Genomic DNA, 41300 nt, shown 5'->3' on the forward strand with positions numbered 1-41300 from the left:
CCACATGACAGCAGTGGTGCTCTGTGATGCGGCTGCGCCGCAGCAGGTGTTTGCCGCACTCTCTGCAGCACTCAACAAGAACGGCCCTGCTGTGTTGGTGCGGGACGCCAGAGCATCTCGCATGGTTGCTGCAGGAGAGACTCCACTGAGCGAAGCTCCGGATGGAACTGCACTGTTGATTCAGACTTCAGGAACTTCTGGCAAACCTAAGACGGTGGCACTCAGCGCTGATGCACTTCGTGCCAGCGCCGCTTCAGCACATGAGCGACTCGGTGGCCCAGGACAGTGGCTGCTGGCGTTGCCCCTCACTTACATCGCAGGAATGTCTGTGTTGGTGCGATCGATAGAGTCCGGTACCGAACCGGTGTTCATGCCTTCGGGCCCTTTCGATGCAAGAACCTTTCTGCAGTCCGTTAGCGAGATGACAGGTACTCGTCGTTACACCGCACTTGTTCCCGTCCAGCTGGCACGAGTCCTCGAGGAAGCAGAAGACAACACTGAGGCACTCGAGTCGTTGCGCACACTGGACGCTGTCCTCATCGGTGGTCAAGCTCTGGAACCTGATCTGCGTGAACGGGCACAGGCACTCGGTGTGAAGATTGTCAAGACGTATGGCTCGAGTGAGACTTCCGGTGGTTGTGTCTATGACGGCGTTCCACTCTTGGGTGTGAACGTGGAGATAGCAGAAGACTCAGGCGAGATCCTGGTCTCGGCACCTCAGCTCGCAACAGAATACGTCGGCGACAATCAACGCACTTCAGATACATTCCAAAATCGGAATGGGGTGGTCTGGTATCACACCGGCGATGCCGGAACCCTAGAAAACGGCGTACTTACAGTGCTCGGACGCCTCGACCGCGTGATTACCTCTGGCGGACTCAAGATAGATCTGGATGCGGTTGAGAAAGTAGTCCGCGGGATATCTGACTGCTCGCAGGCGCTCGTCATACATATTCCAGATTCGGAATGGGGTGTTCGACCAGCGGTTGTTGTGCCTGCCGTTGATGAAGATGCTGAGCTCTCAGCACAGATCTATGACGAGATTGTTGCGGAGCTAGGTCGCGTTGCTGCGCCCAAGGTTGTCTGCTTTATCGATGAGATTCCACGGTTGAGATCGGGCAAGCCAGACCTGCTCACACTGTCTGCATACGCTGCGTCACAGAAGTAGGCTCGGACGTATGAGTAAGACCAGCAAGAAGCACCACGGTTCCACCTCCCACAAGCCTCGCAAGGCAACGGCAGCTGACTGGATTTCTGGTGCACGCATTCGCACTCTGCCTCTTGCCTTTGCCCCGGTTGCGATTGGCTCAGGCGCTGCTGCCCTCACGGATCAGTTCAAGGCACCTGTTGCCCTGCTGTGTTTGGTTGTCGCTCTGGCATTGCAAATTGGTGTCAACTATTCCAACGATTACTCCGACGGTATTCGTGGCACGGATAACTATCGGGTGGGTCCTGCACGTCTGACTGGCTCGGGCGCAGCTGATCCCAAGAAGGTTCTCGCCGTTGCCCTGGCATTCTTTGCGCTATCTGCCGTGGCAGGAATCATCATTGTCGTCCTGACCGCAGCATGGTGGATGTTGGCAGTTGGTGCCGTCGCCATTGTTGCTGCGTGGTTCTACACCGGCGGTCGTCGTCCCTACGGTTATGCCGGACTCGGCGAAGTCATGGTTTTCATCTTCTTTGGTCTGGTTGCCACCGTCGGAACAACGTATGTTCAGACGGGAACCCTCAGCCAAGAAAGTCTCATCGGCGGTATTGGGATTGGCTTGATCTCGTGCGCTGTGCTCGTGGTGAACAACATTCGTGACATCGAAACAGACAAGCTTGCTGGCAAGAAAACTCTTGCGGTGCGGATGGGTCGCACACCCTCAGCTGTGCTGTTCTGCTTCTTGATGATGATTCCGTTTGGAATCGTCATCTATCTTGGCCTGTTCTATGCGGCAGCATTCCTGACGCTCTTCGCGTTACTCGCAGCTCTCCCAGCCTGCTTGATCACGCTGACAGCTAAGACTCCACAGGAATACATCCTGGCTCTGAAGCTCTCCAGTCTGACCGGATTACTTTATGGCTTAGGCCTTGCCTTTACTTTCTTTGGCTAGGCCAGCCTCAACTTCAGCGTCCTCGGCGTCGGCGTCCTTGTCATGGTTGACGTTTTTGGCTGCCCGCTTTTCGTAGAGCGATTCAGATAAAGCGTTACGTGTTTTCGCGAAGAAAATGTAGGAAACACAGAGGCCGATGATGGCCGAGAGGGTGGCGGCAAGCCACGGAATCATTCCGAGCAGAAGCATGATTGCTAGTGGGAGCGCAAAAGCCGCAAGACGCATCAGGCTAAACCAGAGCCACGTAGATTTCTTCACGGCTCAAGTCTAAGCCGAGAAGGATGTGAGCACGCCGAGCACCAACCTAGACTGGTAGCACTATGACTCGTTTGATCATCGTTCTTGCTGCCGTCGCTGTGGCACTCATGGTGTTCTGTCTTGTTGATGCCATTCTCATTGACAGATTCCGGGTTCGTGGAGTGCCCAAGGGCCTGTGGATTTTTATCATCCTCGTGCTTCCGCTTGTGGGCTCGGTGCTCTGGCTCACTGTGGGGCGTGGTCGCAAAAATGGTCCTGGATCCAAGCGCGGTTCGGTTGCACCCGATGACGACATTGATTTTCTTCGAGGGTTGAATACCGATCCTCCAGGTGATGGTCCCCGTGGCTAACCCAGCACCTGCCTCTGTTTTCGCTGCGGAGTTTTTGACACATGTTGTTGAACTTGGTGTTGAGCACATTGTTCTTTCCCCAGGTGCACGCTCACAGGCTTTAGCTCTCGTTGCTGCTGAGCTCGAACGCCGCGGAGATGTCAAGCTACACGTGCGGATCGATGAGCGAGCTGCCGGGTTCTTAGCCCTCGGTCTTGCGGTGGAGTCGCGCATGCCCGCCGTGGTGATTACCACCTCAGGTTCTGCCGTGGCGAATCTTCACCCAGCCGTTCTCGAGGCACACCATGCTGGTGTGCCCATGATTGTGCTCACAGCGGATCGACCAGAAGAGCTCCGTGAGATTGGCAGCAACCAAACCACTCACCAGCACGATATCTTCGGCCCTGCTGTGCGCTTGAGTGTGGACGAACCAGCACCAGTTCCTGGTGCAACGGCAGAGCGTCGCGGAGCAGAGCTTGCTCACGATGCCTTCTATGCCGCAACGGATTACTACGCACCTGGTCCCGTCCACCTCAACGTGGCATTCCGTGAGCCGCTCTCCAGCGCCATTGATGTTCGCCCGGTGGAAATGCTGATTCAATCTGAACGTCGCATCGAACCGGGCATCACCCTCGAGCTCACGCGTGGACCCAACTCAATAGTGATAGCTGGAGCAGATGCTGGCCCTCGCGCAGAAGAGGTAGCTCACGAAGGTGGCTGGCCACTCATTGCCGAGGTCACCAGTGGTTCTCGCTTCGGCCGCAATCTTGTTCCTGCCTATCGTGAACTCCTAGCCAACTCAGAACTCACCTCCCAGATCGAGCGCGTTGTGGTCTTTGGCCACCCCACGCTCAGCCGTGAGATTCCTGCGCTCATCGGTGACTCCAGCACCGGCATCCAAACCATCGTGGTTCGTGGCGCAGCCCCCGAGGGATACAACCCCGGACTCAACGTCTCCTCTTTTGTCAATGACGTGACAGTCGAACCAGGAGAAACAGATCGTGACTGGCTAGGACTCTGGATTGTTTCTGGCCGAGAAGCGTTTGAGCGCTATGAATCAACAGCAATCGATGCAGCACTTGCTACTGCACCGAACGTGACCGCGTCACGCTCAGACAGCATGGAAGATAAGAAGGCCTTCCTGGCGGCGGAACTGGCTGCCTCACGCGTGAAGATTTCTCGTGAGCTTCTTGTCGATGCGGTCTGGCGCTCAACCTGGCCACACGACCGTCTGGTTTTTGCCGCATCGCGCTTGATTCGTGTTGCTGACAAGTTTGTCGGGGGTAAGAAGATCAGCGTACACGCCAACCGCGGCCTAGCCGGCATCGACGGAACCATCGGCACCGGTATTGGTATTGCTCTGGCCACAGAGAATGCCCTGACACGCATTGTGGTGGGGGATCTCGCAGCACTGCATGATGCGGGCTCGATGTTGTTCGGGACCCAGGAAGAACGTCCTCGCGTTCAGGTAATCGTAGGCAACGATGGCGGTGGCACCATCTTTGATGCTCTTGAAGTGGGACAGACTGCTTCTGCCGAGAACATGGATCGCGTGTTCCTCACTCCACAAGAAGTTGATCTTCACGCCTTAGCGGCTGCTTATGGGTGGACTTTCACCAGAGTTACAACCGTGAGTGAACTAGAACGTGCTCTGACCGGTGCCGGCGAAGGGCCTGAACTCGTCGAGGTTGAACTCGAGCGCTAAAGACTTTTTAGCTCAGCGCATCCACGATGGGGCGGAACTTCATTTCTGTCTCCACTAGCTCGTTCGCAGGAATGGAGTCAGAGACAATGCCACAGCCTGCATAGGCAGTGACGATGGAGTCGGTCAGTTGTGCACAGCGCAGTGCGATGGCCCATTCGCCATCGCCGTCTGCGCCAATCCAGCCGACGGGACCGGCATAGCGGCCACGGTCAAAGGGCTCGAGGTCATCAATAACTTCCACAGCCGCAACCGTGGGTGTTCCTGCCACAGCTGCGGTGGGGTGAAGCGCGAAGACCAGGTCGAGTGAGTTGGAGCCGCTAGCTAGGGTGCCCGCGATGTCGGTGGCGAGGTGCCACAGGTTCGGAAGCTTCAAGGTGAAGGGAGAGTCACTCACGGTGAGCTGCTCGGCATAGGGAGTCAGAGCATTGACGACCGAGCGAGTGGCAAAGCCATGCTCGTCCAGATCCTTGTGACTTGATGCCAACTCAGCGGCGTTGCTGAGGTCAGTGGCAGTGTCACTGCCACGTCGGGCAGTTCCGGCCAGTACACGAGCAGTGATCTTGCGGCCGTGCACAGTAATCAAGGTTTCAGGGCTGGAACCGAACAGACCATCCACGCTGAAGGTCCAGCAGTCGGGGTAGCTTTCGGTAAGACGCGTGATGGCCACACGAAGATCCTGAGTTCCTGCCAGCGTTCCCTCGAGCTCACGAGCGAGAACAACCTTCTCCACTTCTCCCGCATCAATACGCTCGACAGCTTTATTCACTGCAGAGGTGAAGCCAGCTTCAGACAACGAGGCAGGGGAGAGGTGAACAACCGGTGCAGCGCCCAGCTGCGCGCTCGCGGTGATGTGCTCGGCAAGAATCTGCTGAGCAGATTCCGACGTCAGTGGCTCAGCGTTCTCGTCAGCAAAACCGATCCTGGTCAGCCAGGTCACCCCAGAGCGCTGTCCCACCACGAGGCGAGGAATGATCAGGACGCTGGGAGTCTCTGAGGTGGAGCGGAAGGCAAAGGTGCCAAAAGCCATCAGGCCAGAGCCTGCCACATTGACGGCGTCACTCACCGTTGCAGCTCCCGCAACTTCACGCCAGGCTGATCCCGCATCTTTGATGCGGGTCTTGCCGGAGAAGCTCAACGTCTTGACAACACCGATGCCCACCATGCCGTCACCGCGTCGCCACCACAGTAGTGGTGAGTCGACGCTGAGCAGGTTGAGCAACTCTGGAGTGACGGTTAACGGAACCGACTCCACACGAAGACCACGGGTTGCTGACAAGCTCACCTGAGACAGCCTACGCTTCAGCCGTAGACTTCTCTTGTGACTACAGCTGACCTTTCTAAGAAGCCCGAAGCCGTTTCGGCAATGTTTGATGACGTTGCCGCTGGTTATGACGTCACCAACAACCTGCTCTCGGCAGGAAATGCACTGTTGTGGCGCATCGCTACCACCCGTGCCGTGAACCCCCAAGCAACTGAACGGGTTCTTGACCTGGCAGCTGGCACCGGCACCAGTTCTGTAGCGTTGGCCAAGTCTGGAGCACACGTCGTGGCTGCCGACTTTTCACCCGGCATGCTCGAGGTGGGACGCCAGAAGCACGGCAGTAATCCTCTGGTGGAGTTCGTTGAAGCAGACGCCACCAAGCTTCCATTTGCAGATAACAGCTTTGACGCAGTGACCATGTCTTTCGGTCTTCGGAATGTTGTGGAGCCCAAGAAAGCTCTTGCTGAGCTCTACCGCGTAACCAAGCCTGGTGGCCGCATCGTGATCTGTGAATTCTCCACTCCACCTGCGGCACCTATCCGTGCCGGCTACAACTTCTACCTGCGCAAGGTCATGCCGATGGTGGCGAAGTATTCGTCCTCGAACACCGAGGCCTACACCTATCTCGCTGACTCGATTGAGGATTGGCCCAACCAGGCAACCTTGGCCACCTGGATTCGTGAAGCGGGCTTCATGAACGTGGCCTACCGCAACCTCACCGCTGGAGTGGTTGCCCTACATCGCGGCATCAAGCCAGTCGCCTGAGCAGGACTAGGCTGAACGGGTGAACGCAAGCGTGAGTGGAGTAGCCGGAGTCTCCGGTCGTCTTTCGCTGCGCCAACGCCTGTTTGCCTCCCCCGAAACTAAGCAGCTCGCCGACACCATCGATGCGGGCGTTGCCACCATTGAAGAAGGCTTGAGCAAAGAGCTTCACTTCACTGATGCTTTGGCCGATGTTTCAGGTCGCTACCTGTTCGGTGCCGGGGGCAAGCGAGTTCGCCCCATGCTCACCCTGCTCACTGCTCAGTTGGGTAATGGCGCAACACCTGATGTCATCACCGTAGCACAAGCAATTGAGATCACTCACTTGGCTTCGCTGTATCACGATGACGTCATGGACGAAGCTCCGCTTCGTCGTGGTGTTCCCAGTGCCCACGAGGTCTGGGGCAACTCCGTTGCCATTCTCACTGGTGACCTACTCTTCTCACGTGCCAGCACCTTGATGACCCGCCTGGGTGAGAAGGCCATGCTGTTGCAAGCAGAGACCTTCGAGCGGTTGTGCCTGGGTCAGCTGCACGAAACCATCGGTCCTCGTCCCGATGAAGATCCTGTCTCTCACTACATCCAGGTTCTCGCCGACAAGACCGGTTCCTTGATTTCTGCAGCAGCACGCTGTGGCATTGTCTACTCCGGTGCTCCACTGGAATACGAAGACGCCATGGTGGAGTTCGGTGACAAGATCGGTGTTGCCTTCCAACTCGCTGACGACGTTCTCGACCTCTCTCCAGAATCTGGTGCAACAGGCAAGCAGGCAGGAACTGACCTGCGCGCAGGCGTTCCCACGCTTCCCACTCTGTTGCTTGAGCAGCAGGCAGCGTCCGACCCTGCTGCCGCGGCACTATTGGCACGCATCCGCGATGACGCCGATGAGGCATCTGCTGAAGCAGATGCTGATCTGGAACTGGCTATCGCTGAGCTCTATGCGCACCCGGTGACGCAGGCCACTCGTGAAGAGGCTCGTCGCTGGGCAGCTGAAGCAGTCGCTGCGCTGGACATCCTGCCTGCAGGACCAGTCAAGCAGGCACTGTCTGCCTTCGCAGAGCACGTCGTATCTCGCTCGGCCTAAGCCATGGCTAAGCCACGGGTTGATTCCGCTGAGGGACACGCTGCAGTTACTGCTGTTCTAGCCGGGTCTTCTGAGCGCACCGATGTTGCTTCTGCGGTGAGATATTTACTCCAGCTCATGGGTGATGCCACTCCTGGTCACACTGTGGAGCTGCGGGTTCCTCCCTTTGGCGCTATCCAGTGCGTGGAAGGGCCCGAACATACTCGTGGCACACCGCCGAATGTGGTGGAGATGGATCCACCCACCTGGATTGCGTTGGCAACCGGTTCACTCAGCTGGGCTGAAGCCTATGACGCGGGCAAAATCAGTGCATCTGGTGTGCGCAGCGATCTCAGTTCTCAGCTACCACTGGCACAATGGTGACATGAGCGAAAAAGAGACCATCACAACCGAACAGGTCACTGTTCGTCGTTCCCCCAAATTCCTCACCTTCATGGTCCTCGGAATTATCGTGGGAATCTTTGTTGCGTTGATTCTCACCTTCGCCCTTCCCAATGACAGCCAGTTCACGCTGACGCAGATCTTTGGCTTCCTGCTGCTGTTCACCGGAACCATAGGTGGAACTCTCGGTCTGATCTTCGCATTGATCGTTGACCGCTACTTTTCTCGCCACGTCACGAGTGCGACGGCAGAGAAGATTTCCGTCACGAAAGACTAGTTCTTTGCCAACTAGCTGAGCTGGTTGCGCTCGACCCAGTCCAAGTACTCGGGAGTGATGGTGCCGGTGACGTATTCGCCGGTGAAGCAGCTGACATCAAGACCGGTAAGGTTGGAGCCTTCCATGATGGCGGCTTCCATGTCAGCGACTTCCTGATAGATCAGGTGGTCTGCACCAAGTTCCTGAGCAATCTCAGGGATCTTGCGACCGTGTGCGATGAGCTCCTGTCGCGACGGCATGTTGATTCCATACACATGGGGGAAGCGCACGGGGGGAGCAGCCGAGGTGAAGGTCACCTTATTCGCTCCAGCAGCGCGAGCCATTTCGACGATCTCGCGAGAGGTTGTGCCTCGCACAATGGAGTCATCCACGATGAGGACGTTCTTGCCCTTGAACTCGGCAGACATGGCGTTGAGCTTCTGGCGGACGGAACGCTTGCGCTGAGCCTGGCCAGGCATGATGAAGGTGCGACCGACATAACGGTTCTTGAAGAAACCTTCGCGGTATTCGACGCCCAGTTTGCGAGCCACCTGCATGGCAGAAGGACGTGACGAGTCAGGAATGGGCATGACTACGTCGATGTCGCCCAGTGGCGCATACTGCGCAACAGTGGCAGCCAGGCGGTCACCCATGCGCAGACGAGTCTCATAAACCGAGATGCCGTTCATCACGGAGTCGGGACGAGCGAGGTAGACATACTCGAACGAGCAAGGACGAAGGATAGGGTTCTCTGCGCACTGGCGTGAGAAGAGTTCGCCATCCTTGGTAATGAAGATTGCTTCACCTGGTTCGACATCGCGCACGATTTCGTAGCCGCCGGACTCAAGAACGAGAGATTCGGAGGCGACCACGTAGTCAAACTTGCCGTTTTCGGCAGGACGCTTGCCCAGAATCAGTGGGCGAATTCCGAAGGGATCACGGAATGCGAGGAGGCCGTGGCCAGCAATGATGGCGATGGTGGCGTAGGAACCTTCAACGCGCTTGTGGAGGTTCTCTACGGCGGTAAAGACGTGCTCGGGACCTAGCTCAGTACCAGAGACAGTTCCCTGAAGTTCGGTGGCCAGAACGTTGAGCAGAAGTTCAGTGTCGCTCGAAGTGTTGACGTGACGACGGTCAATGCGGAACAGGTCGTTGGTGAGTTCACGGGTGTTGGTGAGGTTACCGTTGTGAACCAAGATGATGCCGTAGGGGGCATTGACGTAGAAAGGCTGTGCTTCTTCTTCGTTTGATGCGGCTCCTGCGGTGGCATAACGAACGTGACCGAGGCCGACGTTTCCGAGCAGTGCACGCATGTCACGGGTGCGGAAACCTTCGCGCACCTGACCCTTGGTCTTGTGCATGTGCAGGTGTGAACCATCTGCCGTTGCGATACCGGTGGAGTCTTGTCCGCGGTGCTGCAAAAGCAACAGTGCGTCGTAGATTTGCTGATTGACCGGCTCAGTAGAGACGATTCCGACGATGCCACACATGTGCGGTGGGAGCTCCTGAAAGTCGAGGGGCGTAAAGGAGCTCTATCGAGTTCCTAGTCAAGTCTGGCACATCTTTCCTGAGGATAGACTTGACTCTGTGAGCCAGAATTCTTCCTACGCACGTGCGGGTGTTGACACCGCTGCCGGTGACCTCGCGGTCGAACTCATGAAGGCGTCGGTGAAGGCCACGCACGGTCCCGAAGTACTTGGTGGCGTAGGCGGTTTCGCGGGACTTTTCGATGTCTCCTTCCTCAAATCTTTTGATCGTCCCCTGTTGGCAACCAGCACCGATGGTGTGGGCACCAAGGTGGCTATTGCACAGGCACTCGACAAGCACGACACCATTGGCCAAGACCTAGTCGGCATGGTTGTGGACGACATCATCGTGTGTGGTGCACGTCCCCTGTTCATGACGGACTACATTGCCTGCGGCAAGGTGTATCCCGATCGCATTGCGGCAATCGTGAAAGGCATCGCGGATGCCTGCTCGGCGACTGGTACCGCTCTCGTTGGTGGCGAAACCGCTGAACACCCAGGCTTGTTGGGTGTCGATGACTACGACGTCGCTGGTGCAGCCGTCGGTGTTGTTGAAGCCGCTGATGCTCTCGGTGCTGAGCGCGTGGTCAACGGTGACGTTGTCATCGCGATGGAATCTTCTGGACTGCACTCCAACGGTTATTCACTTGTTCGCCACATCTTGGCCGAGAACAAGCTTGGTTACTCCGACAACTCTGCTGACTTTGGTGGTGTGGTTGGTGAGGTTCTCCTCGAGCCCACACGCCTCTACACCGGCCCACTCGTCGAGGTTCTCGCTGATCCCGCTCTTGCAGGCAGCGTGCACGCGCTCAGCCACGTCACCGGTGGTGGCATCGCTGCCAACCTGGCACGCGTTCTTCCCGTGGGTTCGTGGGTTGAAGTCGATCGCTCCACCTGGTCACCCAGCAACGTCTTCCGTGTGCTGACCTCCCTCTCGGGTGAAACTCTCGAAAGCACCGAAGGAACCTGGAACCTCGGCATCGGTATGTTTGCCGTGGTCAGTGCAGGTTCTGCCTCTGCAGTCGTGAGCAAGCTTTCTGGTCTGGGTATTCCTTCGTGGGTTGTGGGCATGGTCTCCACCTCTGAGCGCGACTTCACCGGCTTTGAGCAAGGCGCCAAGGGTGTCAACGGTGGCGCGGTTCGCCTGGTTGGCAGCTACGCAAACTAGCTCACTGCTGCCGTGCTGATTCCATTACTTGTCACCGGCGTCGTCGGAGGGTTTCTCTCTGGCTTCTTTGGTGTCGGTGGCGGCATCATCATGGTGCCATTGCTCATGATGTGGGCAAAGTTTGATCAGAAGCGGGCATCTGCCACGTCACTGCTCGCTATCGTTCCCACTTCACTCGTGGGTGCGATGACCTATGCCAGCAATCACCAGGTAGATGTCCTGGTCGCCGTGTTTGTGGCTATCGGTGCGATTGTCGGAGCACCGCTGGGTTCGAAGTTGCTCCGCGTTTTACCGGTGGCAGTTGTGCACTGGACCTTTATCACCATGATGGTGATTGAGGCATTCCGACTCCTCTTCGTCACAGATGTAACGCGCGGAAGTTTTGAACTGACCTTCTTTACTGGTGCAGGCCTCATTGGTCTGGGACTGCTGATGGGAGTTGCCTCCGGCATGCTCGGCATTGGTGGTGGCGTGATTGCCGTACCCGTGTTCATGAGTGTGTTTGGTCTCGCACCACTCTTGGCGAAGGGAACGTCACTGCTTGCCATGGTTCCCACAGCAATTGCAGGAACAATTCCCAACCTGAGGGCAGGGCTCGTTGTGCTCAAAGATGGAGTCGTCGTCGGCATTGCTGCCGTGGCAGCATCCTTTGGCGGAGTTGCTCTGGCGTTTATCTTGCCGGATCAACTCTCAGCTCAGCTCTTCGGGCTGTTGCTGCTGGGCGTCGCTATTCAGAGCGCAGTGCGCAGACTGAACAAGCGCGCAGTGAAGAAGTAGTTAGGCGGAAGCTGCAGCTTCGCTTTCTTCATCTTCGTCGTCGGGGTAGAGGTCAGCCCACTTGTCGACGAATTCGTCACCTTCAGAAACGTGACCGATCTCTTTTTCAAGCGCAGAGAGGTCTGTGTTTGGGCTGAAGTACTTCAGCTCGCGCGCAACTTTAGTGTGCTTCGCTTTTTGACGGCCACGCCCCATGCGTAACCCCTTACCTTGCTAACCGGGAAAAATTCACCGGATGACCATTAGGAAAAATCTAAGCGTTAGTCTAACACCGGCTTGGAGCTCTTTAGCTGAGCGGACCGCCACCAAGAAGGTAACCAGCGCCCACAGCCAACAGACCCACTGCTGTGCTTCCGACAATATTGAGCCCAGCCACCATCCAGTGGCCAGCACGAAGTCGTTCAATTGAGTCAACGGCGAAGGTGCTCATGGTGGTGAGACCACCACAGAAACCAGCAACGAGAACAAAGGCAACTTCTGGAGTAACCAGCGCATTTGCCAGCAGTGCTGTGAACAAACCAACCAGAAGCGAACCCACCGCGTTGACCACAAAGATCGCGAAAGGAAAACCATCCTTCTTTGCCGGAGCAAAGACCGTGGCGGAATAACGCAGTCCCGCCCCCACACCGCCGGCAATGATGGCCAAGATGAGCGAAAGGAAGTTCATCTACTTCGCCACCTTTCGGGTGGTGCGCTTTGCTGTTTTCTTCGCAAAGGGTGTTCCCACCCAGATGCCCAGCAGGGCAGCAAACAAGCTGGTTCCAATAGAGAGTGCAAGATAGCCAGCGGTTGCCCACGGGTTTTGAACCAGCAGTGCCTGCAGCATGACCCCAGAGAACGTGGTGAATCCACCGAGCACACCAGGCCCAACAGCTAACTTCATCCAGTGCGGAGTCTTAGGCCTGGTCCAGATGCCGGCGACGAGGAAACCCAACAAGAAAGACCCGATGGCATTAATGACGATGATGCTCACCACCGACAGGGTGAAGAAGATCAAGCTGAGCATGATGTCCAGAAGGATGCGCAAGGCGGTGCCAATGGCACCACCGATCGCAACCGAAAGGACGTCTTTTTTCACGAAAAGAATCTTCTGTTATTCGTCGTCTTTACTGCGCTTGGCAGGAGTGACGGGCTTGCGCGCGATGGGGCGCACAGGTTCACCACGACGGGACTGTCCCGGAACAGGACGTGAACGACGACCGTAGATGATGTCTGTGGAATCCAGCAGCCAGGGAACCAGAGCAATGGCTACACCGTGCTCCATCATCAGCTTCATCTTGAGACGACGAGCCTTGTGGTTGTGGAGGGCATGCTCCCACCAGTGACCCACGATGTATTGGGGAAGGTAGACGGTCACAATCTCGGAACCGTGCGTTGCACGGTGTTCACGAATGTGCTGAATCAGTGGCCAGCTCAGGTCACGGTAGGGCGAGCTGATGATGCGCAGGGGCAAGTGAATGTTTTGGCGGATCCAGTCCAACTCGAGCTTGGCTGTGGAGAGCTCATTGATGGACACGTGCACGGCTTCGATGGAATCGTGACGGGCTGCAATGGCGTAGTCGATGGCCTTGAGAATGGGCTTTTGCATCTTGCCGACCAGCACGATGGCGTGGTCACCCTTAGCGCCGAAGGTGGTCTCTGCATCCACCGCTACTTCGGCTTCGACGTCGCGGTAGTAGCGGTTCACACCAATCATGAGGGTGTACAGAATGGGCATTGCCAAGAAGACAATCCATGCACCATGAGTGAACTTAGTAATTGTCACGATGATGAGAACAGTTGCGGTGAAAGTGGCGCCGGTGATGTTAATCAGACGAGAACGGATAATGCTTCCGCGGTTGTCAGGATTTGTCTTGAGCAATTTCGTCCAGTGCACCACCATGCCGGTTTGGCCAAGTGTGAAGGAGACGAAGACGCCGATGATGTAGAGCTGAATAAGTTGGGTCAGATCTGCCTGGAAAGTTGCCAGGATCACGATGGCGGCCATACCGAGAGCAATCACACCGTTGGAGTAGATGAGGCGGTCACCGCGGGTTTCGAGAGCCTTGGGTGCGTAACCGTCCTTGGCCAATACGGAACCTAAGAGAGGGAAACCGTTGAAGGCGGTGTTTGCAGCAAGTAACAGCACCAGTGCAGTACCCGCTTGGGTGGCGTAGAAGAAAATGGTGTTATTACCGAAGGTGGCGGCAGCAATCTGTGCAATCAGTGAGCGCTGGGGCACCGTTTCACAGTTTGCATAGCCAATGAGGTGGCAAGCGTCCTCGGCGTAGTGCACGTTAGAGATAAACGCCATGGTGATCAGGCCGGCGAAGAGGGTAATAGCGATGGCGCCCATGACGACGAGAGTGATTTGTGCGTTCTTGATCTTGGGAACACGGAAAGCAGGAACGCCATTGGCGATAGCTTCCACACCAGTCAGTGCAGCACAACCGCTGGCGAAGGAACGCAGCAGCAGGAGAATTAGTGCAGCCTGGGCAACACTTTCACCTTCAACCATGTACTGAGCAGACTCAGCAATAGGAGCATCACCCATCAAGGTGCGGGTAATACCCACCACGATCATGATGAAAACGCTGGCAACGAAGAAGTAAGTGGGAATCGCGAAGGCCTTACCCGACTCACGCACACCGCGCAGGTTGATAGCGGCCAAGATGATCACGAAGACCACGGCCAGGAGCACGCGTTCTGGTGCGAGCTCGGGGATCGCCGAGATGATGTTGTCGACACCTGAGGCAACGGACACCGCCACGGTCATGACGTAGTCCACGAGTAGTGCCGAGGCGACAACCACACCAGACTTTTCACCCAAGTTCTTGTGAGCTACTTCGTAGTCACCACCGCCGGAGGGGTAGGCCTTGATCAGCTGGCGGTAGCTGGCAATCACCACAATCATCAGCAAGATGACGCAGGCAGCGATCCAGGGAGCAAAGCTCAAGAAGGCGAGGCCACCGATGAGCAGAATCATCAGGAGTTCTTGCGGGGCGTAGGCCACGGAAGATAGAGGGTCGCTGGCAAAGATGGGAAGAGCGATGCGCTTCTTGAGAAGCTCGCCTTCCAGCATCGCTGTCGGCAGCGGGTCACCAATAATCCAACGCTTAGGTGACTTCGACTCAGGGATAGAACCAGTACCAGTATCTTCAGGACTCACGAACAGCTACTTTACGCCGATTCACCCGGTAGAGAACTCACATTTATTCGTTATAAAGAACTGCCAGACTGTGGAATGTGTATTTCTTAGCTAAAGCCAGTATGAAAAACCGCGCCCTCATTGCGCTGGTGACCATCGTTGTAGCCATCTTCGGAGGGCTTGCACTGACGAACCTCAAGCAGGAATTGGCACCCAGTGTGCAGTTCCCTCAGCTGGCTGTGCTCACTGTCTACCCCGGCGCTGCGCCAGAAGTAGTTAACCAGGACGTCTCTGGCCCTATCGAGACCGCTATTCAGGGTGTTCCGGGTATCGAAAACACCACCGCGACCTCGAGCACCAACTTGAGCCTTATCTCGGTGTCCTTTACCTATGGCACCGACCTGATCATCTCTGAGCAGAAGATCAATCAGGCCATCAACCGCATCAAGTCACAGCTGCCCACTGATGTTGACCCTCAGGTCATTTCCGGATCTTTCAGCGACTTCCCCGTCATGCAGATTGCGGTCTCCAGCGATCTCAACACCCTTGAACTTGCTGACATTCTTCGCTCGTCGACTCTGGCCGAAATTAAGGACGTCGAAGGCGTCCGCGACGCGATCTTGCTGGGTGCTCCCGAAAAGCGTGTCACCATCGAGCCCAACCAGGCAGAACTTCGTGCCCAGGGCCTGACCACCGCGTCCATCAAGGACACCTTGGATGCCAACGGCCTCCTGATTCCTGCTGGTGAAATCACCGAGAACGATCAGACGCTCTCTGTTCAGATCGGTGAACGCATCAACTCGGTTGACGCCATTGCAGCACTTCCCATTACCGGCGCTAACGGTCCTGGTGTGGTCACCATCGGATCTGTCTCGACAGTTGCTCTCACAGACGCACCCACCACCACGCTTTCTCGTGTGAACGGAAAGCCTGCCCTCACCATTGCGGTGACCAAGCTCCCCGCGGCCAACACGGTTGATGTGTCGAAGGCAGTCAACAAGGTTCTTCCCACCTTGGAAACCAGCCTGGGCAACAACGCCGTCTTTACTACTGTCTTTGACCAGGCTCCCTACATTGAGAAGTCAATTGAATCGCTGACCACCGAAGGATTGCTGGGTCTGCTCTTTGCCGTCATCATCATCCTGATCTTCCTCATGTCGATCAGATCCACCCTGGTGACCGCCATCTCCATCCCCACCTCGGTGCTCATTACCTTCATTGGTCTGCAAGCAGCGAACTACACCTTGAACATCCTGACCCTGGGTGCTCTGACCATCGCGATTGGTCGTGTGGTCGATGACTCCATCGTGGTTATCGAGAACATCAAGCGTCGACTGGTGCCTGGTGTTGACCGCGCGAAGGTCATCGTCGATGCGGTTCGCGAAGTTGCCGGCGCCATTACCGCTTCAACAGCCACCACTGTTGCCGTGTTCTTGCCCTTGGCATTCGTCGGCGATATCACCGGAGAGTTGTTCCGCCCCTTCGCACTGACCGTGACCATCGCCCTAGTTGCATCATTGCTGGTGTCGCTCACCATCGTTCCTGTGCTGGCGTATTGGTTCCTTCGCGCACCTTCTGAAACCGGTAAGCGTGCTGAAAAGGCAAAGGCTGCAGAACTCGCTGGAGAAGAGAAGCCCGGCTTCCTTCAGAAGGGCTACCTCCCCGTCATCAACTGGACCCTCAAGCACTCGGTCACCACGATTATTTTGGCTGTTCTGGTCCTCGTGGGAACCGGCGCAATTCTGCCTCTGATGAAGACCAACTTCTTGGGCTCATCTGGTCAGAACACCTTCACCGTGACGGAAGCCATCAAGCCCGGCACCAGCCTGGAAGCCCAGGACGTCATGGCCACTGACATTGAAGGTGCCCTGCTGGACACTCCTGGCGTGGAGATCGTCCAGGTCTCCATCGGTTCTTCCGGTAACGCACTGCGTGACGCCTTCGTCGGTGGCGGCGACACCGCCATCACCTTCTCTGTCACCACCAAGGATGGCGGTGACCAGCAAAAGATCCAGGACGCTGCTCGCGCAGCCGTCGAGAAGGTAGCTGACAAGGACACCATTACCGTGGGCGCTCAGAGCGGCTTCGGCGCTTCGAGCGACATTGCTATCGACATCACTGCACCTAACCAGGAATCACTGGACAAGGCTGCAGCAGCCGTCGACAAGAGCATGCGTTCACTTCCTGCCGTCAAGCAGGTCACCAGCAACCTCACCGAGGCTCGCCCCTACATCGCCGTCACGGTCAACCGTGATGACGCTGCAGCTGCCGGCTTCTCTGAGGTCGCGCTCGCCGGCTATGTTGCTCAGGCCATGCGCCCGACCACCATCGGCACTGTTGTAATCGAGGGAACCACCCTGGACATCTACATCGCCTCGAATGATCCCCCCACCACAGAGGCAGAGCTGGCGGCTCTCACCGTTCCCACGGCCAAGGGTCTCGTTCCTCTGGACACCCTGGCAACTGTCACGGTCAAGGATGGCCCTGCCACCGTGACCACGGTCAAGGGTCAGCGCAGCGCAACAGTGACTGTCACACCTAACAGCGAAGACTTGGGAACTGCTACTGCAGAGGTAACCAAGGCTCTCAAGGACGTGGATCTGCCTTCGGGTGCATCCGCCAAGATTGGTGGCGTGAGTGCCGACCAGGCGGCAGCGTTTAGCTCGCTCGGTATTGCTCTGCTGGTTGCCATCCTCGTGGTCTACATCATCATGGTTGCCACCTTCGGTTCTCTGCTGCAGCCACTGCTGCTGCTCATCTCTGTTCCCTTCGCAGCAACTGGTGCGATTGGTCTCCAGGTCATCACCGGTGTTCCACTCGGTGTTCCTTCCTTCATTGGTCTGCTGATGTTGGTCGGTATCGTCGTGACGAACGCCATCGTGCTCATCGACTTGGTCAACCAGTACCGCAACAAGGGTCTGGCTGTGTCAGATGCTCTCCGTGAGGGTGCCATCCGCCGTCTGCGTCCGATTTTGATGACCGCACTGGCGACCATCTTCGCGCTGATTCCTATGGCTGTCGGTATCACAGGCTCCGGCGGATTTATCTCGCAGCCGCTGGCCATTGTGGTTATCGGTGGTCTGATCTCCTCGACTCTGCTGACCCTGATTGTTCTTCCCACCATCTACAACCTGGTTGAAGGTGGCCGTGAGAAGCGCAAGGCAAAGCGTGCTGAGAAGAAGGCCGCCAAGGCAGGAACTACTGCCTCAGCACCGGTCTCCAAGGAGCCCGTCTTTGACACCCTCGTCGTTGACGACGATGGTGACGATGACACTCCCATTCGTCGCCGCACCCCTTCTGCCTAACTAGGCTGGAGGGATGAAGACATCCCGCCTCGCATTGTGGTCACTGGTTTCAGTGGCCGCAATGTGGGGCGTTGCCTTTGTGGTGATGAAGCCGGCAATTGAGCAGCAACCCTTCTTCGACTTCCTCGCAATTCGCTTCACGATTGCTGCCGCAATCATGTTGGTGATCAAACCCAAGGTGATCCTTGCCCTCAAAGGCAAGATGCTTGCCGTGGGAGCTGTACTGGGAGTTGTGCTGGGCCTGGCCTATGTCACGCAGACCATTGCACTTGAGATGACTACCGCTGCTATCACGGGATTCCTCACTGGAACCTATGTGGTCTTGACCCCTGTGCTGGGCTGGTTGATCTTCCGCCGCAAGGTGGGCATCAAGGTGGCGATCGGTGCCGTGTTGGCACTCATCGGTCTGGGGCTTATCTCCATCACGGGTGTCTCAATCGAAGTTGGTCAGATCTGGGGAATCATCTGCGCCGTTCTCTATGCACTGCACATCGTGGGCTTGGGTCGCTTTAGTTCAGGACTTGATTCCTATGCGCTGACTTTTGTTCAGCTGCTTTTTGTCGCAGTGGTCTGCTGGATTGGCGCTCTGCCCGACGGCTATCAAGGTCCACCCACCGTTGACGTGTGGATGGCCGTGCTGTTCACCGCGATCTTTGCCACTGTTATTGGGTTCTTTGTTCAGACCTGGGCTCAAGCCCAGATGGAGCCTTCTCGCGTTGCCATCATCTTGACCCTCGAGGTTGTCTTCACCGCAGTGGTGTCGGTTGGTGTGGGACAAGAAGTTCTGGCGCTGAAGACCATCATCGGCGGCGCATTTATGGTCGCCGCCATGGTGATCGTGGAAATGCCAACTCGTGGCAAGAAAGAACACATTGCGGGAACCCCCGGTCCTGAAGATGAGGACATCGTTCCTCTTGAGCCTCTCGCCCACTAGAGAAATCGGCCCTGCTGGGGAAGATAAACTGAAGTCATGACTTCTGCACGCGAACAGCTGATCAACTTCATCAAAGAAGAGGCCGTCTTCCACGGTGACTTCACGCTCACCAGCGGCAAGAAGGCCACGTATTACGTGGACTTGCGCAAGATTTCTCTGGATCACCGCGTTGCCCCCCTGATCGGACAGGTCATGTTGGACGTGCTGGCACAGATTCCCAACGTGGACGCCGTCGGTGGTCTCACCATGGGAGCAGACCCCATCGCGACCGCTGTTCTTCACCAGGGTGCTGCACAGGGCCTGACCTATGACGCTTTTGTTGTGCGCAAGGAGCCTAAGGACCACGGCCGTGGTCGTCAGGTTGAAGGACCCGACCTCGTGGGCAAGCGCGTCGTTGTTCTTGAAGACACCTCTACAACTGGTGGATCACCACTCAAGGCCATTGAGGCACTCGAGAAGGTCGGCGCCGAGATTGCTGGTGTTGCTGTGGTCGTCGACCGCGCAACCGATGCTCGCCAGCGCATTGAGACTGCTGGTTACCCCTACTTCTATGCCATTGGTCTGGAAGACCTCGGCCTCGAACCTCAGTAGTCGTGACTGACCTTCCCGAGTCACCTACCCACGAACTGAGCACCTCCGGTGTTGGTCCGTGGATTGGTGAACTCCCGGAAGACCCCTGGTTTGACCCAGAGCTCCTAGAAAAGGGCGATACGCGTAACGTTATTGACCGCTATCGCTACTGGACCATGGAGGCGATCGTCGCGGACCTCGATGAGAAGCGTCACCCCTTCCATGTCGCGATTGAGAACTGGCAGCACGATATGAACATTGGTTCAATCGTGCGCTCAGCAAATGCCTTTGGTGCAGACACAGTCCACATCGTGGGACGCCGTCGCTGGAACAAGCGCGGCGCGATGGTCACGGACCGCTATCAGCACGTGGTTCACCACGACACAGTTGCTGACTTGGTCGTGTGGGCGAAGGCCGAGAACATGCCTATCCTCGCCATCGATAATGTTCCTGGCTGCGTCAAGATCGAAACCTATGCGCTCCCCGAGCGCTGCTTATTCTTGTTTGGTCAGGAAGGACCGGGCCTTTCCCCTGAAGCTATCGAAGCCGCCGAAGCCGTGATTGAGATCACCCAGTTTGGTTCTACTCGTTCTATCAACGCCAGTGCGGCAGCTGCCGTGACCATGCACTCGTGGGTCATGCAACACGTGAAGTTCTAGAAGATCACCATGACGACACGCAACTCTCCTGAAGCCTGGGACAAGCGCTACGCCGAGGCAGAGTTGGTGTGGTCGCAAGAACCCAACGAGTTCGTCGTGGAGTATCTTTCTGAACTTCCTGCGGGCAAGATGCTCGACCTCGGTGGCGGCGAAGGCCGCAACGCTCTCTGGTTTGCCAGCCGTGGCTGGCATGTGGAGAGCTCTGACTTTTCTGCCGTTGCCGTGGAGAAGTTTCTCAAGCGCGCTGAACATGAGGGTCTGACCGACTTCTGCACCGGCACCGCAGTGGACGCGACAAACCCTGAATCCTGCGTGACCAAGCCCGTTGACTTGGCAGTCATGGCCTATCTTCAGATTCCTTCGGCAGACCTCGCTGCCGCGATTGCCACGGCAGCGCAGAGCCTGCGCTCAGGGGGCACGCTGTTTGGTGTGTGGCACGCACGAGAAAACCTAGAGCACGGCTTTGGTGGACCACCAAGTCCCGAGCTCAACCCCACACAAGAAGAGCTTCAAGCTGCGTGTGACACCCTTGGATTGATCGTGCACACCCTGACACTGCGGGATCGATTCTTTGTCTCGGGTGGGGAAGAGCGCAAGGCTATCGACGTCGTACTTATGGCCACAACTGCGGCATAAGTAACCGCAAGAAATAGGCGTTCTCTAGCCGGTAGAATGAATTACTGGCAGGTCGCAGTTGCACAGGCCGTACTAACGACGAGGGGATATCGTCATGCCAGCAATCGTTCTGATTGGTGCCCAGTGGGGCGACGAAGGTAAGGGTAAGGCTACCGACCTTCTTGCTGAACGTATCGACTACGTTGTGAAGTTCAATGGCGGTAACAACGCCGGTCACACTGTCGTTATTGGCGACGAGAAGTACGCCCTCCACTTGCTCCCTTCGGGTATTTTGACCCCCGGTGTTACCCCCGTCATCTCTAACGGTGTGGTTATCGACATCTCTGTTCTCTTTGCTGAGCTTGATGCTCTGAACTCTCGCGGCATTGACACGTCGAAGCTGCGCGTGAGCGCGAACGCGCACGTCATCACCGACTACCACCGCACCTTGGACAAGGTAACTGAGCGCTTCTTGGGTAAGCGCCAGATCGGCACCACTGGTCGCGGTATTGGTCCCACCTATGCAGACAAGATCAACCGCGTGGGTATCCGCATCCAGGACATCTTTGACGAAGGCATCTTGCGCCAGAAGGTTGAAGCTGCCCTCGAGATTAAGAACCACTTGTTGGCCAAGATCTATAACCGTCGTGCGATCTCTGCTGACGCTGTCATTGAAGAACTTCTCTCCTACCGTGAGCGCCTGGCGCCCATGGTTGCTGACACTGCGCTCGAACTGAACCAGGCTCTCGAAGCTGACAAGGTTGTGCTGTTTGAAGGCGGTCAGGCAACCATGCTCGACATTGACCACGGAACCTACCCCTTCGTCACCTCGTCGAACGCCACCGCTGGTGGCGCCTCGACCGGTTCGGGTATTGGACCTAACAAGATTGAGCGCGTGATCGCGGTCATCAAGGCCTACACAACCCGCGTGGGTGCAGGTCCGTTCCCCACAGAGCTCTTTGATGAAGACGGCGAATACCTTCGCGCTAAGGGCTTTGAGTTCGGCACCACCACCGGACGTCCCCGTCGCTGTGGTTGGTATGACGCACCTATCGCTCGCTACACCGCACGTATCAACGGTGTGACTGACTTCGTGATTACCAAGCTCGACGTTCTCACTGGCCTCGAGCAGATTCCTGTCTGTGTTGCCTATGACGTTGATGGTGTTCGTCACGATGAGGTTCCGGTGAACCAGAGTGACTTCCACCACGCCAAGCCCATCCTGGAATACTTCCCCGGTTGGACCGAAGACATTACTGGTGCACGCACCTTCAGCGATCTTCCCAAGAACGCTCAGGACTACGTCACTGCACTAGAGGCTATGAGTGGCGCACGCTTCTCCGCCATTGGTGTGGGTCCTGCTCGCGATGCCATCATTGTGCAGCACGACCTCGTTGGCTAAATAAGTTCCCGTCTGACCGCTCGGTCAGAACCACATTGTTCTTGCCCGAACGAGTTCGTTCAGGGCTAGGCTGAAGCTTGTTATGACTACGACTTCAGCAGCTGCCAAAGCGGGCGGTTCACCCCTCCTTATTGCGCTGAAGTTCATCTTCCTTGCCTTGTTATGGGGATCCAGCTTCTTCTTCATCAAGATCGCCATGACTACCCTGTCGTGGGGTCAAGTTGCTTGGTCTCGTGTGGTTGCGGGTGGCATCTTCATGCTCGTGTTCTGGTTGATAAGTCGAGAAAAGCTACCTCGTGACCTCGTCACCTGGGGCCACATCGCTGTGGCCGGTGTCTTCGGTATTGGCATCCCTTTTATCTTCTTCCCCTGGGCTGAGCAGTTCATCACCTCCGCCGTTGCAACAATCTATAACGGTCTGACTCCCATCATGACGGCCATCATTGCGGTCTATGTGTTGCGCGTGGAGAACTTCAACCGCAATCAAGCAGCCGGTGTTCTTGTCGGTCTTGCTGGTCTTGTCGTCGTCATCGCCCCCTGGACTATTACCGACCTGGGGGGAAGCTTCTGGGGCCAGATCGCTGCCCTCAGCGCAGCGGTGATGTATGGATTCTCGGGAACCTATCTCAAGAAGTATGTCTTCCCCCGAGGTGTCTCGGCTAAGGCGATTTCGATCATTGAAGTGGGTGCAGCGACAGTGTTTATCCTGCTGTTGACACCCTTCCTAGCAACTGGTCCACTCACCATTGACTGGACCACCATCATTGCCATCGCCATTATCGGATTCGGTGGAACAGGCCTGGCCTATCTCTGGTTCAACGACGTTCTTGAGTCATGGGGTCCCACCCGTGCTTCTTCGGTGACCTATGTCATGCCCATCGTCGGCGTCATGCTGGGGGTTGTCTTCTTGGGGGAAACCCTGCACTGGTATGAACCCACCGGTGGTGCCATCGTTATTGCTGGTGTCTTGATTATGCGTAGGCAAGTTAAGAACTAAACACTCCTGCGCTAACCTGAAAGCATGGCGCAGAACGAGATGACCCCTGAGGTTGCAGAAGAACTCGCAGGAATTCGCGAGAGCATCGACAACATCGATGCAGCCCTCATTCACATGCTCGCAGAGCGTTTCAAGTTCACTCAGAAGGTGGGCAAACTCAAAGCCACCAACGATCTTCCCCCTTCCGACCCAGCACGTGAAGCGCGCCAGGTTGCACGCCTGCGTGCCCTTGCAGAAGAAGCAAACCTTGACCCCACCTTCGCTGAGAAGTGGTTCCACTTCGTCGTGGAAGAAGTTATTCACCACCACGAACAAGCTCGAGGCTAAGTAATGAGCGGTTTAGAACTGCACTGGTCCGTCAAAGACAGCCTCATTGCCTACATCTCTCGTTTAGAAGACGGTGTTGTTGAAGCACTGGAACCAGCAACTCGAACAGAGTCAGGGTTCACCTTCGTTCTCAACGAGGTTGCCTCAGACTTCAACCCAGAAACCCACACTGGTGTTCTGCAGTTCCTCGGAACTGCCCACTTCACCGGCCACTGGGGCATGATGAATATCACCATCAAGGATCCACGCATTGAGCTGACCTCAGGCCATGGAGTTCTCTCCATTGCACAAGGTGGAATTCTCTCTCCTGAGGCCCACGTTCCTTTTGTGAACGTGAATGTGGTTCCGGGTTCTCACCCGCTCATGCTCACCACAGCACTCACGGCAGAGGGACGCGGCGTCATGGGCGAGCAATACACCGTGGGTCAGGAACTCAGCCCACTCACCTTGAACTGAAAATAACCCTTGCGAACAGGGTTATTTTTCTGAGAAACTCAAATTCTTCGGGTGGGCCCCTGCGATGGGACCTGCTCGAAGCTATTTAAGCCGGCTTCTCACCCTCGGTTGTTGCTTTGAACTCAGCAGTCCCGGTCTTGCCAATGAGGTTCTCTTGGTAAGAATCAGCAGCCGCAACGAGGGGTTCGGCAACGGCTCTGAGTCGTTTGCCTTTCTTAGCGCGGACGAAGCGCACGACGAGGCCGACAATGATGGCAGCCCAAAGGGCACCAATCAGAATTGCAATGAATTGATCCATGGTTCCCCCGAACCTTAGGTTGCCGAAGCTTTGTTAGCCGAAGTACTTAGGAAGTGTATCGTTGCTACGCTGACGAATCTCGTCAACAGAAACCTCGAACAGGCCCTGAACGTCGAGCTTGGCATCTGCTCCACCCTGGTCAGTCACACCGATACGCAGGACAGGGTAGTTGCGTGCTTCGCAGAGGCCCAAGAAGCGAACGTCATCTTCGCGAGGAACAGAGACGATCACACGACCAGTTGATTCAGAGAACAACGCGGTAGCGGCGTCCACACCGTCACGCTCGATGATTTCATCGAGCCAGACGCGTGCGCCAACGCCGAAGCGCATCACGGACTCAGCCAGTGCCTGTCCCAGGCCACCATCGCTGAGGTCGTGAGCAGAAAGAATAAGGCTCTCGATTGCAGCACCATGAAGCAGGTCTGCGAGTTCCTTTTCCTGACCCAGGTCAACCACGGGAGGAACGCCACCGAGGTGGTTGTGGATGGTGTCAGCCCAGGCTGAACCATCGAGTTCGGTGCGGGTGTAGCCGAGGAGGTAGATGTTGTTGCCTTCGTCCTGCCAGGAGGAAGGAATACGACGAGCAACGTCATCAATGACACCCAGCACACCCACAACAGGAGTGGGGTGAATAGGTGCATCACCGGTCTGGTTATAGAAGGAGACGTTTCCACCGGTGACGGGGATCTCGAGTTCCAAGCAACCATCAGCGAGACCAGCAACAGCTTCCTTGAACTGCCACATCACTTCGGGGTTCTCAGGAGAGCCGAAGTTGAGGCAGTCAGTGACAGCTGCAGGAACAGCACCAGAAACAGCTACGTTGCGGTAAGCCTCTGCGAGTGCAAGGCGAGCACCGTTGTAGGGGTCAAGCTGGCAGTAACGGCCGTTCGCGTCGGTGGCGATAGCGAAGCCGAGACCGGATTCTTCATCCACGCGGATCATGCCGGCGTCGTCGGGGAAGCTCAGCGCAGTATTACCCATGACGAAGTAGTCATACTGGGTGGTGATGAGGGACTTGTCAGCCAAGTTAGGGCTGGCAACGAGCTTCAGGAACTGATCCTTGAGGTCTGCTCCCGAGCTGGGGCGAGCCAGTTTGTCAGCTGAGTCAGCCTGCAGAGCATCAATCCAGGTGGGGTAAGCGACGGGACGTTCGTAGACAGGGCCGTCGATAGCGACGGTGCGAGGGTCGACGTTCACGATTTCTTCGCCACCGTGGTGGATCACGAGGCGACCGGTGTCGGTTACTTCACCGAGAACACTGGTTTCTACGTCCCACTTGTTCACGACAGCCATGAACTGATCCAACAGCTCAGGCTTGACCACTGCCATCATGCGCTCCTGGCTCTCCGACATGAGGATTTCCTCAGCGGTGAGGGTGGGGTCGCGCAGGAGTACGTGGTCGAGTTCAACGAACATGCCGCCGTCACCGTTGGAAGCAAGCTCGCTCGTTGCACAGGAAATACCTGCAGCACCGAGGTCCTGAATACCTTCAACCAGGCCTTCGCGGTAGAGCTCGAGGCAGCACTCAATGAGCACCTTTTCAGCGAAGGGGTCACCCACCTGCACAGCAGGACGCTTGGTGGGACCAGTGGAGTCGAAGGAGTCAGAGGCAAGAATCGATGCACCACCGATGCCGTCGCCACCGGTGCGTGCACCGAAGAGAACAATCTTGTTGCCCACACCCGAAGCGTTAGCCAGGTGAAGGTCTTCGTGGCGGAGAACACCGACAGAGAGTGCGTTCACCAAGGGGTTGCCCTGGTAGCAGGAGTCGAAGTAGGTCTCGCCACCAATGTTGGGAAGGCCGAGGCAGTTGCCGTAGAAGCTAATACCGCCAACAACACCGTGCAGAACACGAGGAGTGTCAGGGTGGTCAATGGCACCAAAGCGCAGCTGGTCCATCACAGCAACGGGGCGGGCACCCATCGAGATGATGTCACGGACGATTCCACCCACACCGGTGGCAGCGCCCTGAAAAGGCTCAATGTAACTGGGGTGGTTGTGGCTCTCCACCTTGAAGGTGACAGCCCAGCCCTCGCCGACGTCGACAACACCGGCGTTCTCGCCCATGCCAACCATGAGCTTCTCCTTCATCTTCTCGCTGACCTTTTGGCCGAATTGACGAAGGTAGATCTTTGAAGACTTGTATGAGCAGTGCTCACTCCACATCACGGAGTACATTGCCAGTTCACCTGAGGTGGGGCGGCGACCGAGGATCTTGCGAATCTCTGCGTATTCGTCATCCTTGAGTCCCAGGGCGCCGTAGGGCTGAACCTTGTCTGGGGTTGCGATGGCGTTGTCTACGGTGTCGGCGACGTGGGTGCTCACGCGTCGGTCCCTTCGTTGTGGGTGATGAGGAAAGTGTGTGAGCTCATAGCTTTAGCGTCCTCCGGGAGGACCAAGGATGAGCAGGGTGGAGAAGACGGCAACAATCGCCAGCACAATGACAAGGATCAGTAGCACTGGGCGAGCAAGGAACCAGCGGAAAAGTCGGTCCAATGCCTTTGCATCACGTGGATCATCAGTTGCCTTGGTGCGCCAGGGGCCTTCGAGTGCTCCACGCTTGGCCTGAACCAGCTCAAAAGGAATAGTGGCATAGGGGAGGATCGCGGTGATCACCGCGAGCAGACCCAGCCAGAAACCCCAACGCTGGTTGAATGCAACCAAGATCGAGGTTGCGCCATAGCTAATGAACACCAAACCGTGCAGACCACCGATGGTGGTGAACAGGGTCTGGTCAATACCTGTGGTGGCACGAAGAATCAGGCCCGTGATGAGCAAGGTCCAGGTGCAGGCCTCGGCGATAGCCAGCACAAAGTAAAGCTTGCGAGGGGTGAACCCTGACTTCGTAGAAGTGCTCATGCTGCTTATGCCTTAGAAAGGATGGTGCTCTGAATAACTGAGGTAAAGAACTTGAGGCCATCAAGACCTGAACGCATAGCAACTGCGGTGTCTGGACCAAAGCCTGGCTCGACTGCGTGCTCGGGGTGAGGCATGAGCCCAACCACGTTGCCCGCTTCGTTAGAAACACCCGCAATGTCATCGAGGGAACCGTTGGGGTTCATGCCGACGTAACGGAAGGTGACCTGACCTTTGTCTTCAATGCGCTTGATGGTGTCTGCGTCTGCGACGAAACGGCCATCAGCGTTCTTGAGGGGAATGATGATCTCTTCACCCTGAGCAAAGTCCTTGGTCCACGCGGTGTTGTTGTTCTCCACGATCAGCTTCTGGTCGCGACGAACAAAGGTGCCACAGTCATTACGGCCGTGAGCACCGGGAACCAGGCGGGCTTCTGCCAGCATTTGGAAACCGTTGCAAATACCCAAGACAGGCATACCCTTGTGAGCTGCGTCAATGACCTCAGCCATGATGGGGGCGTGGCTGGCAATAGAACCTGCACGCAGATAGTCACCGTAGCTGAAGCCACCGGGAAGAATGATGGCTTCGACGCCTTCGAGATCGTGAGCACCGTGCCACAGGGCAACAGGTGTTCCACCCGCGAGCTTCACCGCACGCTGAGCGTCACGCTCATCAAGTGAGCCGGGGAAGGTGATGACTCCGACGCGCATTACTTGGCCTCGGAGATGCTGACGACATCTTCGATGACCGAGTTCGAGAGGATGTCCTCTGCGATGGTCTTGGCTGCTGCGAGAGTCTCAGCGGTGACGGGACCGTCAACGGTGAGCTCGAAGCGCTTGCCGATGCGAACACCGGAGAACTGGTTGTGACCTAGGCGGGTAAGTGCGCCAGCGACTGCCTTGCCCTGAGGGTCAAGAATTTCAGCCTTGGGCATTACCTCGACGACGATGGTGGGCATGGGGGTAACTCCAGCGGTTTCGCGAGCAGGGAATACCTCAATCCTACCCGAGGGAGACCAGTGTCTCTTTGACCCTTTCCATGCCAATGAAGACTTCTTCGAAAGAAGTTGTCAGAGGAGAGAGACCAATGCGTAAACCGTGCGGGTCACGGTAGTCAGGAATGATGTCTTCCTTCCACAACAGCGCGTTCACTTCACGCATGTGGGGGTGGTTCAAGGTGACGTGACCACCGCGCTGGGCGGGATCGCGAGGCGTAGCCACGGTCACGCCCAGAGGTGCCAGCACCTCGTCGGTGTAGTCGATCACGAACTGGGTTAGCAGCAATGACTTGGCCCGAACAGCTTCGATGCTGACTTCACCGATGAGCTCAACAGGGTCAATCATGGCCTGCATGCCCACCACTGGGGTGGTGCCGGTGATGAAGCGACGCAGGTCGTTCTCGGGGTCATAACCAGGTTCCATGAGGAACATGTTCTTGGTGCCCCACCAGCCCTGAATGGGCTGTTCAATCTGAGTCTGCAGATCTTTGCGAACATATGCCCATGCCGGAGCACCAGGACCACCGCACAGGTATTTATAGGAGCAGCCCACAGCAATGTCGACGTTCCACTTGTCTAACTCGACCACGACAGAACCAACAGAGTGGCTCAAGTCCCACACAATCAGTGCACCTGCATCGTGGGTGATCTTCGTAATCGCAGGAGCGTCAGCCATAAATCCTGAGCGGTAGGCAACGTGGCTGAGCAGTACCAAAGCGGTGTTGGAGTTCACCACAGCAGCGACCTGTTCTGGAGTCACCCCTGAGGAAGTATCAACTTCAATCCAACGCAAAGTCATGTTGAGCTCATCCGCAATACCTTCGAGCAGGTAACGGTCGGTGGGGAAGTTGTCGGTATCGAGCACAATCTCGGTGTGACCAGGACGGGCGCCAATGGCAGCACGTGCCATCTTGTAAAGCAGCACACTGGTGGAGTCACCGACGAAAGTCTGACCAGGTGCAGCGCCCAGAGCAGCGGCACCGATTTTGTTTCCAAGTTCGAGTGGTAGGTCCAACCATTGCTCATCCCAGCTGCGAATGAGGCGGGTGCCCCAGTCGTGACGCAGGAATGCTTCAATTCGGTCAAAGCTGGCACTCATGGGACGGCCCAGAGAGTTGCCATCGAAGTAGGCCAGTGGCATTCCTGGTGTTGAAGACTGCGTTGCCTCATCGGTGCCAAAGAACTTCGCGCGGTGGGCAGCTAAAGGATCGGCTGCGTCGAGTTCGGCAGCACGGGTGTCAAAGCTGGTGGTCATAGGAACTCCAATGTGTTGTGTTCGACGATACGTGCCGTGGCAAGCCAAGAGGCAAAGTCCTCACAGCTGTTGTCTGAGATTTCAGAGATGAAACTCCGGGGTTCTTCCACAACACCACCATTAGGGACTGGACGACGCTTGTCCCACCATTCCGTCATGGAGTCAAGGAGTTCTTCAGGCCCTAATCCACACCTGCCCAGTGCTCTCAGCTCCCGCACATTGATACCCACGGGCAGAGGCCCGTTGCCAAGGTCGGTGCCATAAAAAACCGTTCCGCCTGCCTCAATAAACTTCGACAAGTTCGTGGATGCGATGGAAAAGGCCTCTGTTACTTCTCCATAACCATGGATGTCCAGAGTGCTCATCCAGCCGTAATTGTTCTTGGCGGCATAAGAAATGAGGTCATCGGAAAGGAGCTCTGTAAAAGGAGTGTGAGCAAGTGTCACGGCTGGGCCAGCCGTGATTGCTCGTTCGGCTTGGCCGGCACCCTCAGCATGAACGATCGGAAGCAGCCCTGCTCTAAGTGCTTCGGTGATGAGTGAGTGAAGAACCTCATCAGAGTGCACAGGTCCCGCATCAGAGTTCAATGTGATCTTGAGGGCAGAAGCTTCAGAGGAAACCTGTGCGGATATAGCTTCAGAGACATCCTCTACAAACAGTGTTGCTCCAGGAGGAGCCCACGAACGGTCCGAGGGATACCCACCCTCTGCCGCTAAAAAGTTTCCGGCCCATTCGATGTCGAGGCCTGGGAGCTCAGCAACAATGTTTCGAAGTTCTGGTGTTGACCACCCCAAATCCAGCACTCGGCCAATGCCTCCGGAACGCAACTCACTGCCATCGAATAGTCCTAGGTGAACGTGAGCATCTCCAAGGAGGGGAAGAACAGTTCCCCATTCCCCGGTTGTGAGTTGTGCACGCCCACCAACCCCATAGGGGTTGGTGCCTTCAGGGAAGAGAGGCCCACACATAAAGAAGCGCTACTTACCAATCTCGGTGCGCACAGCAAAGAGCTCGGGGAAGAAGGTGAGCTCGAGTGCCTTCTGCAAGAAAGGTGCACCAGAAGATCCACCGGTGCCCATCTTCATTCCGATGATGCGTTGCACGGTCCGCAGGTGACGGAAGCGCCAGAACTGGAAGTTCTCTTCCAAGTCGACGAGTTCTTCACACGTTTCGTAGGCTTCCCAGTGCTCATCGTGGTTGTTATAGATCTCGATGAAGACAGGCATGAGTTCGTCGGTGAAAGTCCAGGCTTTGGTCACATCGCGTTCCAGGATGGACGCGGGAACTGCGTAGCCCTTGCGCGCGAGGTAACGCAGGAACTCGTCATAGATGCTGGGGGAGTTAAGAGCAGAGATCAGGAGCTCTTGTGCTGCAGGGTCAGAGTCGAAGACGCGGATCATCTTCTCGTTCTTATTGCCGAGCATGAACTCGATAGCGCGGTATTGGAACGACTGGAAGCCACTGGAGTTTCCGAGCTTTTCGCGGAACTGCGCGTATTCACTGGGGGTGAGCGTGGCCAAAACAGCCCACTGTTCGGTCAGGGTCTTCTGAATGTGCTTGAGGCGTGCCATGCACTTCAGTGCTTGGCCGAGGTCATCGTTGCGGAGGTAGTTAGCAGCACCGATGAGTTCGTGCACCATCAGCTTCATCCAAAGCTCAGTGGTCTGGTGCTGAATGATGAAGAGCAGTTCATCGTGGTGATCGCTCAGGGGCTTCTGTGCTGAGAGAAGAGTGTCGAGATCGAGATAACCGCCATAACTCATGCGGTCAGTGAAGTCGGTGACGACGGTTTCTTCGATGTCGCGGGTGTTGTTTTCTACGCCCATGGGTGGGACCTCCTTGTGGGAACTCATTCACCCTAGCCAGAAGAGGTGATTCTTCGTCAGAGCTGGTGAGAAAAAAGTTTCTGAACTCCCACACACCAATAAAGTTGTTAGTTGAGACAACAAGGAGACACATGAGCATCACTCTAGGTAAAGACGACTGGTGGAAGGGTGCCGTCGTGTACCAGATCTACCCTCGCTCGTTCGCTGACTCGAACGGCGACGGCATCGGGGACATCCCCGGCATTACCTCCAAGCTGGACTATCTGGCAGACCTGGGCGTGGACGTGCTCTGGCTTTCTCCCGTCTATAAGTCTCCTCAAGATGACAATGGCTATGACATCTCGGACTACCAGGACATCGATCCTCTCTTTGGCACGCTCGACGACATGCGTCACCTCATCAATGAGACTCATGCCCGTGGCATGAAGCTCGTGATGGACCTCGTGGTCAACCACACCTCGGACGAGCACCCCTGGTTTGTGGAGAGCTCATCATCACTGGATAACCCCAAGCGTGATTGGTATATCTGGCGCGACGCCGTCGACGGCCACGAACCCACCGACCACCAGGCTGCTTTCTCTGGTTCGGTCTGGCAATGGAACGAAAACACTCAGCAGTACTTCCTGCACATCTTCTCCAAGAAGCAGCCAGACCTGAACTGGGAAAACCCCGAGGTTCGTGCCGCTGTCTATTCGATGATGAATTGGTGGCTGGAGCAGGGTGTGGATGGCTTCCGCATGGATGTGATCAACCTCATCTCCAAGCACCAGGACTTCTCGGCAGCTGATGACTTGTTTGGTCCCTGGATGAACGGTCCACGTATTCACGAATTCCTGCAAGAAATGAACCGTGAGGTTCTGCGCGATAAGGGACTGATCACCGTCGGAGAGATGCCAGGCTGCACGGTTGAACTTGCCCAGCTCTACACCGCTCCCGAACGCCATGAGCTCAACATGGTGTTCACCTTCGAACACATGGACCTCGACACCAACCCTGAAGGGTATGGAAAGTGGGACCTGGTTCCCTTCACCGTGAAAGCACTCAAGGAGAACCTGAATAAGTGGCAGAAGGGTCTTGAGCAGGTTGGCTGGAACTCCCTCTATTGGAACAACCACGACCAGCCACGCATTGTCTCGCGCTGGGGTAATGACTCTGCCGAACACCGGGTGAACTCAGCCAAGGCGTTTGGAACTGTGCTGCACTTGATGCGTGGAACTCCCTATGTGTATCAGGGCGAAGAGATCGGTATGACGAGTGCTCACTTCACGAAGCTGAGCCAATATCGTGACCTTGAGACGCTCAACTGGGCAGCAGAAGCCCCAGAGTTGGGCATCTCTGAGGACTATGTCCTGAAGGCTGTCGGTTACAAGGGTCGCGATAATGCCCGCACGCCCGTGCAGTGGGATGACTCAGTAAACGCTGGCTTCACCAGCGGTGAACCCTGGATCTCGGTCAACACCAACTACCCCGAGATCAACGCGGCAGCGGCAGTTGCCGATGCCGACTCGGTCTTCCACCACTACCAAAAGCTCATCGCTATGCGTCACGGCATGGATGTGGTGGTCAATGGTTCTTTCGACATGCTCTGGATTGAACACGAGCAACTTTTTGCCTATCAGCGAAAGCTCAATGGTCAGACTCTGACTGTCGTGGCCAACCTTTCCAATGAAACAGCAACACTCCCAGAACCCATCGCAGGCGATGCAGTTCTGGGAGTGAAAGATGACGAACTTGCACCATGGCACGCATTCGTCACCGTGCTGAACTAATGAGTTAGGACAGCTGGGTAGCCAGCCTTATCAATGGCAGCGATGACCTCATCCGCAGGGATGGGGGCATCGCTTTCCACCGTGACTTTTCCTGTGGGCAGGTCAACGGCAACAGAGGTGACGTGAGCGAGCTCACCCACTTCTTTGGTGACACTCGCAACGCAGTGCTGACAGGTCATTCCTGTTGCGGTGAATGTTGCGGTGGTCATTACATGCCCGCCAACATCTGCTTCATCTTGTCGATCTCAGCACTTTGGCTTGTCACAATATTGGCTGCGAGTTGTTTCGCTTCGGCATTGTCAGAGTTCTCGATCATCTTGGCCATCTGCAGGGCACCCTCGTGGTGACCAATCATGCCCTCGAGGTAGAGCTTGTCGAACGCAGCGCCTTGGGCATTTTCCAGTGCTGCCATCTGTTCCTCGGAGAGCATGCCACCCATTCCCATGTCATGACCCATGTCCATGCCAGCACCGGAAGATTCAATCCAGTCCGTCATCTGCTTGATCTCAGGTGCTTGGGCATCCTTGATCTGCTTGGCAAGAGCCAAGATTTCAGGGTTGGTGGTGTGTGTCTCAGCAAGGGTAGACATGTCCACTGCTTGCTGGTGGTGAGGAATCATCATCTGAGCAAACATGATGTCGGTTCCAGAGAATCCTGAGGAACTTTTGTTGTTCCCCATCATGCTGCCATTCATCATTCCGTTAGAGTCTTGTCCTCCAATGTTGATGGTGCAGCCTGCAAGGGATACTGCTCCAGCAAGTGCAACGGCAGTGATTCCAGCAATTTTGTATTTCTTGTTAAACATTGTTTTTCCTTTACGTCAAAAAGTGTGTGAACTTCTATGCGCACCAGCGACGGACGTCGCCTACGCACTTTGACGTAAGACTTATGTTCGGGAAATACAGAGTGAGGTGAGATCGACCATCGACGGTGGCCTTGCTCGAGCCACAGTGAGTTTGGAAAGTCTGATCGGTATTGGTTCATGAACTGTGATGACAAAACCACGTGCCAAAGCTTGTTTGCAATATCGCAATCCAAAGATTGTGAGCAGAGTGAGTCCAGCAGTAATCATGATGCTGCCAACGAAGTTCGAAGAAGCCATATTTGGATTTGAGTTTGCAGCAGTTACAACTTCAGATCCAGAAGAGGACATGTTCATGACAGCAGGAGGCACTTCAGCGGACATCTCCATAACGGTTCCGTCCGCCATGACATGACTCATATGTCCTGTGGAATTGGGGCTCATGGCTGAAACACACACCGCGTGAAACACGGGGGCTAAAGCAAAAAGAAACGCCACAGTCACCATCGCGAAGATCGCGGGAAGTACTGACGTACGTTTCATAGCTCTCAGTCTGACAGGCGAACCTATGAACCAGCTAGGAAAGGCTTCCGCCTAGTGGCCTTCGAGGTCTTCTGGCTCTTTCACCTTGTCTAGGTTGAACCAGGGCAGCATCACGTGGACCACGGGACCAATGCTGAAGGCATAGATGACGGTTCCCAAACCAACGGTTCCGCCCATGATCCAGCCAAGCCCCAGCACAACCACTTCAATAGCTGTTCGAACAAGCCAGAGAGGGCGCTGGGTAATACGAACAAGTCCGGTCATTAGGCCATCACGAGGACCAGGGCCTAAGCCGCCGCCGATATACATCGAGATGCCGAGACCGTTGATCAAGATGGCCACGATGAAATAGCCCAGACCCCACCAGAAATCAGGCGCCTTCGGGATGAGAGTAATGAAGAGGTCAATCGAGATACCGATGGTGATGGCGTTGAGAATCGTTCCGATTCCCAGTTTCTGCTTAAGGAAGATCCAGAGAAGCATCACGGCAAAGCCGACAATGACCACCACGATGCCAATGGAGACTCCGGTTGCCTTGGAGAGACCAAGGTGGAAGGCATCCCAAGGGTCCAAGCCAATAGCTGCTTGAAGCATGATGGCAAAAGCAAAGCCGCAGACGATAAGCCCCAGCTCAACCAAGATCACGCGCTTCCACAACGGTGCACCCGTGCGGGGCACTTCGAAGACGGTGTTGAGGAATCGGCGCATAGTCTCAGGCTAGGTGTTCACGAGTATCTGGGAGAAACATCGCCCAAGAATTGTTACGTGGCTAACCCAGCATGCGAGTAATCAGCTCGCGATAGCGGTCTGCTGTGCGCTCGACAATGTCTGCAGGAAGCACGGGTGGCGTGCCGTTCTTGTCCCAGTTCGCGGAGAGCCAGTTGCGCACAATCTGCTTATCAAAGCTGGTCATCTTCTCGGCAGGGGTGGTGCCAGCTGCATAGGCAGTGGCATCCCAGTAGCGAGAAGAGTCAGAGGTCAGAACTTCATCCGCAAGGGTGATCACACCTGTCTCGCGGTCACGACCGAACTCGAACTTGGTGTCGGCAAGGATGATTCCCTTGGCGGCAGCCAGCTCAGTGGCCTTGGTGAAGATCTGAAGGGAAAGATCACGCAGAGCAGTGGCGTCTTCGAGGCCGACGAGTTCGACCGTGCGCTCAAAAGTAATGTTCTCGTCGTGCTCACCAAAGGGTGCTTTCCATGCGGGGGTGTAGATGGGCTCGGGGAGCTTGTCACCATCCTGAAGTCCCGCAGGAAGGGCAATGCCACACACGCTTTGACTCTCCTGGTATTCCAGCCAGCCGCTGCCGGAGAGGTAGCCGCGCACCACGCACTCAACTGGGAACATGTCCAAGTTGGCAACCAACATCGCCTTGCCCTGAACCTCGGCAGGGATCTCTCCCTCGCGCAGGTGGTTGGGGACACCGAGCTGGTCGAACCACCACAGGCTGAGTTTCGTCAGAAGTTCTCCCTTGCCGGGAATGCCGGGTTCAAGAACATGATCGAATGCGCTCACACGGTCACTGGCCACAACCAGCACTCGAGGAGTCGACTCCAGCGTCTCGCCCGTGGGGACATAGAGGTCACGAACCTTGCCCGAATAGGCGTGGGTCCAGCCCTCGAGGTTGAGCTTCTCGCCCCCGGTGAAACCTGACATTACTTGACGACCTTCTTGGCGATGTCGGTGCGGTACTGACCACCCTCAAGCTGAATCTTGGCGAGGCCTTCGTAAGCACGTGAACGTGCTTCGGCGAAGTCCACGCCGCGGCCCACCACGCTCAACACGCGACCACCGGTTGCAATGAGGTCACCATCTTGAACTGCGGTTGCTGCGTGGGTGACGTGAACACCCTCGATGCTGTTGGCGTCATCAATACCGATGAGAACACGACCAGTAACTGGGGTCTCGGGGTAGTTCTCGCTGGCGAGAACGACAGTGACAACCGCTTCATCAGAGAACTCGGGACGAGGTCGTCCTGCCAGGGTTCCTTCGGCAGAAGCCAACATGAGCTCAGACAACGGAGTCTTCAAGCGTGGAAGAACAACCTGGGTCTCAGGGTCACCAAAGCGTGCATTGAATTCAATAACCCGGATGCCCTTGGACGTGAGAATCAAACCGCAGTAGAGCAGTCCCTGGAAGGGGGTGCCTTCTGCTTCGAGCTGACGCACGGTGGGAAGAGCAATGGTCTCGATGACTTCGGTGACAAAGGCTTCTTCGCTTCCGAATTGGTCAGCTAGCCAGGGCAGAGGAGAGTATGCGCCCATGCCCCCGGTGTTGAGGCCTTCGTCATTATCCTTGAGGCGCTTGAAGTCCTGAGCAGGTGACAGAGGAAGAACATCGTGACCGTCAGCAAACATGAACAAAGACACTTCCTGGCCGTCGAGGAATTCCTCAATCAGCACAGAACCCTGAGTCAAGTAGTGCGAGGCGTGAGCAACCGCGGCATCGCGGTCGTGGGTGACCAGCACACCCTTACCGGCAGCAAGGCCGTCGGCCTTGATGACATAGGGAGCGCCGTAGTCATCGAGAGCGGTCTCAGCATCCAGCAAAGTCGACACTTTGATGGCGCGACCAGTGGGAACACCGGCTTCATCCATGATGCGCTTAGCAAAGGTCTTGGATCCTTCGAGAGCAGCAGCTGCCTGGTTGGGGCCAAAGACAGGAATCCCCATTTCGCGCAGCGGGTCAGCAACACCGGCAACCAGGGGAGCTTCGGGGCCAACTACAACTAGATCAACGTCGAGACCCTCTGCGAGGAAGGCGACTGCTTCGGGGTCGAGGATGTCTGTGGTGACACAAGGAACATCGTGAGCGATCCCTGCATTGCCGGGGGCAACCGTGATCTCGTGGTCTGCATTTTCAGCGAGCAGGGCGGTAACAATTGCGTGCTCACGTGCGCCGGAGCCAAGAACCAGGATTTTCACCTCTTAAGCCTATTGCCCCCAGCTAAACTGGGGATTCACTTGACTAACACGTATGAGGATTTATACCCCGTGAACAAGCTTCGTCTGGCCATTGTTGGCGCCGGTCCTGCTGGCATTTATGCAGCAGATATTGCTCTGAAGGCAGAGCGTGATTTCGATATCTCGATCGATCTCTTCGAATCTCTTCCCGCCCCCTACGGCCTCGTCCGTTACGGCGTTGCTCCCGACCACCCCCGCATCAAGGGCATCATCGGTGCACTGCGTGAGGTGCTTGACCGCGGTGACATTCGCTTGTTTGGCAATGTCGAATACGGCGTTGACATCACTATGGATGACCTGAAGAAGCACTACAACGCCGTGATCTTCTCCACCGGCGCCACTAAGGATGTTCCGATGAACATTCCCGGCATCGACCTGAATGGCAGCTATGGCGCCGCTGATTTTGTCAGCTGGTATGACGGACACCCAGATGTTCCTCGCACCTGGCCACTGACCGCCAAGTCGGTTGCCGTGATTGGTAACGGAAACGTGGCACTGGATGCCGCCCGCATGCTGGCAAAGCACGCTGATGATCTTCTCGTGACCGAGATTCCTGACAACGTTTACCAGGGCCTCAAGGCATCTCCTGTGACTGACGTTCACGTCTTCGGCCGTCGCGGTCCTGCGCAGGCTAAGTTCTCTCCTCTGGAACTTCGTGAACTGGGTGAACTGCGCGATGTCGACATGATCGTCTATGACGAAGACTTCGACATCGACCCTGCAAGCCAGGCACTCATTGACTCCAACAAGCAGGTCTTCGTTCTCAACAAGGTGATGAACGAGTGGCGGACCCGCGAAACCGGCAAAGCTTCTCGTCGTCTGCACCTGCACTTCTATGCCAATCCTCTTGAGGTTCTCGGAGACGCTGACGGCAACGTCACTGGATTCCGTTACGAGCGCACGAAGCCAGATGGCAACGGTGGTGTTGTGGGCACGGGAGAGATTCGAGAGATCGACATCCAGGCCTACTACCGCGCCATTGGTTACTACAGCTCTCCGCTGAAGGACGTTCCTTTCGACGCTGCCAAGGGCGTTATTCCTAACCACGAAGGTCAGGTCATCGACGCCGAAGGCACACACATCAACGGTGTCTATGCCACGGGCTGGATTAAGCGTGGACCTGTTGGCCTCATTGGCCACACCAAGAGTGACGCGATGGAGACTATTGCGCACGTACTTGAAGACCAGGCAACCTGGTGGACCCCGGAGGAGCCTGAAGAAGGCTCCATTGTGGACCTCATGGAAAGCCGTGGCATCGAATACACCACTGCTGAAGGCTGGTCTGCTCTGGACGAATACGAGCAGAAGCTCGGTGAACCAGAAGGCCGAGCTCGCATCAAGGTCGTAGACCGCGAGACCATGCTCAAGGCATCACGCCCGGAATAGCACCGTTTCTTTAGAACAACTTCTTCTGAAGGAAACGAGCGAGATATACCAGCGCGAGTAGTGCTGGAACCTCGATGAGTGGCCCCACGATGCCAGCCAGTGCTTCGCCGCTGGTGGCACCAAAGGTGCCAATCGCGACCGCGATAGCAAGTTCAAAGTTGTTGCCTGACGCGGTAAAGGCGAGGGTGACGGTCTTTTTGTAATTCAAGCCCACTGCTTTACCAAGGAAGAATCCGGTCACGAAGGTGATGAGGAAGTAGACCACGAGTGGAATGGCAATGAGGACAACCGAGAGTGGATTGTTGGCTACCTGTTGTCCTTGCAATGCAAAGAGCAGGACGATGGTGGCGAGAAGACCGTAGAGAGCAAAGGGGCTCACCTTAGGAACGAAGGAGTTTTCGTACCAGGAGCGACCCTTGAGCTTCTCACCGATCACGCGAGAAAGGAATCCGGCAACGAGTGGGACACCCAAGAAGAACAGCACGCTGGCCGTAATGGCAGCGAAAGAGAATTCTGCGCTGGTGGTGGGCAGACCTAACCAGCCAGGGAGAACCTGAAGATAGAACCACCCCAGGCCGCCGAAAGCGAGTACTTGAATAACCGCGTTGATGGCCACGAGGAAGGCGCCAGATTCACGGTCACCTCCAGCAAGGTCAATCCAAATCATGACCATGGCAATACACGGAGCAATGCCGACAACAATGAGACCGGTGCGGAATTCAGGTTGGTCAGCCATGAAGATCCACGCCAGCGTGAACATGAGGGCAGGAGCAAAAATCCAGTTCATGATCAAGGTGGGGATAACGAGACGACGATCCTTGGCAACCCGGCTGGCTTGCCCATAACGGACCTTGGCCAGTACTGGGTACATCATCACGAGCAAGCAGATAGCAATAGGAACACTCACGGTCCCAACCGAGAACTCATGCAGGAAGGTGCTCACTCCAGGAGCGACGAAAGAGATGAGTACACCGGCAACCATGGCCAACAGAATCCACACGGGAAGATAGCGGTCAGTAGTGCTCAGGCGCTGATCGAGTAGTTGAGTTTCTACGTTCGAGGTCATCTCTACATTTTCCTTGAGTCTGTTTGCTATGCGGGGCAAGAGTGAAGCCCCATCTGTTCTTTCCAGAACCGGTGGGGCTAAACGGGGTGGGGATTAGCAGCAGCCAGTGTCGCCGCAGCAACCGCCATCGCCGCCCGAGATCATGTTGAGCTTGGTCATGGTGTTCCTTTCTCGCCTGTAAAGATGAGGTGGATAATAAATCGAAAGTTATCGATTCGTTAATACAATAACACTCTCATATCGATATTTGTCAATATATACTTTTGAGCATGGCCATCACAGAAACAGTTGCACCAGCGACCAACACAGCAGAGCTCGCACAGCTATTCAAAGCCCTCGGCGACGAGACGAGACTTAATCTCCTGCTCAAGATCGCCGGAGCGCAGTGCGTGGATGGCGCCTGCATTTGCGACCTCACGCCTGATACGAACCTGGCGCAGAGCACGGTCAGTCACCACATGAAGCTTCTCGTTGATGCCGGACTCCTCAACCGCAGTCAAAAAGGTAAATGGGCGTACTTCTCGCTCACACCCGCGGGCACCAACCTTTTGATGGCCTTGAACTTGGGTCCCGTCAACTCTTCAAACTCCTGCTGCACCGACTAAACACACGAAAGTACACACATGACCACCAAGCCCACTGTTCTCTTTGTCTGTGTTCACAACGCTGGACGTTCGCAGATGGCTGCGGGATATCTTCAGGCACTAGCTGGAGATCGCGTTCAGGTTCTCTCGGCAGGTTCTGCCCCTAAAGACACCATTAACCCTGTTGCTGTCGAAGCCATGCTCGAAGAAGGTATCGACATTGCCCACAACTCCCCCAAGGTGCTCACCGATGAGGCTGTTGAAGCCAGTGATGTGGTCATCACTATGGGCTGTGGAGATGCCTGCAAGTTCTACCCCGGAAAGCGTTACGAAGATTGGCAGCTCGACGACCCCGCAGGGCAGGGCATCGAAGCAGTTCGCCCCATTCGTGACAACATTCGTGAACGTATTGAGCAGCTGATTTCAGAAATCGCACCCGCCAACTAACACCATGTTCACTATTCGGGAGCTCGTTCCAGAGGATCAATCCTGGATTGAGCGCGCAAGCCAGGATTCCGAAATACAGAAGTGGACCGCTAATGGCGGACAGCAAGTAAAGGAATGCCAGGCCTGGGTGATTCTCAAAGACACAGAACCAGTGGGAGTAATCTCACTGCATTCAGTTGATTTACTCACCTCAGCCGCAGACGTCGGTTACTGGGTTGCACCCTGGGGAAGAAGGCAGGGTGCTGCGTCAGCAGCACTCCGACTTGTTGAGGGTGAACTCATCCAGACTCCCGAAGTGAAGAGCATCCAGCTGAGCATTATGGAAGGCAATCACGCCTCTATTGCTCTGGCAACCTCATTGGGTTACGAGCTTGTCTCAGCAGGAACGTGCTCCTGTGGTACGCAAGGAGTTGTTCCAGCGGTGATCTACGAAAAGAAGCTCTAGGCGTCGAAGCGGTATCCCAGGCCACGCACGGTGACGAGATGTTTGGGCTCAGCAGGGTCTGCTT

At 56.1% G+C, this 41300-nt stretch carries 46 protein-coding genes; 24 read left to right on the forward strand and 22 right to left on the reverse strand.

Annotated features, from left to right (window positions below):
- On the forward strand, window positions 1-1168 hold a 1168-nt coding region (locus RR877_RS03710; RefSeq protein ID WP_332627723.1), incomplete at its 5' end, for an AMP-binding protein.
- A gap of 10 nt (window positions 1169-1178) precedes the next feature.
- Window positions 1179-2099 (forward strand): 1,4-dihydroxy-2-naphthoate polyprenyltransferase, encoded by a 921-nt coding sequence (locus RR877_RS03715; RefSeq protein WP_332618805.1) that lies wholly within the window; start codon window positions 1179-1181, stop codon window positions 2097-2099.
- Here the strand turns inward: RR877_RS03715 and RR877_RS03720 are convergent.
- Window positions 2070-2357, reverse strand: a complete 288-nt coding sequence (locus RR877_RS03720) for a DUF4229 domain-containing protein (RefSeq protein ID WP_332551344.1) — start codon at window positions 2355-2357, stop codon at window positions 2070-2072. The two genes, RR877_RS03715 and RR877_RS03720, sit on opposite strands and share 30 nt — an antisense overlap.
- Before the next feature lie 62 nt (window positions 2358-2419).
- Between RR877_RS03720 and RR877_RS03725 the strand changes: the two genes are divergently transcribed.
- Together RR877_RS03725 and menD are read left to right on the forward strand one after the other, a co-directional pair.
- Window positions 2420-2707, forward strand: a complete 288-nt coding sequence (locus tag RR877_RS03725) for a PLD nuclease N-terminal domain-containing protein (RefSeq protein ID WP_280804555.1) — start codon at window positions 2420-2422, stop codon at window positions 2705-2707.
- On the forward strand, window positions 2700-4391 hold the full coding sequence (gene menD / locus RR877_RS03730) for a 2-succinyl-5-enolpyruvyl-6-hydroxy-3-cyclohexene-1-carboxylic-acid synthase (RefSeq protein WP_332627725.1): 1692 nt from the start codon (window positions 2700-2702) through the stop codon (window positions 4389-4391). Before RR877_RS03725 ends, menD begins: the two co-directional genes overlap by 8 nt.
- 7 nt (window positions 4392-4398) lie before the next feature.
- On the opposite strand, the gene RR877_RS03735 is transcribed toward menD, so the two are convergent.
- Window positions 4399-5673 carry an isochorismate synthase gene (locus RR877_RS03735; RefSeq protein ID WP_332618803.1) on the reverse strand — a complete coding sequence of 425 codons (1275 nt, stop codon included), beginning with the start codon at window positions 5671-5673 and terminating at the stop codon, window positions 4399-4401.
- A gap of 36 nt (window positions 5674-5709) precedes the next feature.
- Here RR877_RS03735 and ubiE point away from each other — a divergent pair, with 36 nt between their 5' ends.
- From ubiE to RR877_RS03755, 4 genes are read left to right on the forward strand one after another with little or no spacing between them, the layout of a single operon-like run.
- Complete coding sequence (gene ubiE / locus RR877_RS03740) at window positions 5710-6417, forward strand: bifunctional demethylmenaquinone methyltransferase/2-methoxy-6-polyprenyl-1,4-benzoquinol methylase UbiE (protein WP_277494583.1); 708 nt, start codon at window positions 5710-5712, stop codon at window positions 6415-6417.
- A 19-nt stretch (window positions 6418-6436) separates the two neighbouring features.
- Window positions 6437-7498, forward strand: a complete 1062-nt coding sequence (locus tag RR877_RS03745; protein ID WP_332618802.1) for a polyprenyl synthetase family protein — start codon at window positions 6437-6439, stop codon at window positions 7496-7498.
- Window positions 7499-7501: 3 nt separating this feature from the next.
- Window positions 7502-7861, forward strand: coding sequence for a sterol carrier family protein (locus RR877_RS03750; RefSeq protein ID WP_332627727.1), 360 nt, complete (start codon window positions 7502-7504; stop codon window positions 7859-7861).
- A gap of 1 nt (window position 7862) precedes the next feature.
- Window positions 7863-8156, forward strand: a complete 294-nt coding sequence (locus RR877_RS03755) for a hypothetical protein (RefSeq protein WP_332550660.1) — start codon at window positions 7863-7865, stop codon at window positions 8154-8156.
- Window positions 8157-8167: 11 nt separating this feature from the next.
- Here the strand turns inward: RR877_RS03755 and purF are convergent, their stop codons facing one another.
- Entirely contained in the window at window positions 8168-9625 is a 1458-nt protein-coding gene (purF, locus tag RR877_RS03760; protein WP_332550659.1) for an amidophosphoribosyltransferase, read from the reverse strand.
- Between the two features lie 97 nt (window positions 9626-9722).
- Between purF and purM the strand changes: the two genes are divergently transcribed.
- The gene (gene purM, locus RR877_RS03765; RefSeq protein WP_277494588.1) at window positions 9723-10829 is read left to right on the forward strand and encodes a phosphoribosylformylglycinamidine cyclo-ligase; all 1107 of its coding nucleotides are present in this window, start codon (window positions 9723-9725) and stop codon (window positions 10827-10829) included.
- A 12-nt stretch (window positions 10830-10841) separates the two neighbouring features.
- A complete protein-coding gene (locus tag RR877_RS03770; protein WP_110234675.1) occupies window positions 10842-11606 on the forward strand; it encodes a sulfite exporter TauE/SafE family protein in 765 nt (254 codons plus the stop codon).
- On the opposite strand, the gene RR877_RS03775 is transcribed toward RR877_RS03770, so the two are convergent.
- The 4 genes from RR877_RS03775 to RR877_RS03790 all read right to left on the reverse strand — a co-directional run bounded on the left by RR877_RS03775 (window position 11607) and on the right by RR877_RS03790 (window position 14667).
- A complete protein-coding gene (locus RR877_RS03775; RefSeq protein ID WP_110234674.1) occupies window positions 11607-11801 on the reverse strand; it encodes a DUF3073 domain-containing protein in 195 nt (64 codons plus the stop codon). It lies immediately after the preceding gene.
- Between the two features lie 91 nt (window positions 11802-11892).
- The gene (locus tag RR877_RS03780) at window positions 11893-12273 is read right to left on the reverse strand and encodes a CrcB family protein (RefSeq protein WP_110234673.1); all 381 of its coding nucleotides are present in this window, start codon (window positions 12271-12273) and stop codon (window positions 11893-11895) included.
- Window positions 12274-12684, reverse strand: coding sequence for a CrcB family protein (locus RR877_RS03785; RefSeq protein ID WP_332550658.1), 411 nt, complete (start codon window positions 12682-12684; stop codon window positions 12274-12276).
- Between the two features lie 15 nt (window positions 12685-12699).
- Window positions 12700-14667 (reverse strand): APC family permease, encoded by a 1968-nt coding sequence (locus tag RR877_RS03790; protein ID WP_332550665.1) that lies wholly within the window; start codon window positions 14665-14667, stop codon window positions 12700-12702.
- Window positions 14668-14855: 188 nt separating this feature from the next.
- Between RR877_RS03790 and RR877_RS03795 the strand changes: the two genes are divergently transcribed.
- The 9 genes from RR877_RS03795 to RR877_RS03835 all read left to right on the forward strand — a co-directional run bounded on the left by RR877_RS03795 (window position 14856) and on the right by RR877_RS03835 (window position 23998).
- Window positions 14856-18038: an efflux RND transporter permease subunit gene (locus RR877_RS03795; RefSeq protein ID WP_332618801.1), complete on the forward strand. Its 3183-nt coding sequence runs from the start codon at window positions 14856-14858 to the stop codon at window positions 18036-18038.
- A gap of 13 nt (window positions 18039-18051) precedes the next feature.
- Window positions 18052-18972: a DMT family transporter gene (locus tag RR877_RS03800; protein ID WP_332550656.1), complete on the forward strand. Its 921-nt coding sequence runs from the start codon at window positions 18052-18054 to the stop codon at window positions 18970-18972.
- Window positions 18973-19008: 36 nt separating this feature from the next.
- The gene (gene pyrE / locus RR877_RS03805; RefSeq protein ID WP_332550655.1) at window positions 19009-19563 is read left to right on the forward strand and encodes an orotate phosphoribosyltransferase; all 555 of its coding nucleotides are present in this window, start codon (window positions 19009-19011) and stop codon (window positions 19561-19563) included.
- A 2-nt stretch (window positions 19564-19565) separates the two neighbouring features.
- Complete coding sequence (locus tag RR877_RS03810; RefSeq protein WP_332550654.1) at window positions 19566-20201, forward strand: RNA methyltransferase; 636 nt, start codon at window positions 19566-19568, stop codon at window positions 20199-20201.
- A 9-nt stretch (window positions 20202-20210) separates the two neighbouring features.
- A complete protein-coding gene (locus tag RR877_RS03815; RefSeq protein ID WP_332618800.1) occupies window positions 20211-20837 on the forward strand; it encodes a class I SAM-dependent methyltransferase in 627 nt (208 codons plus the stop codon).
- Window positions 20838-20931: 94 nt separating this feature from the next.
- Complete coding sequence (locus RR877_RS03820) at window positions 20932-22218, forward strand: adenylosuccinate synthase (RefSeq protein ID WP_110234666.1); 1287 nt, start codon at window positions 20932-20934, stop codon at window positions 22216-22218.
- A gap of 82 nt (window positions 22219-22300) precedes the next feature.
- Window positions 22301-23215 (forward strand): DMT family transporter, encoded by a 915-nt coding sequence (locus tag RR877_RS03825; protein WP_277494594.1) that lies wholly within the window; start codon window positions 22301-22303, stop codon window positions 23213-23215.
- A 24-nt stretch (window positions 23216-23239) separates the two neighbouring features.
- Window positions 23240-23542: a chorismate mutase gene (locus RR877_RS03830; protein WP_204163612.1), complete on the forward strand. Its 303-nt coding sequence runs from the start codon at window positions 23240-23242 to the stop codon at window positions 23540-23542.
- Between the two features lie 3 nt (window positions 23543-23545).
- Window positions 23546-23998, forward strand: coding sequence for an HtaA domain-containing protein (locus RR877_RS03835; RefSeq protein ID WP_280795877.1), 453 nt, complete (start codon window positions 23546-23548; stop codon window positions 23996-23998).
- Between the two features lie 85 nt (window positions 23999-24083).
- Here the strand turns inward: RR877_RS03835 and RR877_RS03840 are convergent, their stop codons facing one another.
- From RR877_RS03840 to kynA, 8 genes are read right to left on the reverse strand one after another with little or no spacing between them, the layout of a single operon-like run.
- Entirely contained in the window at window positions 24084-24296 is a 213-nt protein-coding gene (locus RR877_RS03840) for a hypothetical protein (RefSeq protein WP_280804538.1), read from the reverse strand.
- Between the two features lie 33 nt (window positions 24297-24329).
- Window positions 24330-26621, reverse strand: coding sequence for a phosphoribosylformylglycinamidine synthase subunit PurL (gene purL / locus RR877_RS03845; RefSeq protein WP_332550652.1), 2292 nt, complete (start codon window positions 26619-26621; stop codon window positions 24330-24332).
- Between the two features lie 51 nt (window positions 26622-26672).
- On the reverse strand, window positions 26673-27155 hold the full coding sequence (locus RR877_RS03850) for a DUF3817 domain-containing protein (RefSeq protein ID WP_332550651.1): 483 nt from the start codon (window positions 27153-27155) through the stop codon (window positions 26673-26675).
- A 5-nt stretch (window positions 27156-27160) separates the two neighbouring features.
- On the reverse strand, window positions 27161-27862 hold the full coding sequence (gene purQ, locus RR877_RS03855) for a phosphoribosylformylglycinamidine synthase subunit PurQ (RefSeq protein WP_110234660.1): 702 nt from the start codon (window positions 27860-27862) through the stop codon (window positions 27161-27163).
- Window positions 27862-28110 (reverse strand): phosphoribosylformylglycinamidine synthase subunit PurS, encoded by a 249-nt coding sequence (gene purS, locus RR877_RS03860; protein WP_110234659.1) that lies wholly within the window; start codon window positions 28108-28110, stop codon window positions 27862-27864. Before purS ends, purQ begins: the two co-directional genes overlap by 1 nt.
- Window positions 28111-28153: 43 nt before the next feature.
- Complete coding sequence (locus tag RR877_RS03865; protein ID WP_332550650.1) at window positions 28154-29404, reverse strand: aminotransferase class V-fold PLP-dependent enzyme; 1251 nt, start codon at window positions 29402-29404, stop codon at window positions 28154-28156.
- Window positions 29401-30372: a hydrolase gene (locus RR877_RS03870; protein WP_332550649.1), complete on the reverse strand. Its 972-nt coding sequence runs from the start codon at window positions 30370-30372 to the stop codon at window positions 29401-29403. Before RR877_RS03870 ends, RR877_RS03865 begins: the two co-directional genes overlap by 4 nt.
- A gap of 9 nt (window positions 30373-30381) precedes the next feature.
- Window positions 30382-31230: a tryptophan 2,3-dioxygenase gene (gene kynA, locus RR877_RS03875; RefSeq protein ID WP_332550648.1), complete on the reverse strand. Its 849-nt coding sequence runs from the start codon at window positions 31228-31230 to the stop codon at window positions 30382-30384.
- 131 nt (window positions 31231-31361) lie between these two features.
- Here kynA and RR877_RS03880 point away from each other — a divergent pair, with 131 nt between their 5' ends.
- The gene (locus tag RR877_RS03880) at window positions 31362-32999 is read left to right on the forward strand and encodes an alpha-glucosidase (RefSeq protein ID WP_332550647.1); all 1638 of its coding nucleotides are present in this window, start codon (window positions 31362-31364) and stop codon (window positions 32997-32999) included.
- Here RR877_RS03880 and RR877_RS03885 read toward each other — a convergent pair.
- The 6 genes from RR877_RS03885 to purD form a co-directional block, all read right to left on the reverse strand.
- Window positions 32996-33208 carry a heavy-metal-associated domain-containing protein gene (locus tag RR877_RS03885; RefSeq protein WP_332550646.1) on the reverse strand — a complete coding sequence of 71 codons (213 nt, stop codon included), beginning with the start codon at window positions 33206-33208 and terminating at the stop codon, window positions 32996-32998. The genes RR877_RS03880 and RR877_RS03885 overlap by 4 nt on opposite strands.
- Entirely contained in the window at window positions 33208-33804 is a 597-nt protein-coding gene (locus RR877_RS03890) for a DUF305 domain-containing protein (protein WP_332550645.1), read from the reverse strand. Before RR877_RS03890 ends, RR877_RS03885 begins: the two co-directional genes overlap by 1 nt.
- 81 nt (window positions 33805-33885) lie before the next feature.
- A complete protein-coding gene (locus RR877_RS03895; RefSeq protein ID WP_332550644.1) occupies window positions 33886-34344 on the reverse strand; it encodes a hypothetical protein in 459 nt (152 codons plus the stop codon).
- Between the two features lie 51 nt (window positions 34345-34395).
- A complete protein-coding gene (locus RR877_RS03900; protein ID WP_332550643.1) occupies window positions 34396-35052 on the reverse strand; it encodes a hypothetical protein in 657 nt (218 codons plus the stop codon).
- A 61-nt stretch (window positions 35053-35113) separates the two neighbouring features.
- Entirely contained in the window at window positions 35114-36001 is an 888-nt protein-coding gene (locus tag RR877_RS03905; RefSeq protein ID WP_332550642.1) for a phosphoribosylaminoimidazolesuccinocarboxamide synthase, read from the reverse strand.
- Window positions 36001-37269 carry a phosphoribosylamine--glycine ligase gene (gene purD / locus RR877_RS03910; RefSeq protein WP_332550641.1) on the reverse strand — a complete coding sequence of 423 codons (1269 nt, stop codon included), beginning with the start codon at window positions 37267-37269 and terminating at the stop codon, window positions 36001-36003. The genes RR877_RS03905 and purD overlap by 1 nt, the downstream gene beginning before the upstream one ends.
- 69 nt (window positions 37270-37338) lie before the next feature.
- Here purD and RR877_RS03915 point away from each other — a divergent pair, with 69 nt between their 5' ends.
- On the forward strand, window positions 37339-38694 hold the full coding sequence (locus tag RR877_RS03915; protein WP_332550664.1) for an FAD-dependent oxidoreductase: 1356 nt from the start codon (window positions 37339-37341) through the stop codon (window positions 38692-38694).
- 10 nt (window positions 38695-38704) lie between these two features.
- Here RR877_RS03915 and arsB read toward each other — a convergent pair whose 3' ends face one another.
- Complete coding sequence (gene arsB, locus RR877_RS03920; RefSeq protein ID WP_280804527.1) at window positions 38705-39760, reverse strand: ACR3 family arsenite efflux transporter; 1056 nt, start codon at window positions 39758-39760, stop codon at window positions 38705-38707.
- A gap of 269 nt (window positions 39761-40029) precedes the next feature.
- Between arsB and RR877_RS03925 the strand changes: the two genes are divergently transcribed.
- The 3 genes from RR877_RS03925 to RR877_RS03935 are packed head-to-tail and all read left to right on the forward strand — an operon-like array spanning window position 40030 to window position 41236.
- Window positions 40030-40365, forward strand: a complete 336-nt coding sequence (locus tag RR877_RS03925; protein ID WP_280804526.1) for a metalloregulator ArsR/SmtB family transcription factor — start codon at window positions 40030-40032, stop codon at window positions 40363-40365.
- Window positions 40366-40383: 18 nt separating this feature from the next.
- On the forward strand, window positions 40384-40791 hold the full coding sequence (locus RR877_RS03930; RefSeq protein WP_332618799.1) for an arsenate reductase ArsC: 408 nt from the start codon (window positions 40384-40386) through the stop codon (window positions 40789-40791).
- A gap of 4 nt (window positions 40792-40795) precedes the next feature.
- A complete protein-coding gene (locus RR877_RS03935; protein WP_332550639.1) occupies window positions 40796-41236 on the forward strand; it encodes a GNAT family N-acetyltransferase in 441 nt (146 codons plus the stop codon).
- Window positions 41237-41300 lie beyond the last annotated feature (64 nt).

Origin of the sequence: Aurantimicrobium sp. (assembly GCF_036667855.1) — a bacterium.
GTDB lineage: Bacteria > Actinomycetota > Actinomycetes > Actinomycetales > Microbacteriaceae > Aurantimicrobium.

Excerpts from the sequence above, each read along its gene's own strand:
- RR877_RS03715 (WP_332618805.1), top strand. The coding sequence starts at position 1,179 with ATGAGTAAGACCAGCAAGAAGCACCACGGTTCCACCTCCCACAAGCCT.
- RR877_RS03790 (WP_332550665.1), bottom strand. The coding sequence starts at position 14,667 with ATGCTGGAAGGCGAGCTTCTCAAGAAGCGCATCGCTCTTCCCATCTTT.
- RR877_RS03900 (WP_332550643.1), bottom strand. The coding sequence starts at position 35,052 with ATGCGCCGATTCCTCAACACCGTCTTCGAAGTGCCCCGCACGGGTGCA.
- RR877_RS03755 (WP_332550660.1), top strand. The coding sequence starts at position 7,863 with ATGAGCGAAAAAGAGACCATCACAACCGAACAGGTCACTGTTCGTCGT.
- RR877_RS03725 (WP_280804555.1), top strand. The coding sequence starts at position 2,420 with ATGACTCGTTTGATCATCGTTCTTGCTGCCGTCGCTGTGGCACTCATG.
- RR877_RS03750 (WP_332627727.1), top strand. The coding sequence starts at position 7,502 with ATGGCTAAGCCACGGGTTGATTCCGCTGAGGGACACGCTGCAGTTACT.
- RR877_RS03795 (WP_332618801.1), top strand. The coding sequence starts at position 14,856 with ATGAAAAACCGCGCCCTCATTGCGCTGGTGACCATCGTTGTAGCCATC.
- RR877_RS03885 (WP_332550646.1), bottom strand. The coding sequence starts at position 33,208 with ATGACCACCGCAACATTCACCGCAACAGGAATGACCTGTCAGCACTGC.
- RR877_RS03905 (WP_332550642.1), bottom strand. The coding sequence starts at position 36,001 with ATGTCAGGTTTCACCGGGGGCGAGAAGCTCAACCTCGAGGGCTGGACC.
- RR877_RS03865 (WP_332550650.1), bottom strand. The coding sequence starts at position 29,404 with ATGACCACCAGCTTTGACACCCGTGCTGCCGAACTCGACGCAGCCGAT.
- RR877_RS03935 (WP_332550639.1), top strand. The coding sequence starts at position 40,796 with ATGTTCACTATTCGGGAGCTCGTTCCAGAGGATCAATCCTGGATTGAG.
- RR877_RS03895 (WP_332550644.1), bottom strand. The coding sequence starts at position 34,344 with ATGAAACGTACGTCAGTACTTCCCGCGATCTTCGCGATGGTGACTGTG.
- RR877_RS03815 (WP_332618800.1), top strand. The coding sequence starts at position 20,211 with ATGACGACACGCAACTCTCCTGAAGCCTGGGACAAGCGCTACGCCGAG.
- RR877_RS03925 (WP_280804526.1), top strand. The coding sequence starts at position 40,030 with ATGGCCATCACAGAAACAGTTGCACCAGCGACCAACACAGCAGAGCTC.
- RR877_RS03780 (WP_110234673.1), bottom strand. The coding sequence starts at position 12,273 with ATGAACTTCCTTTCGCTCATCTTGGCCATCATTGCCGGCGGTGTGGGG.
- RR877_RS03890 (WP_332550645.1), bottom strand. The coding sequence starts at position 33,804 with ATGTTTAACAAGAAATACAAAATTGCTGGAATCACTGCCGTTGCACTT.
- RR877_RS03930 (WP_332618799.1), top strand. The coding sequence starts at position 40,384 with ATGACCACCAAGCCCACTGTTCTCTTTGTCTGTGTTCACAACGCTGGA.
- RR877_RS03880 (WP_332550647.1), top strand. The coding sequence starts at position 31,362 with ATGAGCATCACTCTAGGTAAAGACGACTGGTGGAAGGGTGCCGTCGTG.
- kynA (WP_332550648.1), bottom strand. The coding sequence starts at position 31,230 with ATGGGCGTAGAAAACAACACCCGCGACATCGAAGAAACCGTCGTCACC.
- RR877_RS03775 (WP_110234674.1), bottom strand. The coding sequence starts at position 11,801 with ATGGGGCGTGGCCGTCAAAAAGCGAAGCACACTAAAGTTGCGCGCGAG.
- pyrE (WP_332550655.1), top strand. The coding sequence starts at position 19,009 with ATGACTTCTGCACGCGAACAGCTGATCAACTTCATCAAAGAAGAGGCC.
- RR877_RS03850 (WP_332550651.1), bottom strand. The coding sequence starts at position 27,155 with ATGAGCACTTCTACGAAGTCAGGGTTCACCCCTCGCAAGCTTTACTTT.
- RR877_RS03840 (WP_280804538.1), bottom strand. The coding sequence starts at position 24,296 with ATGGATCAATTCATTGCAATTCTGATTGGTGCCCTTTGGGCTGCCATC.
- purS (WP_110234659.1), bottom strand. The coding sequence starts at position 28,110 with ATGCCCACCATCGTCGTCGAGGTAATGCCCAAGGCTGAAATTCTTGAC.
- RR877_RS03870 (WP_332550649.1), bottom strand. The coding sequence starts at position 30,372 with ATGTGTGGGCCTCTCTTCCCTGAAGGCACCAACCCCTATGGGGTTGGT.
- purQ (WP_110234660.1), bottom strand. The coding sequence starts at position 27,862 with ATGCGCGTCGGAGTCATCACCTTCCCCGGCTCACTTGATGAGCGTGAC.
- RR877_RS03835 (WP_280795877.1), top strand. The coding sequence starts at position 23,546 with ATGAGCGGTTTAGAACTGCACTGGTCCGTCAAAGACAGCCTCATTGCC.
- RR877_RS03830 (WP_204163612.1), top strand. The coding sequence starts at position 23,240 with ATGGCGCAGAACGAGATGACCCCTGAGGTTGCAGAAGAACTCGCAGGA.
- purF (WP_332550659.1), bottom strand. The coding sequence starts at position 9,625 with ATGTGTGGCATCGTCGGAATCGTCTCTACTGAGCCGGTCAATCAGCAA.
- RR877_RS03800 (WP_332550656.1), top strand. The coding sequence starts at position 18,052 with ATGAAGACATCCCGCCTCGCATTGTGGTCACTGGTTTCAGTGGCCGCA.
- arsB (WP_280804527.1), bottom strand. The coding sequence starts at position 39,760 with ATGACCTCGAACGTAGAAACTCAACTACTCGATCAGCGCCTGAGCACT.
- RR877_RS03825 (WP_277494594.1), top strand. The coding sequence starts at position 22,301 with ATGACTACGACTTCAGCAGCTGCCAAAGCGGGCGGTTCACCCCTCCTT.
- RR877_RS03820 (WP_110234666.1), top strand. The coding sequence starts at position 20,932 with ATGCCAGCAATCGTTCTGATTGGTGCCCAGTGGGGCGACGAAGGTAAG.